General features: G+C 72.3%; 40 protein-coding genes, 1 tRNA gene, 1 rRNA gene and 2 pseudogenes (1 of these 44 running past the window's edge). 33 read left to right on the forward strand and 11 right to left on the reverse strand.

Annotated features, from left to right (window positions below; translation table 11 throughout):
• The 3 genes from rrf to ACZ4EF_RS33100 form a co-directional block, all read left to right on the forward strand.
• A 5S ribosomal RNA gene (gene rrf / locus ACZ4EF_RS33090) occupies positions 1-86 on the forward strand; the annotation flags it as partial.
• A gap of 133 nt (positions 87-219) precedes the next feature.
• Positions 220-948, forward strand: coding sequence for a DegT/DnrJ/EryC1/StrS family aminotransferase (locus ACZ4EF_RS33095; RefSeq protein WP_355338780.1), 729 nt, complete (start codon positions 220-222; stop codon positions 946-948).
• Between the two features lie 71 nt (positions 949-1,019).
• Positions 1,020-1,092, forward strand: a tRNA-Thr gene (locus ACZ4EF_RS33100).
• Positions 1,093-1,226: 134 nt separating this feature from the next.
• Here ACZ4EF_RS33100 and ACZ4EF_RS33105 read toward each other — a convergent pair.
• Positions 1,227-3,899, reverse strand: a complete 2,673-nt coding sequence (locus ACZ4EF_RS33105) for a SpoIIE family protein phosphatase (RefSeq protein ID WP_355338115.1) — start codon at positions 3,897-3,899, stop codon at positions 1,227-1,229.
• Positions 3,900-4,224: 325 nt separating this feature from the next.
• On the opposite strand from ACZ4EF_RS33105, the gene ACZ4EF_RS33110 reads away from it, so the two are divergent.
• From ACZ4EF_RS33110 to ACZ4EF_RS33150, 9 genes and pseudogenes are all read left to right on the forward strand, one after another.
• Positions 4,225-9,708: a HAMP domain-containing protein gene (locus ACZ4EF_RS33110; RefSeq protein WP_467507824.1), complete on the forward strand. Its 5,484-nt coding sequence runs from the start codon at positions 4,225-4,227 to the stop codon at positions 9,706-9,708.
• A 253-nt stretch (positions 9,709-9,961) separates the two neighbouring features.
• Positions 9,962-10,660, forward strand: coding sequence for a response regulator (locus ACZ4EF_RS33115; RefSeq protein ID WP_355338120.1), 699 nt, complete (start codon positions 9,962-9,964; stop codon positions 10,658-10,660).
• A gap of 127 nt (positions 10,661-10,787) precedes the next feature.
• Positions 10,788-13,568: a DNA translocase FtsK gene (locus tag ACZ4EF_RS33120; protein ID WP_391163780.1), complete on the forward strand. Its 2,781-nt coding sequence runs from the start codon at positions 10,788-10,790 to the stop codon at positions 13,566-13,568.
• A 319-nt stretch (positions 13,569-13,887) separates the two neighbouring features.
• Positions 13,888-14,697, forward strand: a complete 810-nt coding sequence (locus ACZ4EF_RS33125) for a helix-turn-helix domain-containing protein (protein WP_188286150.1) — start codon at positions 13,888-13,890, stop codon at positions 14,695-14,697.
• An 83-nt stretch (positions 14,698-14,780) separates the two neighbouring features.
• A pseudogene (rimO, locus tag ACZ4EF_RS33130) lies at positions 14,781-16,304 on the forward strand (30S ribosomal protein S12 methylthiotransferase RimO); the annotation flags it as partial.
• A 146-nt stretch (positions 16,305-16,450) separates the two neighbouring features.
• The gene (gene pgsA / locus ACZ4EF_RS33135) at positions 16,451-17,251 is read left to right on the forward strand and encodes a CDP-diacylglycerol--glycerol-3-phosphate 3-phosphatidyltransferase (protein WP_391052278.1); all 801 of its coding nucleotides are present in this window, start codon (positions 16,451-16,453) and stop codon (positions 17,249-17,251) included.
• Positions 17,248-17,799 (forward strand): CinA family protein, encoded by a 552-nt coding sequence (locus tag ACZ4EF_RS33140; protein ID WP_355338129.1) that lies wholly within the window; start codon positions 17,248-17,250, stop codon positions 17,797-17,799. Before pgsA ends, ACZ4EF_RS33140 begins: the two co-directional genes overlap by 4 nt.
• Positions 17,800-17,893: 94 nt before the next feature.
• Positions 17,894-18,286 (forward strand): helix-turn-helix domain-containing protein, encoded by a 393-nt coding sequence (locus ACZ4EF_RS33145; protein ID WP_355338132.1) that lies wholly within the window; start codon positions 17,894-17,896, stop codon positions 18,284-18,286.
• 246 nt (positions 18,287-18,532) lie between these two features.
• On the forward strand, positions 18,533-19,003 hold the full coding sequence (locus ACZ4EF_RS33150) for a Dps family protein (RefSeq protein ID WP_355338135.1): 471 nt from the start codon (positions 18,533-18,535) through the stop codon (positions 19,001-19,003).
• Positions 19,004-19,686: 683 nt separating this feature from the next.
• Here ACZ4EF_RS33150 and ACZ4EF_RS33155 read toward each other — a convergent pair.
• The 4 genes from ACZ4EF_RS33155 to ACZ4EF_RS33170 all read right to left on the reverse strand — a co-directional run bounded on the left by ACZ4EF_RS33155 (position 19,687) and on the right by ACZ4EF_RS33170 (position 23,561).
• Positions 19,687-20,484 (reverse strand): SDR family NAD(P)-dependent oxidoreductase, encoded by a 798-nt coding sequence (locus tag ACZ4EF_RS33155; RefSeq protein WP_391052274.1) that lies wholly within the window; start codon positions 20,482-20,484, stop codon positions 19,687-19,689.
• Between the two features lie 33 nt (positions 20,485-20,517).
• Positions 20,518-21,321 (reverse strand): Fpg/Nei family DNA glycosylase, encoded by an 804-nt coding sequence (locus tag ACZ4EF_RS33160; RefSeq protein ID WP_391052271.1) that lies wholly within the window; start codon positions 21,319-21,321, stop codon positions 20,518-20,520.
• Between the two features lie 99 nt (positions 21,322-21,420).
• The gene (locus tag ACZ4EF_RS33165; protein ID WP_467350660.1) at positions 21,421-22,101 is read right to left on the reverse strand and encodes a LuxR C-terminal-related transcriptional regulator; all 681 of its coding nucleotides are present in this window, start codon (positions 22,099-22,101) and stop codon (positions 21,421-21,423) included.
• A 62-nt stretch (positions 22,102-22,163) separates the two neighbouring features.
• Positions 22,164-23,561 carry a histidine kinase gene (locus tag ACZ4EF_RS33170; RefSeq protein WP_467507828.1) on the reverse strand — a complete coding sequence of 466 codons (1,398 nt, stop codon included), beginning with the start codon at positions 23,559-23,561 and terminating at the stop codon, positions 22,164-22,166.
• Positions 23,562-23,815: 254 nt separating this feature from the next.
• Between ACZ4EF_RS33170 and ACZ4EF_RS33175 the strand changes: the two genes are divergently transcribed.
• Both ACZ4EF_RS33175 and ACZ4EF_RS33180 read left to right on the forward strand, forming a co-directional pair.
• A complete protein-coding gene (locus ACZ4EF_RS33175; RefSeq protein WP_467507830.1) occupies positions 23,816-24,382 on the forward strand; it encodes a GlcG/HbpS family heme-binding protein in 567 nt (188 codons plus the stop codon).
• A gap of 141 nt (positions 24,383-24,523) precedes the next feature.
• Complete coding sequence (locus tag ACZ4EF_RS33180) at positions 24,524-25,120, forward strand: ankyrin repeat domain-containing protein (RefSeq protein WP_467507831.1); 597 nt, start codon at positions 24,524-24,526, stop codon at positions 25,118-25,120.
• Positions 25,121-25,357: 237 nt separating this feature from the next.
• Here ACZ4EF_RS33180 and ACZ4EF_RS33185 read toward each other — a convergent pair whose 3' ends face one another.
• A complete protein-coding gene (locus tag ACZ4EF_RS33185) occupies positions 25,358-30,001 on the reverse strand; it encodes an ATP-dependent helicase (RefSeq protein ID WP_467507833.1) in 4,644 nt (1,547 codons plus the stop codon).
• A 105-nt stretch (positions 30,002-30,106) separates the two neighbouring features.
• On the opposite strand from ACZ4EF_RS33185, the gene ACZ4EF_RS33190 reads away from it, so the two are divergent.
• Genes ACZ4EF_RS33190 through ACZ4EF_RS33200 form a run of 3 tightly spaced genes read left to right on the forward strand, consistent with a single transcriptional unit; the run spans position 30,107 to position 32,170 of the window.
• Positions 30,107-30,955 (forward strand): helix-turn-helix transcriptional regulator, encoded by an 849-nt coding sequence (locus ACZ4EF_RS33190; RefSeq protein ID WP_355338155.1) that lies wholly within the window; start codon positions 30,107-30,109, stop codon positions 30,953-30,955.
• Between the two features lie 4 nt (positions 30,956-30,959).
• The gene (locus tag ACZ4EF_RS33195) at positions 30,960-31,847 is read left to right on the forward strand and encodes an AzlC family ABC transporter permease (RefSeq protein ID WP_355338158.1); all 888 of its coding nucleotides are present in this window, start codon (positions 30,960-30,962) and stop codon (positions 31,845-31,847) included.
• On the forward strand, positions 31,844-32,170 hold the full coding sequence (locus tag ACZ4EF_RS33200; protein WP_355338161.1) for an AzlD domain-containing protein: 327 nt from the start codon (positions 31,844-31,846) through the stop codon (positions 32,168-32,170). Before ACZ4EF_RS33195 ends, ACZ4EF_RS33200 begins: the two co-directional genes overlap by 4 nt.
• A 94-nt stretch (positions 32,171-32,264) precedes the next feature.
• Here the strand turns inward: ACZ4EF_RS33200 and ACZ4EF_RS33205 are convergent, their stop codons facing one another.
• Positions 32,265-33,167 carry a hypothetical protein gene (locus ACZ4EF_RS33205; protein WP_467507835.1) on the reverse strand — a complete coding sequence of 301 codons (903 nt, stop codon included), beginning with the start codon at positions 33,165-33,167 and terminating at the stop codon, positions 32,265-32,267.
• Positions 33,168-33,267: 100 nt separating this feature from the next.
• Here ACZ4EF_RS33205 and ACZ4EF_RS33210 point away from each other — a divergent pair, with 100 nt between their 5' ends.
• From ACZ4EF_RS33210 to recX, 3 genes and pseudogenes are all read left to right on the forward strand, one after another.
• A complete protein-coding gene (locus ACZ4EF_RS33210; protein WP_467507837.1) occupies positions 33,268-33,462 on the forward strand; it encodes a DUF3046 domain-containing protein in 195 nt (64 codons plus the stop codon).
• 237 nt (positions 33,463-33,699) lie between these two features.
• The gene (gene recA / locus ACZ4EF_RS33215) at positions 33,700-34,833 is read left to right on the forward strand and encodes a recombinase RecA (RefSeq protein ID WP_355338167.1); all 1,134 of its coding nucleotides are present in this window, start codon (positions 33,700-33,702) and stop codon (positions 34,831-34,833) included.
• A pseudogene (recX, locus tag ACZ4EF_RS33220) lies at positions 34,790-35,401 on the forward strand (recombination regulator RecX); the annotation flags it as partial. The gene recA and the pseudogene recX, both read left to right, overlap by 44 nt.
• Positions 35,402-35,598: 197 nt before the next feature.
• Here recX and ACZ4EF_RS33225 read toward each other — a convergent pair.
• A complete protein-coding gene (locus ACZ4EF_RS33225) occupies positions 35,599-37,305 on the reverse strand; it encodes an FAD-dependent monooxygenase (RefSeq protein WP_401725309.1) in 1,707 nt (568 codons plus the stop codon).
• Positions 37,306-37,604: 299 nt separating this feature from the next.
• On the opposite strand from ACZ4EF_RS33225, the gene ACZ4EF_RS33230 reads away from it, so the two are divergent.
• Both ACZ4EF_RS33230 and ACZ4EF_RS33235 read left to right on the forward strand, forming a co-directional pair.
• On the forward strand, positions 37,605-38,372 hold the full coding sequence (locus ACZ4EF_RS33230) for a response regulator transcription factor (RefSeq protein WP_355338173.1): 768 nt from the start codon (positions 37,605-37,607) through the stop codon (positions 38,370-38,372).
• A gap of 18 nt (positions 38,373-38,390) precedes the next feature.
• Entirely contained in the window at positions 38,391-39,881 is a 1,491-nt protein-coding gene (locus ACZ4EF_RS33235; RefSeq protein WP_355338176.1) for a sensor histidine kinase, read from the forward strand.
• Between the two features lie 97 nt (positions 39,882-39,978).
• Here the strand turns inward: ACZ4EF_RS33235 and ACZ4EF_RS33240 are convergent, their stop codons facing one another.
• Positions 39,979-40,995: a TAXI family TRAP transporter solute-binding subunit gene (locus ACZ4EF_RS33240; RefSeq protein WP_467507840.1), complete on the reverse strand. Its 1,017-nt coding sequence runs from the start codon at positions 40,993-40,995 to the stop codon at positions 39,979-39,981.
• Between the two features lie 112 nt (positions 40,996-41,107).
• Here ACZ4EF_RS33240 and miaB point away from each other — a divergent pair, with 112 nt between their 5' ends.
• A complete protein-coding gene (gene miaB / locus ACZ4EF_RS33245; RefSeq protein ID WP_391163799.1) occupies positions 41,108-42,595 on the forward strand; it encodes a tRNA (N6-isopentenyl adenosine(37)-C2)-methylthiotransferase MiaB in 1,488 nt (495 codons plus the stop codon).
• Between the two features lie 99 nt (positions 42,596-42,694).
• Positions 42,695-43,444, forward strand: coding sequence for a class III extradiol ring-cleavage dioxygenase family protein (locus ACZ4EF_RS33250; protein WP_467507843.1), 750 nt, complete (start codon positions 42,695-42,697; stop codon positions 43,442-43,444).
• A gap of 86 nt (positions 43,445-43,530) precedes the next feature.
• Here the strand turns inward: ACZ4EF_RS33250 and ACZ4EF_RS33255 are convergent, their stop codons facing one another.
• A complete protein-coding gene (locus ACZ4EF_RS33255) occupies positions 43,531-43,767 on the reverse strand; it encodes an antitoxin (RefSeq protein ID WP_355338188.1) in 237 nt (78 codons plus the stop codon).
• A gap of 120 nt (positions 43,768-43,887) precedes the next feature.
• On the opposite strand from ACZ4EF_RS33255, the gene miaA reads away from it, so the two are divergent.
• From miaA to hflX, 5 genes are all read left to right on the forward strand, one after another.
• Entirely contained in the window at positions 43,888-44,802 is a 915-nt protein-coding gene (gene miaA / locus ACZ4EF_RS33260) for a tRNA (adenosine(37)-N6)-dimethylallyltransferase MiaA (protein WP_467507845.1), read from the forward strand.
• Between the two features lie 105 nt (positions 44,803-44,907).
• Positions 44,908-45,426 (forward strand): hypothetical protein, encoded by a 519-nt coding sequence (locus tag ACZ4EF_RS33265; RefSeq protein ID WP_467507858.1) that lies wholly within the window; start codon positions 44,908-44,910, stop codon positions 45,424-45,426.
• Positions 45,427-45,478: 52 nt separating this feature from the next.
• The gene (gene dapF / locus ACZ4EF_RS33270; protein ID WP_467507847.1) at positions 45,479-46,396 is read left to right on the forward strand and encodes a diaminopimelate epimerase; all 918 of its coding nucleotides are present in this window, start codon (positions 45,479-45,481) and stop codon (positions 46,394-46,396) included.
• A gap of 185 nt (positions 46,397-46,581) precedes the next feature.
• Positions 46,582-48,753, forward strand: a complete 2,172-nt coding sequence (locus ACZ4EF_RS33275; RefSeq protein ID WP_391163803.1) for a RelA/SpoT family protein — start codon at positions 46,582-46,584, stop codon at positions 48,751-48,753.
• A gap of 344 nt (positions 48,754-49,097) precedes the next feature.
• Positions 49,098-50,594, forward strand: a complete 1,497-nt coding sequence (hflX, locus tag ACZ4EF_RS33280; protein ID WP_355338200.1) for a GTPase HflX — start codon at positions 49,098-49,100, stop codon at positions 50,592-50,594.
• Positions 50,595-50,696: 102 nt separating this feature from the next.
• On the opposite strand, the gene ACZ4EF_RS33285 is transcribed toward hflX, so the two are convergent.
• Entirely contained in the window at positions 50,697-51,860 is a 1,164-nt protein-coding gene (locus ACZ4EF_RS33285) for a trypsin-like serine peptidase (RefSeq protein ID WP_391052229.1), read from the reverse strand.
• Positions 51,861-52,152: 292 nt separating this feature from the next.
• Here ACZ4EF_RS33285 and ACZ4EF_RS33290 point away from each other — a divergent pair, with 292 nt between their 5' ends.
• The 4 genes from ACZ4EF_RS33290 to ACZ4EF_RS33305 form a co-directional block, all read left to right on the forward strand.
• Positions 52,153-53,502: a diaminobutyrate--2-oxoglutarate transaminase gene (locus ACZ4EF_RS33290; protein WP_402713696.1), complete on the forward strand. Its 1,350-nt coding sequence runs from the start codon at positions 52,153-52,155 to the stop codon at positions 53,500-53,502.
• 62 nt (positions 53,503-53,564) lie between these two features.
• The gene (locus tag ACZ4EF_RS33295; RefSeq protein ID WP_467507850.1) at positions 53,565-55,400 is read left to right on the forward strand and encodes an IucA/IucC family protein; all 1,836 of its coding nucleotides are present in this window, start codon (positions 53,565-53,567) and stop codon (positions 55,398-55,400) included.
• Positions 55,401-55,455: 55 nt separating this feature from the next.
• The gene (locus ACZ4EF_RS33300; protein ID WP_467507860.1) at positions 55,456-56,229 is read left to right on the forward strand and encodes a GNAT family N-acetyltransferase; all 774 of its coding nucleotides are present in this window, start codon (positions 55,456-55,458) and stop codon (positions 56,227-56,229) included.
• Between the two features lie 123 nt (positions 56,230-56,352).
• Positions 56,353-57,671 carry the 5' portion of an IucA/IucC family protein gene (locus ACZ4EF_RS33305; RefSeq protein ID WP_467507851.1) on the forward strand. It continues 448 nt past the right edge of the window, so only the first 1,319 of its 1,767 coding nucleotides appear in the window; the start codon lies at positions 56,353-56,355; its stop codon lies beyond the right edge, outside the window.

A 57,671-nucleotide genomic window follows, 5' to 3' on the forward strand; every position in this document is an offset into this window, starting at 1 on the left:
GTTACATTCCGAACCCGGAAGCTAAGCCTTTCAGCGCCGATGGTACTGCAGGGGGGACCCTGTGGGAGAGTAGGACACCGCCGAACAATCTTTATCAATGCCTTGGCCCCCGAGCTTCGACTCGGGGGCCAAGGCATTTTTGTTTTCCGTTACCCTCTGTTCACGTCGCTCCGAGACTCTGGGCCTCCCGATAGGCGGAGGTGTGGAGACGTGCAGCAGATGACGACTGCCGGACGACGGCACAGGATCGCTTCGGACGCGACGGCCGCCGCGCTGCGCACGTCGCTCGAAGAGCTGGGTATCGGGACAGGGGACGAGGTCATCGTCCCGTCGTTCGGTCCGGGCGCGCCGGCCGACGCCGTCCGACTCGCGGGCGCCACACCGGTGTTCGCGGACATCGACCCCCGGACGTTCTGCCTGGCCCCCGAGGCCGTCGCCGCGGGCGTCACGGCGCGGACGGCCGCGATCGTACCCGTCCACGTATTCGGGCACCCCGCGCCGATGGCGCGGCTCGACGACCTGGCGTCGCGCCGTGGTCTGGCGCTCGTGGAGCAGGGCACCGAGGGCGGTGTCGAGGAGGACGCGGGAGTGGTCGCCCGGCGGCGGGCGCACGCGCGGTTCCTGGACTCGGCGCTCAAGGGCGTGGTCGTGCCGTACACCGAGCCGGGGGCGCACCACCTTTACCGGCAGTACGCGGTACGGATTCCCGGCAACGGCCGGCCGGACCGGGACGCCTTCGCCGCGGCCCTGGCGGCACGAGGCGTGCGGGCGACCGTGAGCGTGCCCGTACCGGTGCACCGGATGCCCGCGCACCGGTCGGGGGCCGTGTTGCCGCAGACCGAACTGGTGGCCGCGGACAGCCTGTCGCTGCCGGTCCACCCCGGCATCACCCAGCGGGAGTTGACGCACATCGCGGACGCCTGCAACGCGCTCGGCGGGCTGCTGTGAACCGCCGCTGAACGACCCCTGAGCGTGCTTCGAGCACCCGCGTTCATGGGATAGGATCTTCCCATCGACGCGCCCCAATAGCTCAGTCGGTAGAGCGTCTCCATGGTAAGGAGAAGGTCTACGGTTCGATTCCGTATTGGGGCTCGGCACAGAAGGCCCTCACCGTCAGGTGGGGGCCTTCTTCATGCCGTCGCGCACCAGGACCCGCGCCAAGGACCGCGCGCCGAGGACCGCGCGAAGAATCCCCGCGCGAAGAATCCCCGTGCGAAGAACCCGCGCTACTCGGACTTCTTCGGGACCCGCATCGACAGGATCGCCATGTCGTCGGACGGCGCGTCAGAGGCGAAGCGCTCAACGGCCCGTTGGATACGGGCGGCCACGGCGCCCGCGGTCAGGCCCGTACAGGTGGACAGGACGTCGGCGAGGCCGTCGTCGCCGAGCATACGGGTGCCCTCGCGGCGCTCGGTGACGCCGTCGGTGACGCAGAGCAGGACGTCGCCCGGGTCGAGGGAGACGGTCTGCTCGTACAGTTCGAGGTCGTCCATCACGCCGAGCAGCGGCTGCGGTTCGGCGGCGGGTTCGACGGTGCCGTCGGGGCGCAGGCGCAGCGGGAGCGGGTGGCCGGCGCAGACCATGCGCAGGACGGCGCTGCCGTCGTGCTGGGGCCACAACTCGCCGTACAGGAGCGTGAGGAAGCGGCTGCGGGCGCCCTCGTCGAGGATGGCGGCGTTGAGGCGTTCGAGGACGGCGGGGCCGCCGAAGCCCTCGCGGGCCAGCAGGCGCAGCGCGTGCCGGGCGAGGCCGGTGACGGCGGCGGCCTCCGGGCCCGTACCGCAGACGTCGCCGATGGCGAAGCCCCAGCAGCCGTCGCGGATCGGGAAGAGGTCGTAGAAGTCGCCGCCGACCTCGTTGCCCTCGCCCGCGGCGCGGTAGACGACCTCGACCTCGACGCCGGGGATGTGCGGCAGCTCCGGCGGCAGGAGGCTGCGCTGGAGGGCCTGGCTGATCGCGGTGCGCTCGCTGTAGAGGCGGGCGTTGTCCAGGGCGAGGGCCGCTCGGCGGGAGAGGTCTTCGGCGAGTTCGAGGATCTCCTGGCGGAATCGTTCGTCGGCGGGCTTGCCGAGGGTGAGCATGCCGATGACCCGGTTGCGGGCGACCAGCGGCAGGACGACCGTTTCGCCGCCGACGGCCGCCGCGGTGGCGAGCGCGACACCGGGGGCGCTCGGCGCGCGGCCGCCCTTGCCCGAGGTGGGCGTGGCGGCGTTCGGCGCGGACGAGGAGGGCGCGGAGCGCGCGCCGACCCCGAGGCTGCGCAGAGAGGCCCGCAGGGCGCTGGAGTGGGCCGCGTCGGAGGGCGCGGTCCACATGCGGGCGCCGGGTGTCGGGTCGGGCTCCGGAGGCCGTACCTGGGACAGCAGCGCCTTGATGCCGTCGATGCGGTCCTCGTCCTCGTGCAGGACGAAGGCCAGCTCCGGCTCCGACTGCTCGGCGATCGTGTAGACCGCGCACCAGCTCGCCAGCGTCGGAACCGTCATCTGGGCCATGAGGGCCAGCGTCTGGTCGCGTTCCAGCGTGCCCGCGAGCAGGTCGGACGCCTCGACGAGGAAGGACAGCGAGCCGCGGCGCAGCCGTTCCAGCTCGGTGAGCCGGGCGCTCTCCACGGCGAGCGCGATCCGGTCGGCGGCGAATTGGAGCCGCAGCGCTTCCTGGTTGTTGTAGCGGCCGGGGGCCTCGGCCGCGACGCCGAGCGAGCCGGTCAGGCGCCCCTCGACCTTGAGCGGCACGGTGACCACCGAGCGCATGCCGGTGCCGGACAGCAGCGGTACGGCGCCGGGGACCGCGGTGAGGTCCTCGTGGACGGCCGGCATACGGGCGCTGCCGTAGCGTCCGGTGCCCGCTTCGACGGGGACGCGGGCGAAGCGCTGGCGGGCGGACGGCAGGCCGGTGGAGGCGCGTACTTCCAGCTCGGTTTCGTCGTCGGTGGCGAGCAGCAGGTAGGCGGCGTCGCCGTCGAGCATGTCGCGGGCGCGTTCGACGGTGCGCTGGAGGAGGCTGTCGAGGTCGTCGGGGGCGGGGGAGCCGATGAAGACCTCGAAGGCGTCCGTGGTCTTGCCGCGTTGGCCGAGGCCGGATTCCGCGCTGCCGGAGCCGCGGGACGGCGTCTGGAGCACGGCGCGCTCCTCGGCACGCACCAGCAGGATGACGGTGGAGGGCTCGCCCTCGCTGTCGCGGACGCGCAGGTGGGAGCCGTACACGGGCAGGACGCGGCCGTCGGCGTCGCGCAGGCCGTAGGTGCCTTCCCAGCGGGAGTGCAGCAGGGCCTCGGCGAGGCCGATGCCGGTGCCGGGGGTCTGCGGCCAGGCGGTGAGGTCGGCGAGCGGTTTGCCGACCACGTCGGCGGCGGGGTGGCCGAAGAGCTCGGCCGCGTCGTCGTTCCAGCGCGTGATCGAGCCCATGCGGTCGACCTGGACGACGGCGACGCGCACGCTCTCGTCGGTGAGCGGGAGGTCGGCGGCGGGCAGGACGGGTCCCGCGGAGCGGGTGCCCGCGGGGCGCTCGGGCAGGTCGAGCTGGAACCAGACGTGCTTGCCCGCGCCGGTGTACTCCACGCCCCAGCGGCTGGCCAGGGCGGCGCACAGCAGCAGGCCGCGCCCGCCCTCGTTGTCGGGGTCGCGGAACTGGCGGCCTCTGCCCTGGATGGGGATCTCGCGGTCGGGGTAGTGGTCGGCGACCTCGACGCGTACGGCCGTCTCGTACCGCAGACACTGCACGTCGGCGGCGGTGCCCGCGTGCACGACGGCGTTGGTCACCAGTTCGCTGGTGAGCACCACCGCGTCGTCCACGACGTCGGCGAAGCCCCAGCCGTGCAGGGTGTCGCGTACGAAGGCACGCGCGACGGCGACCGACCGCCCCACCGGTTCGAAGCTGGCCGCAGCGCGCGCCGTGATCACCGGTCTCCTCGTTGCTCGTCCGTGGGCGGGTCCGCTGACCGGTCCCGCCGCCCGTGCCGCCGCCGTCCTGCCCGGTCCTCGTCGGCGGCCCCCTGAGGTGTACGCCTGGCAAGGTGCGGCGCCGCCGACACAAGAGCCAGGTTACTTACCCACGCGGACACCGCGTGCGCCGGTTGCGGGTGTTTCCACCCCGAACGTGCCACGGGTTATCAGCGTTGCCGCCGAACTGTTATGGCCGGGTGGGGCCATGGTGAAACACTGGGCATGCTCTCAAGGCAGCAATCTTGCACTTTTGCAGGTCGGTCGACCCTCCAGGAGGGACACGGTGGAGTCTGGCGCATCGGCGCGGGGCACGAGCACGCGCACGAAGAACGGGCGATCCCGCGCCAGTGGGACCGTAGAGGTCGATTCGGCCGCGCTGGTCAAGCTCCTCGGAGCGCTGGCCGCGATGCGGGACGGGAACTTCCGCAAGCGGCTGACGGTGTCGGGTGACGGCGTGATGGCGGAGATCTCCGCCGTCTTCAACGAGGTCGCGGACCGTAACCAGCACCTTACCGGTGAGCTGGCCCGGGTCCGGCGGGTCGTCGGCCGGGAGGGAAAACTCACAGAGCGGCTGGAGACCGGTGCCTGCGAGGGCGCCTGGGCCGCCGCGATCGAGGCGTCCAACGCGCTGGTGGACGATCTCGTACGGCCGGTGTCGGAGGTCGGGCGGGTGCTGTCGGCGGTGGCCGAGGGCGACCTGGAACAGCGGATGGACCTGCGGTCGCAGAACGCGGACGGGTCGGCGCACCCGCTGCGCGGTGAATTCCTCAAGGTCGGCCGGACGGTCAACGGGCTGGTGGACCAGCTCTCCGCGTTCACCGACGAGGTGACGCGGGTGGCCAGCGAGGTCGGTACCGAGGGCAAGCTGGGCGGCCAGGCGAAGGTCCGGGGCATGGCGGGGTCCTGGAAGGACCTCACGGACTCGGTCAACACCATGGCGTACCGGCTGACCGCCCAGGTGCGGGACATCGCGCTGGTGACGCAGGCGGTCCTGAAGGGCGATCTGTCCCGCAAGGTCACCGTGCACGTGGCCGGCGAGATGCTGGAGCTGAAGAACACCGTCAACACGATGGTGGACCAGCTCTCCTCGTTCTCCTCCGAGGTGACCCGGGTGGCCCGCGAGGTGGGCACCGAGGGCGAGCTGGGCGGCCAGGCCCAGGTGCCGGGCATGGCCGGTGTGTGGAAGGACCTCACGGACTCCGTGAACCTGATGGCCGGGAATCTGACGGCCCAGGTGCGGGACATCGCGCAGGTGACGACGGCGGTCGCCAACGGCGACCTGTCGCAGAAGATCACCATCGGCGCGCGCGGCGAGGTCGCGCAGCTCGCCGAGACGATCAACGCGATGACTGAGACGCTGCGGACGTTCGCCGACGAGGTGACGCGGGTCGCCGGTGAGGTCGGCGCCGAGGGTCTGCTGGGCGGTCAGGCGCAGGTGCCGGGCGCGGCGGGTACGTGGAAGGACCTCACCGACTCGGTGAACACCGCCTTCCGCAACCTGACCGGCCAGGTGCGCGACATCGCGCAGGTGACCACGGCGGTCGCCAACGGCGACCTGTCCCAGAAGGTCACGGTGGACGTCTCCGGCGAGATGCTGGAGCTGAAGAACACCGTCAACACGATGGTCGACCAGCTCTCCGCGTTCGGCGCGGAGGTGACGCGGGTGGCCCGCGAGGTCGGCGTCGAAGGTGTGCTGGGCGGTCAGGCGCAGGTGCCGGGAGCGGCGGGTACGTGGAAGGACCTCACGGACTCCGTGAACACGGCCTTCCGCAACCTGACGGGCCAGGTCCGTAACATCGCGCAGGTCACGACGGCGGTCGCCAACGGCGATCTGACGCAGAAGGTCACGGTGGACGTCTCCGGCGAGATGCTGGAGCTCAAGAACACCGTGAACCGGATGGTCGACCAGCTCGGTTCCTTCGCCGCCCAGGTGACGCGGATGGCGCGTGACGTGGGTACGGAGGGGCGGCTGGGCGGTCAGGCGCGGGTGGACGGGGTGGCCGGCACCTGGAAGGACCTGACGGACTCCGTCAACTTCATGGCCGGCAATCTGACGTCCCAGGTGCGGCAGATCGCGCAGGTCACGACGGCTGTGGCGCGCGGTGATCTGTCGCAGAAGATCGACGTGGACGCGCGCGGGGAGATCCTGGAGCTGAAGAACACCATCAACACGATGGTCGACCAGCTCTCGTCGTTCGCCGAGCAGGTGACCCGCGTGGCCCGTGACGTGGGCACGGAGGGGCGGCTCGGCGGCCAGGCGCAGGTGCCAGGCGTCGCCGGTGTGTGGCGTGACCTGACCGACTCCGTGAACGGCATGGCGGGGAATCTGACGGCCCAGGTCCGCAACATCGCCGAGGTCGCCACCGCTGTGGCGCGCGGTGACCTGTCGCAGAAGATCGACGTGGACGCCCGGGGCGAGATCCTGGAGCTGAAGAACACCCTGAACACGATGGTCGACCAGCTCTCCGCGTTCGGCGCGGAGGTGACCCGGGTGGCCCGCGAGGTGGGCACCGAGGGCATCCTGGGCGGCCAGGCCGAGGTGCAGGGCGTCAGCGGCACCTGGAAGGACCTGACGCAGTCCGTCAACTTCATGGCGAACAACCTGACCAGTCAGGTCCGCAACATCGCCGATGTCACCAACGCGGTGGCGCAGGGCGACCTGTCCCGGAAGATCACCGTCGACGCCAAGGGCGAGATCCTGGCGCTGGTGACGACGGTGAACCAGATGGTGGACACGCTGTCCGCGTTCGGTGACGAGGTCACGCGCGTGGCCCGTGAGGTCGGTACGGAGGGCCAGCTCGGCGGCCAGGCGCGGGTCCGTGACGCGTCGGGCATCTGGAAGGACCTCACCGACAACGTCAACCTGATGGCCAACAACCTGACCAGCCAGGTGCGTTCGATCTCGTCGGTCGCCACGGCCGTGGCCAACGGCGACCTGACGAAGAAGATCACCGTCGAGGCGCGCGGCGAGGTCGCGCAGCTCGCCGAGACCATCAACACGATGGTGGACACGCTGTCGGCCTTCGGCGACGAGGTCACGCGCGTGGCCCGCGAGGTGGGCACCGAGGGCATCCTCGGCGGCCAGGCGCGGGTGCCGGGCGTGGCGGGCACCTGGAAGGACCTCACCGAGTCGGTGAACGGCATGGCGTCCAACCTGACCGGTCAGGTGCGGCAGATCGCGCAGGTGACCACGGCGGTCGCCCGCGGTGATCTGTCCAAGAAGATCGACGTGGACGCGCGCGGCGAGATCCTGGAGCTGAAGACGACCATCAACACGATGGTCGGGCAGCTCTCCGCCTTCGGTGACGAGGTGACCCGCGTCGCCCGCGAGGTGGGTACGGAGGGACGTCTGGGCGGTCAGGCCCGGGTGCCCGACGTCTCGGGCATCTGGAAGGACCTCACCGAGTCCGTGAACCTGATGGCCAACAACCTGACCAGCCAGGTCCGCAACATCGCGCAGGTCGCGACCGCGGTGACCCGCGGCGATCTCAATCTGCGGATCGACGTGGACGCGGCGGGCGAGATCCTGGAACTCCAGGACTACATCAACACGATGATCGTCCGTCTGCGCGAGACCACGCTCGCCAACAAGGAGCAGGACTGGCTCAAGGGCAACCTGGCGCGGATCTCCGGCCTGATGCAGGGCCGCCGCGACCTCGGCGACGTGGCCGCGCTGATCATGAGCGAGCTGACCCCGGTCGTCTCCGCGCAGCACGGCGCCTTCTTCCTCGCCGAGGACACCCAGGAGGTCGGCGAGGAGTACGAGCTGCGGCTGATCGGCGCGTACGGCTTCTCCAAGCGGACGATGTCGTCGGTCTTCCTGCCGGGGGAGGGGCTGATCGGCCAGGCCGCGGTGGAGAAGCGCTCGATCCTGATCGAGAACGTGCCGCCGGGTTATCTGAAGATCACCTCGGGGCTCGGCGAGGCACCTCCGTCGCACGTCATCGTGTTGCCGGTGCTCTTCGAGGGCCGGGTGCTCGGCGTGATCGAACTGGCCGCCTTCCAGCCGTTCACCCAGATCCAGAAGGACTTCCTCAATCAGATCACCGACATCATCGCGATCAGCGTCAACACCATCTCGGTCAACACCAAGACCGAGGGGCTGCTCAAGCAGTCCCAGGAGCTGACCGAACAGCTCCAGGAGCGCTCGGCGGAGCTGGAGAACCGGCAGGCCGCCCTGGAGATGTCCAACGGCGAGCTGGAGGAGAAGGCCGAACTGCTGGCCCGGCAGAACCGCGACATCGAGGTGAAGAACACCGAGATCGAAGAGGCCCGCCAGGTGCTGGAGGAGCGCGCGGAACAGCTCGCGGTCTCGATGCGCTACAAGTCGGAATTCCTCGCCAACATGTCGCACGAGCTGCGCACCCCGCTCAACTCGCTGCTCATCCTGGCGAAGCTGCTCGCCGACAACGCGGACGGCAACCTCTCGCCCAAGCAGGTCGAGTTCGCCGAGACCATCCACGGCGCCGGTTCCGACCTGCTCCAGCTCATCAACGACATCCTGGACCTGTCCAAGGTCGAGGCCGGCAAGATGGACGTCTCGCCGACCCGTATCGCCCTGGTGCAGCTCGTGGACTACGTGGAGGCCACCTTCCGGCCGCTGACCGCGGAGAAGGGCCTGGACTTCTCCGTCCGGGTCTCGCCCGAACTGCCGGTCACCCTGCACACCGACGAGCAGCGGCTGCTCCAGGTGCTGCGCAATCTGCTGTCGAACGCGGTGAAGTTCACCGACAGCGGCTCGGTGGAGCTGGTGATCAGGCCCGCGGGCACCGAGGTGCCGCAGTCGATCAAGGAGCAGTTGCTGGAAGCGGGCACGATGCGCGAGCCCGACCAGCCGCTGATCGCCTTCTCCGTGACCGATACGGGCATCGGCATCGCGGCCAGCAAGATGCGGGTGATCTTCGAGGCGTTCAAGCAGGCCGACGGCACCACCAGCCGGAAGTACGGCGGTACGGGCCTCGGTCTGTCGATCAGCCGCGAGATCGCCCGGCTGCTCGGCGGCGAGATCCACGCCGACAGCCAGCCGGGACGCGGCTCGACCTTCACGCTGTATCTGCCGCTGTCCCTGGGCGACTTCCCGCAGGCGCTGCCGCAACTGCCCGCGGGCGGCCACGGCGGCGACTTCGAGCAGGGCTCGGCCGGCGACCGGGCGCGCCCCGGCAGCAGCCTGGCCCGGCTGCGCCGCCGTTCCGCGCAGCCCCCGCAACTGTCCGAAGGCGGCGGCCAGTCCAACGGCTCTGCGCCCTCGAACGGGTCGGGTCCGCGCGGCGGGTCCGCGAACGGCTCGGCCAACGGCTCCGCGCAGTCGCGGGGTCCGGGCGGAGCGGGCACCGACGACACCTGGTCCGACGAGGGGCACCCCGACGCGTACACCGGCTTCTCCGGCGGCTTCAGCGGCGAGAAGGTGCTGATCGTGGACGACGACATCCGCAATGTCTTCGCCCTCACCAGCGTCCTCGAACAGCACGGCCTGACCGTGCTGTACGCCGAGAACGGCCGCGAGGGCATCGAGGTCCTGGAGCAGCACGACGACATCGCCGTGGTGCTGATGGACATCATGATGCCGGAGATGGACGGCTACGCGACGACCACGGCGATCCGCAAGATGCCGCAGTTCGCCGGGCTGCCGATCATCGCGCTCACCGCGAAGGCGATGAAGGGCGACCGGGAGAAGAGCATCGAGTCCGGGGCGTCGGACTACGTGACCAAGCCGGTCGACACCGACCATCTGCTCACCTTGATGGAGGAGTGGATGCACGCCCGGTGACGGCCGGGCGCGGGCCCGGCGACGCCATGGGCCCGCGCCCGGGATCGTGCGCCCGATGAGGTGTGAGGGTGCCGATTAAGGGGAACCTTCTGGTCTCCGCCTACGTTTGCGGTACGTGTTGAGTGACCTGGCGGTGACAGGGTGTGGCGAACGGCGGGGTGCGGCTACCATGACCGGCACAAGGACGGGCGGCACGACGGAGTCGTCCCCGGGGGCGGCGACCGGTGTAGTGCCGGGGCGAGGAGGGCGGGCCATGGTGCAGAAGGCCAAGATCCTCCTGGTCGATGACCGGCCGGAGAATCTGCTGGCGCTTGAGGCGATCCTCTCTGCGCTCGATCAGACGCTGGTACGGGCATCGTCCGGGGAGGAAGCGCTGAAAGCGCTGCTCACCGATGATTTCGCGGTGATCCTGCTCGATGTCCAGATGCCGGGCATGGACGGGTTCGAGACCGCGGCGCACATCAAACGGCGGGAGCGGACCCGGGACATCCCGATCATCTTCCTCACCGCCATCAACCACGGCCCGCACCACACCTTCCGGGGGTACGCGGCGGGCGCGGTCGACTACATCTCCAAGCCGTTCGACCCGTGGGTGCTGCGCGCCAAGGTGTCGGTGTTCGTCGACCTCTACACCAAGAACTGTCAGCTCCGGGAGCAGGCGGCGCTGCTGCGGCTCCAGTTGGAACAGGGCGTGCCGTCCGCCGCGGGCACCAACGGCAGGGGACGCGGCGCGGGCGAACCCGCGGGGCTGCTCGCCGAACTGTCCGCGCGGCTGGCCGCCGTCGAGGAGCAGGCCGAGGCGCTCACCAAGCAGCTCGACGAGTCCGCGGACGCCGCCGCCGTCGCCACCGCCGCCCACCTGGAGCGCAAGCTGACCGGCCTGCGCCGCGCCCTGGACGCGCTCGAACCGGGCACCGGCAACGGCGTCGTCAAGCTGCCGAATCAGGAGTGAGCCGTACGGGGAAGGCCGCGCGCCGCTTTTGACGTCGCGTCAGTCCCCGGCCCCGGCCGGACGACACGAACGGGCGTACTCTCAGGCACGCGTGTCACCCGATCACAAGGGCGGTAACCTCGGCACCATGGCCTCACGTACGTCCGGCACCGCCAAAAAAGCCCCGGCGAAGCCTGCGGCCAAGAAGACCGCGGCGAAGAAGCCCGCCGCCGCGAAGAGCGCCGCGGGGAGACCGCCCGCCAAGAAGGCAGCGGCGGCCAGACCCGCGCCCCGGCCCGCACCGTCGCCGACCAGCGGGCTCTTCCGCATGGCGCGCGCCGTGTGGCTCGGCCTGGCGCACACCGTGGGCGCCGTCTTCCGCGGCATAGGGCGCGGCGCGCGCGGCCTGGACCCCGCGCACCGCAAGGACGGCCTGGCGCTGCTCCTGCTCGGCCTGACCCTGGTGGTCGCCGCGGGCACCTGGTCCAACCTCCAGGGCCCGGTCGGCAACCTCGTCGAGGTCCTGATCACCGGTGCCTTCGGCCGCCTGGATCTGCTCGTGCCGTTCCTGCTCGGCGCGGTCGCCGTACGCCTGATGCGCCACCCGGAACAGCCGGAGGCCAACGGCCGGATCGTGATCGGCCTGTCCGCCCTCGTCATCGGCGCGCTCGGCCTGGTCCACCTGGCCTGCGGCGCCCCCGGCCGGGGCGAGGGCGCGACCGCGATGCGCGACGCGGGCGGCCTGCTCGGCTGGGCCGCCGCCTCCCCGCTCGTCTACACCGTCGGCTCGGTGCTCGCCGTCCCGTTGCTCCTGCTCTTCACCGGCTTCGGCCTGCTCGTGGTCACCGCCACCCCGGTGAACGCGATCCCGCAGCGGCTGCGCCAGGCCGCCACCCGGCTCGGCGTGTACGAGGCGCCCGCGGACCCCGAGGCGGTCCCGCTGGAGGACTTCTTCGAGGACGAGGACGACCCCCGCACCGCCGACACCACCGACGAGTCGCCCGTACGGCGGCTGCCGATCCGCTTCGGCAAATCGGCCGCGGAGCCGTATGACGTCGACAGCGACACCGACCCCGACGAGCGCTCCGCCGTCGCGTCCGCGGCCGGGGGCGACCCGGGCGCCGACGAGCCCAAGCCGCGCCGCCGCCCCAGGCGCCGCTCCGAGGCGCTGCCCGGCGACCGGGACGAGGACGGCAGGGACGCGGTGGACGTGGCCGCCGCTGCCGCCGCCGCGCTGGACGGCGCGGTGCTGCACGGCGTGCAGCCCTCCCCGCTGGTCGCCGACCTCACCAGCCGGATCAGGAAGCCGGTGCCGGCCGCGCGCGCCGAGGACACCCCGGAGGAGTCCGGCGGGGTCCCCGCGGAGTCCGGCGGCGTCCCCGACCTCACCAAGAAGTCGCCCGAGACCACGGGACCGCCGCTGCCGCCCCGCGCGGAACAGCTCCAGCTCTCCGGCGACATCACCTACGCGCTGCCCTCCCTGGACCTGCTGGAGCGCGGCGGCCCCGGCCGTACCCGCAGCGCCGCCAACGACGCGGTGGTCGCGGCGCTCGGCCAGGTCTTCAAGGAGTTCAAGGTCGACGCGGTCGTCACCGGCTTCACCCGCGGCCCGACGGTCACCCGCTACGAGGTGGAGCTGGGCCCCGCGGTCAAGGTCGAGCGGATCACCGCGCTCGCCAAGAACATCGCCTACTCGGTCGCCAGCCCCGACATCCGGATCATCAGCCCGATCCCCGGCAAGTCCGCGGTCGGCATCGAGATCCCCAACAGCGACCGCGAGATGGTCAACCTCGGCGACGTGCTGCGCTCCGCGGAGGCCGCGGGCGAGGACCACCCGATGACCGTCGCGCTCGGCAAGGACGTCGAGGGCGGCTACGTGATGGCCAACCTCGCCAAGATGCCGCACGTCCTGGTCGCGGGCGCCACCGGCTCCGGCAAGTCCTCCTGCATCAACTGCCTGATCACCTCGGTGATGGCCCGCGCCACCCCCGACGAGGTCCGGATGGTGCTGGTCGACCCCAAGCGCGTCGAGCTGACCGCGTACGAGGGCATCCCGCACCTGATCACCCCGATCATCACCAACCCCAAGCGGGCCGCGGAAGCCCTCCAGTGGGTGGTGCGCGAGATGGACCTGCGCTACGACGACCTCGCCGCGTACGGCTTCCGGCACATCGACGACTTCAACGCCGCCGTGCGCTCGGGCAAGGCCAAGACGCCCGAGGGCAGCGAGCGCGAGCTGACGCCGTATCCGTATCTGCTGGTGATCGTGGACGAGCTGGCCGACCTGATGATGGTCGCGCCGCGTGACGTGGAGGACTCCATCGTCCGCATCACGCAGCTCGCGCGGGCCGCGGGCATCCACCTGGTGCTGGCCACCCAGCGGCCCAGCGTCGATGTCGTGACCGGTCTGATCAAGGCCAATGTGCCCTCCCGGCTCGCCTTCGCGACGTCCTCGCTCGCCGACAGCCGCGTCATCCTGGACCAGCCCGGCGCCGAGAAGCTGATCGGCAAGGGCGACGGGCTCTTCCTGCCGATGGGCGCGAACAAGCCGATTCGTATGCAGGGCGCCTTCGTCACCGAGGACGAGGTCGCCAAGGTCGTCGACCACTGCAAGGCGCAGCTCACGCCCAGCTACCGCTCCGACGTCACGGTCGGCAGCGGCCCGAAGAAGGAGATCGACGAGGAGATCGGCGACGACCTGGACCTGCTGTGCCAGGCCGCTGAGCTGGTGGTTTCCACCCAGTTCGGCTCCACGTCGATGCTCCAGCGCAAGCTGCGGGTCGGTTTCGCCAAGGCGGGCAGGCTGATGGACCTGATGGAGTCGCGCGGCATCGTCGGCCCCAGCGAGGGCTCCAAGGCGCGCGACGTGATGGTGAAGGCCGACGAGCTGGACGACGTCCTCGCCGAGATCCGCGGCGGGGGAGCGTAGGAGCGGCCGGTCCTGTACGTACCGGGGGCCCGGACGGCCCACGGAAATGCGTAAGTCACGGGACTCGGGGAATGTGTTGGGGCAACCGTTTCTCCTGTTCGTACGTCAAGTTGATACAGGGGGGCTCGTATCGATGCACACGGGTGAACCTGTCGGCTTCCGACGACGATCCCGACCGCGATCCCGATGGCAACCCCGACCGCGATCCCGATGGCAATCCTGATGGCGGACAAAAAGTGATCGTCCGGTTGCCGCCGCGTTTCGTACCCCCCCTAGACTGAACTTCCAGCAGGTGGCTGCACCCTCGAAAGGCGCCCTCGTGTCCGTCGGCAACTCGCCCTCCGAAGACCGGCCTTCGGTCGGTCACGCCCTCGCCCAGGCCCGTATCGCGGCGGGGCTCTCCATCGACGAGGTCAGCACCAGCACGCGGGTGCGCGTCCCGATCGTGCAGTCGATCGAACAGGACGACTTCTCGCGGTGCGGCGGCGACGTCTACGCCCGCGGGCATATCCGGACCCTGGCGCGCGCCGTCGGCGTCGACCCCGAACCGCTGGTCGAGCAGTACGTCGCCGAGCACATCGGCGAGGAGGCGCCCGCTCCCGTCGCGCCGCTCTACGAGGCGCAGAAGATCCGTTCGGAGCCGCGCCGGGCGAACTGGACGGCGGCCATGGTCGCGGCGATCGTCGCCGTGGTGGGCTTCGTCGGCTTCACGGTCTTCACCGGCGGCAGCGGCGGCGACAAGACCGCGGCGAACTCCCCGAGCCCGTCCGCGACCACCAGCGCGCCCGCCGTCACCCAGTCGCCGCAGAGCAACGGCGCCGATCCGAAGACGGACCCGACCGACAGCGCCATCGCCGCGGCCCCGCCCGGCAAGGTCACCGTCAAGATCAGCGCCGAGAGCGGCACGAGCTGGGTCCAGGCCAGTGACGGCAACGGCAAGCAGCTCTTCCAGAAGTCGCTGAAGAAGGGCGAGTCCCAGACCTTCACCGACGACAAGAAGATCAAGCTCGTCGTCGGCAACGCGGGCGCCGTCAAGCTCTTCGTCAATGGCAAGGACCTCGGCGCCGCGGGCACCGACGGTCAGGTGGTGCGTCTCACCTACACGCCGGGTGACCCCACGCAGGGCTGAATTGTGCTTCCCCGCCGTCCCGGCGCCACCGCGAGCACCGGTGGCGCGGGGGCGGCGGCGACATGGCCGGGTACGCTGAGCGTATGCCCGAACCCCGTACCGTCGCTCTTGTCACGCTCGGCTGCGCCCGCAATGAGGTGGACTCCGAGGAACTCGCCGGCCGGCTGGCGGCGGACGGATGGCAGTTGGTCGACGACGCCTCCGAGGCCGATGTGGCGGTCGTGAACACCTGCGGCTTCGTCGAGGCGGCCAAGAAGGACTCGGTGGACGCGCTGCTGGAGGCCAACGACCTCAAGGGGCAGGCGCGCACCCAGGCCGTCGTCGCGGTCGGCTGCATGGCCGAGCGGTACGGCAAGGAACTGGCCGAGGCGCTGCCCGAGGCGGACGGCGTACTCGGCTTCGACGACTACGCGGACATCTCCGACCGGCTGCGGACGATCCTGGCCGGCGGCGTCCACGCGTCGCACACCCCGCGCGACCGGCGCAAGCTGCTGCCGATCAGCCCGGCCGAGCGGCAGGCGGCGAGTGTGGCGCTGCCGGGGCACGCGCAGGGGCACGGGACGTCCGGCGAGGAGCCGGTCGAGGCCGCCGCGAGCGCTCTTGAGGCTTCCGAGGACTTCGCGGCCCAGGCGCCCGCCGACCTGCCCGAGGGCGTCGCGCCCGCCTCCGGACCGCGCGCGCCGCTGCGCCGCCGCCTGGACTCGGGACCCGTCGCCTCCGTGAAGCTCGCCTCCGGCTGCGACCGCCGCTGCACCTTCTGCGCGATCCCGTCCTTCCGCGGCTCCTTCATCTCCCGCCGCCCCTCCGACGTCCTCGGCGAGACCCGCTGGCTGGCCGGAGAGGGCGTCAAGGAGGTGATGCTGGTCAGCGAGAACAACACCTCGTACGGCAAGGACCTCGGCGACATCCGCCTGCTGGAGACGCTGCTGCCGGAGCTGGCGGCGGTCGACGGCATCGAGCGGGTCCGGGTCAGCTACCTCCAGCCCGCCGAGATGCGCCCCGGCCTGATCGACGCGCTCACCGGAACTCCGGGCGTCGTCCCGTACTTCGACCTGTCCTTCCAGCACTCCGCGCCCGCCGTGCTGCGCGCCATGCGCCGCTTCGGCGACACCGACCGCTTCCTCGAACTGCTGGACACCATCCGGGCCAAGGCCCCGGAGGCGGGTGTCCGCTCGAACTTCATCGTCGGCTTCCCCGGCGAGACGGAAGCCGATCTGGCCGAGCTGGAACGGTTCCTGGGCTCCGCGCGGCTGGACGCCATCGGCGTGTTCGGCTACTCGGACGAGGACGGTACGGAGGCGGCGACCTTCGGCGACAAGCTCGACGAGGACGTGGTCGCCGCCAGGCTCGCGCGGGTCTCGCGGCTCGCCGAGGAGCTGACCGCGCAGCGCGCGGAGGAGCGGCTGGGCGCGACCGTACGGGTGCTGGTCGAGGCGGTGGACGAGGAGACCGGCGAGGTGACCGGCCGGGCCGACCACCAGGCGCCGGAGACCGACGGGCAGGTCGTGCTGGCGGTGCCCGACGGCGCTCCCGCCCCGCTGCCGGGGACCTTCGTCATGGCGAAGGTGACGGCGACCGAGGGCGTGGACCTGATCGCGGAGCCGCTGGACGCCCCGACGGTTCCGGCGAGCCGTGCGGTTCCTGGGATTCCGGCGGTTCCTGAGATTCCCGAGATTCCTGAGGATACGACCGGGACCGCGAGTGCCGCGGGGGGCGTGACCGACGCCCCGCGCGGCCTGCAGGAGGTGGGCAGATGACCGGAGCCCCCGCGCCCGCCGCCCCGGCCTCCTCGACCCCCGACCACCTCGGGGACCCGGTGCTGCCCAAGGCCGACCTGTGGAACATCGCGAACATGCTCACGATGGCCCGGCTGGTCCTGGTCCCCGGCTTCGTACTGCTGCTCGTGCACGGCGACGGGCACGACCCGGCCTGGCGCTCCTTCGCCTGGGCCGCCTTCGCCGTCGCGATGATCACCGACCTCTTCGACGGCGAGCTGGCCCGCCGCTACGGCCTGGTCACCGACTTCGGCAAGATCGCCGACCCCATCGCCGACAAGGCGATCATGGGCGCGGCGCTCGTCGGCCTGTCCGCCCTCGGCGACCTGCCCTGGTGGGTCACCGTCGTTATTCTTTTCCGCGAGCTGGGCATCACCGCCATGCGGTTCTGGGTGATCAGGCACGGCGTGATCCCCGCCAGCCGGGGCGGCAAGCTCAAGACGCTCACCCAGGGCATCGCCGTCGGCATGTACGTCCTGATCCTGACCGGCCCGCTGGCCACCGTACGGGCCTGGATGATGGGCGCCGCGGTCGTCCTGACCGTCGCCACCGGCTTCGACTACGTACGGCAGGCGGTCGTCCTGCGGCGCGCGGGACTGGCGGCGGAGCGCGCCGCGGTCGCGGCGGCCTCCGAGGCGGTCGCGGAAGCGGCCGCCGCTCCGGCCCAAGCTCCGGCCCAAGCTCCGGCGGGCGCTCCGGCGGGCGCGACCGCGGCGGATTCCGTGGCCGGCGTCGAGCTGGAGGCCGAGGCCGGGGCCGAGCGACCGCAGGGCGTATGACCGCCGCTGGGCGGGCGGACGCGGCGGAGGTACTGCGGCTGCTGGACGAGCGCGGCCGGACGCTGGCCGTCGCGGAGTCCCTGACCGGCGGTCTGGTGGCCGCGGAGCTGACCGGGGTGCCCGGCGCCTCCCGGACCTTCCGCGGCTCGGTGACGGCGTACGCGACCGCCCTCAAGCACGAGCTGCTCGGCGTGGACGCGGCCCTGCTGGCCGCGCGCGGCGCCGTGGACGCCCAGGTGGCCCGCGAGATGGCCGAGGGCGTACGGGACCGGCTCGGCGCCGACTGGGGCGCCGCGACGACCGGGGTGGCGGGACCGGACCCGCAGGACGGGCAGCCGGTGGGCACGGTGTTCGTGGCCGTCGCGGGTCCCGGCGGTGCGGTGGGCGCCGCGCTCAGGCTGTCGGGCGACCGTACGGAGATCCGGCGGGCGACCGTGGCCGCCGTATTCGAACTGCTGACCTCGGAGCTGAGGAAGACCCGCCCCGAGAAGAGTCCGGAGGCGAAGGATAGGGAAGAACACGGGGGGAAGGGATGTTTGCAGCCCTGAGTGAACACGACATCGCTCCCCGCACGGCCGGTGCCCGAGGCGGTACGGTGGGGCGAAGAGGATGCGGATTCGCGGTCCGAGGAGGGAGCCACCGATGATCCTGCTCCGTCGCCTGCTTGGTGACGTGCTGCGTCGGCAGCGCCAGCGCCAGGGCCGCACCCTGCGTGAGGTCTCTTCGTCCGCCCGGGTTTCCCTGGGCTATCTGTCAGAGGTCGAACGGGGGCAGAAGGAAGCGTCATCCGAGCTGCTCTCGGCGATCTGCGACGCCTTGGACGTTCCTATGTCCGAGGTGATGCGGGAGGTCAGTGACGATCTGTCGCTTGCCGAGCTGGCACAGTCGGCGGCGTCCGAGACCACTGCCGCGCCGATGCGGCCCCTGCTGGGTGCGGTCACTTCTGTCACGTCCATGACGTCCACACCGGACGAACGGATCACTATCAAGGCGCCCAAGAAGTCTGCCGAGGCTGTCGACGTGGTCGCCGCCTAGCCTTCTGACCTGCTTGTTCCGACGGCCCCGACCGGCTCGCTCCCGGTCGGGGCCGTCGGCGTGTGCCCGTGCGTCCGCCGGGCTTCGGCCGTTCCGCCGCCCTTCTCCCGGCCATCTCCCGCCGTACTTTCGTCCGCGCTGTTGTTCGTGCTTTTGCCATGTGTGCGAGCCCGAGGCAGGGTAGGCGGGGAGGGTCAAGGGGGGCGAAACGGACCTCATGGTGTCGATCCGCTAGGAGAGAACCGCATGACTGTCGTCAAGAGCCCGCTGTCGGAGCCGGACCGGAAGACCGTCGGAGACGCGCTGCAAGGCGCCCTGGTGGACCTCCTGGACCTGTCGCTGCTCGCCAAGCAGGTGCACTGGAATGTCGTCGGCCCGCGCTTCCGCTCCGTCCATCTCCAGCTCGACGAGGTCGTCGACACCGCCCGGCTGCACTCCGACACGGTCGCCGAGCGGGCCTCCGCGATCGGCGTGACGCCTGACGGGCGGGCCCGCACGGTCGCCGAGACCAGCGGGATCGACACGGTGACCGACGGCTGGGTCAAGGACACCGAGGTCGTCGAGATCCTGGTCGCCGCGCTGGACGCCGTGATCGTGCGGATGCGCGAGCGGATCGAGACCACCGAGCAGCCCGATCCGGTCAGCCAGGACATCCTGATCGGGATCACCGCCGACATCGAGAAGTTCCACTGGATGTTCCAGGCCGAGAACGTCTGACGCACGGCCGGAATGTCGCTTTGCGTGCATATGTCGCAGCTGGTCGTGGCCGTGCGGCGACCCTTTCGGGTGAACGTTGCCCGGGGCCTGCCGGCGCGCGGCTAGCGATCTTGGCGGCAGGGCATCGCACCTGAGTACGGGACCCGCCGCGGGCGGCCTCCCGCCGCAACCTCGGGGGTCCGAAGGAGGCGGCCATGCGCGCACTGCGAGTTTTCGTGCTCCAGGCCACGGACCGGGTGGGGGGCTGGTCATGGGACGGGTCATGGGGTCGGTCGCGGCGCCGGTCATCGGTGCGGCCGCCGGGCCGGGAGACGCCGGACGGTTCTCCGGTCCGCGGTAGGGGATTCGCGGGCCGCGGTGCTGAATCCGGTGTCCGCCGTACGGGATCCGGCCGGGGCGTACGCTCCGCCGCCGTTGTGTTCGCGCTCGCCTGCGGGCTGCTGTGGTGGTGGGCGGTGCTGCGGCTGTGGATACGGCCGGAGGCCGTCGGGTCGTGGGAGGGCGCGATGGCCGCGGGCGGCTGGAGCCTCGGGCTCATACCGCTGCACGCGGTGCCGACGGTGAAGCGGCGGATGCGGGCGGCCGTGGCGGGTGACGCGGACGGGCCGTCCTTTCCGCGGGGGCCGATGGAACGGGTGCGGACCGGACGGCTGTCGCCCGACGCCGGATTCCGGGGATGCGTCCTACCAGGGCATGGCCACCCCGCCGTTGGGGCGGAGGATCTGGCCGGTGACGAAGGCGGAAGCGTCTGAGGCGAGGTAGAGCACGGCCGGGGCCACGTCCTCGGGCCTGCCGACCCGGCCCAGCGGGGACATGCGTGCCAGCGACTCCTCGGCGCGGGCCTGCGCCCTCTCGTCGAACACCCCGTCCGCGCCGGTGCCGTAGTGCGCGGTCATCGGGGTGCGGATGAAGCCGGGAGCCACGGTGTTGGCGCGGATGCCGAGCGGACCCAGCTCGGTGGCGAGGGTCTTGGTGAGCTGGACGACGGCCGCCTTGGAGACGCTGTAGCAGAGCAGGCCGCGCGCGCCCGTGTCGATCGCGCTGGACGACATCGTGATGATGCTGCCGCCGCCGCGGTCGGCCATCGCGCGGGCCGCCTCCTGGGCGCAGTGCAGCACCCCGCGGAAATTCACCGCCAGGACGCGGTCCAGGTCGTCGTCGCTGGTGTCGAGGACGCCGCTGCTGTGCATGATCCCGGCGACGGCGGCCAAGATGTCGAGGCCGCCGTGGTCCCGGACGATGCCGGCGACGGTCCGGGCGATAGCCGCTTTGTCGGTGACGTCGAGCGCCCGGGGCTCGGCCCGCCCGCCGGCCTCATCGATCAGCGCCGCCGTCTCGCGTACCCCCGGCTCGTCCCTGTCCGCGCACACCACGACCGCGCCCGCTGACGCCAGCGACCGCGCGCTGGCCCGGCCGATCCCGCTCGCCGCTCCGGTGACCAGGGCGACCCGCCCGCTGAGGTCGTACGCCGTGACCGTCATGCGTCCGACCGTACGACCGTATCTGACGGTGCGTCAATTGCCGTGCGGGGGTGGACCTTTCTGGCAGCTCGGGCACCAGTACGCGACCCGGCTCTGGTCCGCCCTGCCGTGCCGGTCGGTCCTGACCGTGGTGCCGCAGCGCAGACACGGCCGGTTCGCCCGGTCGTAGACCCAGTGCGTACGGCCGCGCCGCGTATCGCCCGTGGTGATGTGGCCGGGGCGCTCCTTGTTCGCCTCCAGCAGCCGCTTCGCCAGCGCGACCACCTTCTCCGGCGCCCTGACGTCGCCGACCGCCGTCCACGGTGTCACCCCGCGCAGAAAACACAGCTCGACCACGTACACATTGCCGAGCCCCGCCATATTGCGCTGGTCGAGCAGCGCCTCGGCGATCTCCCGCTCCGGCTCCGCGACCAGCCGCGCCAGCGCCCGCGCCGGGTCCCAGTCGGGCCCGAGCAGATCGGGGCCCAGGTGGCCGACGGCCTCGGACTCCTGCGCGGTCGGCAGCAGCGCCAGTACCGGCAGCCGGTAGCCGACGGCCGTCCTGTGCTCCGTCTCCAGCACTGCCCTGATCTGGTGGGCGGGACCGCCGCGCCAGCGCTCACCGGGCGCGTACAGGTGCCAGGAGCCCTCCATCCGCAGATGCGAGTGGAGCGTCGCGCCGCCGTCCAGCCGGGTGAGGAGGTGCTTGCCGCGGCTCACCACTTCGAGGACCCGGCGGCCGGTCAGATCGGCCGTGGCCAATTGCGGCACCCGCAGGTCGGCCCGCACGAGGGCGCGCCCCGCCAGCGCGTCATGCAGTCGGCGGGCCGTCAGCCAGACCGTGTCTCCCTCGGGCATCTGTCCATGATGACGCGGGGCGGGGGCGGGGGTCACGTCGGGGCGGCGGCGGTTTCGGCGCGCCCCTGGGGGCGGGGTGCTGGGGGTTCGGGTGCGGGATCAGCCGAGCAGGCGGCGTTCGGTCGCCGCGGCCACCGCGCCCGCGCGGGTGTCGACGCCGAGCTTGTCGTAGATCCGGCCGAGGTGGGTCTTGACGGTGGCCTCGCTGATGAACAGGGCGCGGGCGATGTCGCGGTTGCCGAGGCCGCGGGCGAGCTGGCCGAGGATGTCGCGCTCCCGGGCGGTCAACTGCGGTCCCGGCGCGCGCATATGGGCCATCACGCGCCCCGCGACCGGCGGCGACAGCGCGGTGCGGCCCTGCGCGGCGGCGCGGATCGCGGAGAACAGCTCCTCCGGGCGCTCGGCCTTCAGCAGGTAGCCGGTCGCGCCCGCCTCGATGGCGCGGGTGATGTCGGCGTCGGTGTCGTACGTGGTGAGGACGAGGACGTACGGGCCGCCGGGCGCCGTGCCTGTTCCGGGCGCGGCGGCTGCTCCGGGCGTGGCGCCTGTCCCGGGCGTGGCGGCTGTTCCGGGCGTCTCCGGCCGAACGGATTCGGCCGGTGCGTGGGCCGCTGCGGCGGCGATCCGGCGGGTGGCCTCGACGCCGTCGATGCCCGGACCGAGCTGGAGGTCCATGAGGACCACGTCCGGCCGCGTCTTCGCGGCCATCGCGACGGCCTCCTCGCCGCTGCCCGCCTCGCCTACCACCTCGATGCCGTCCGCGCTGGCCAGCAGCGCCATCAGTCCGGCACGCACCACGGCGTGGTCGTCGCAGACCACGAGACGGACTGGTCGGATCTCGGTCACGGCGCGGCCTCCAGGGCTTCGAGGGGGACGGCGACGGACAGCACGGTGCCCTCGCCGGGGGCGGACTCGATGCTCAGGGTGCCGCCGAGCTGGCCCACCCGCGCGCGGATCGCGGGCAGCCCGTGGCCGCGTACCCCGGTGGCGGCGACGGCGGCCGGATCGAAGCCGCGCCCGTCGTCGGAGACGTCGAGCAGCACCTGGTCGTCGAGGTACGTCAGCGTGAGCGTGGCGTGGGCGGCCCCGGCGTGCTCCGCGGTGTTGGCGAGCGCGCCCTGCGCGATCCGCAGCAGCGCCGACCGCGTACGGTCCGGGAGCGGTACGGGCGCGCCCTCCACGTGGCAGCGGACCGTGAGGGCCGACGGCCGGGAGCGCGGAGCGTGCTCGGAGTCGTCAGAGCCTTCGGAGCGGTCAGAGTCTTCGGAGTGCTGCGCGGCGAGCGCGCGCAGGGCGTTGTCCAGGTCCTGTCCGACGAGCGCGGCGGGCGCGAGGTCGTGCACGAAGCGGCGTGCTTCGGCGAGATTCTGCTCGGCCACGGCGGTGGCGGTACGGACGTGGCCGCGGGCGGCGTCCGGTGCCGTATCCCAGATCCGGTCCGCGGCCTGGAGCAGCATCCGCTGGCTGGACAGGCCCTGCGCGAGGCTGTCGTGGATCTCCATCGACAGCCGCTGCCGTTCCGCGAGGGTGCCCTCGCGCCGTTCGGTGGCCGCCAGTTCGCGGCGGGTGCGCACCAGGTCGTCGATGAGGGCCTGCTGACGGCCGGTCTGCCGCCGCATGTGGACGAAGACGGCGGTGGCGAGGGTGGCGACGGCGGGTGGCAGCAGCACCAGATTGGGGTCCGTCCCGTCCGCCAGCCGCAACTCCGCGATGACGACGAGTACGGCGAGCGCGGCCACGAGCGCCACGGCCGCCCGGGTCGGCAGCGACCGCAGGCCCGTGTAGATGAGCGGGACGGCGCACCAGGCGAAGCTCGGCGCCAGCAGGACGACGACGGTCCAGCAGGCGACGAGGGCGGCGAGGCGTGCCAGCTCCCACCTGCGGGGGAGCGGTTCGCGTCGCCGTCCGGGCCGACGGCCCGCGAACTGGAGGACCGTGAGCGCCACGCTCAGCCCGATCACCCACGGCAGGCGACCGCTGCCGGGGTGCCGGTCGACGAAGCGGATGAGGGCACCCGCGAGGAGGACGACGAAGGCGCCGTTCATGACCGCCGCCAGCCACCAGCCGTCCGGATCGGGGCTCGGCTCCGGGTCCCGCTCCGATGCGGGCTCCGGCCTCAGCTCCCATTCCGATTCCGGCTCCGGCTGCGGCCTCCGGTTCGGCTCCGGCGTCCGGTTCGGCTCCGGGGTCGGGACCGGGGGCGCGTCCCGGTCCTGGCCGGGCGGCGGCGAGCTGTGCATCGGGGCTCCTGGTCGAGGGCGGGGTCTGGGCGCTGCGAGCGGTACGGGAGGCGACCCGGTAACCGGCCGCCATTCGCAGCGTGACCTGCCGGAACGGCCCGCGCATCGACCGATCGGATGACCCGCCTGTCCTCCATCATGCCCGCGCGGGCGAGCCGTATCGCGGACCGGCGCGGCCCCGGTCCGGCCCGAGGATCGAAGGCAGAGGCGGGAACGCGAAGGCGGTCCCGCAGACCCGAGGAGTTGGAACGTCCATGAAGAAGATGTCCTCCCGTACCCGCGTCCTGACCGGTGCCGTGGCCGTCGCAGCCGTCGGCGCGGCCACCTTCGGCGCCGTCTCTGCGACCGCCGCCGCCCCGGCCGCGTCCGGCAAGGCCGCCCCCGCCTCGGCGAGCGCCGCCGCGAACGGCAAGGACACCCGTCAGGTCGACCGGCTCACCACCGCCGCCGCGACGAAGGCCGCGCAGGCGGCCCTCGACGCCGCGAACCGCGCCGGCCAGCGCGTCACCGTCGCTGTCGTCGACCGGGACGGCAACACCGTCGTCACCCTGCGCGGCGACGGCGCGGGACCGCAGTCGTACGAGTCCGCCGAGCGCAAGGCGTATACCGCCGTGTCCTGGAACGCCCCCACCTCCGAACTCTCCCAGCGCCTCCAGCAGACTCCGCAGCTCAAGGACATCCCCGGCACGCTCTTCCTCGCGGGCGCCGTTCCGGTCACGGCCAAGAGCGGGCCCGTCGCGGCCGTCGGCGTCGCGGGCGCGCCCAGCGGGGACCAGGACGAGCAGTTCGCCCGGGCGGGAGCGGCAACGCTCGGCCATTGAAGGCCGACGGGCGGGAGGACACTCACCCCGGCGCCCGACAGACATGAGACGTGCGGGAAGCCCGAAGCACCGGAGAAGCCGGAGAAGCCGGAGAAGCGGGAAAACCCGGAGAAGCTTTCCGGAGAAGGAGGAGACACCGGCATGGCCGACCTGAACACCAGGCTGCTGGACGCCGCCCACTGCGGCGACGCGGAGCAGGTGACCGCCCTGCTCGACGCGGGCGCGGACATCGAGACCCGCGACGACCAACGGCGCACCCCGCTGCTGCTCGCCGCACTCGCCGACCACCCCGAAGCGGCCCGCAGGCTCGTCGCCGCCGGAGCCAATCCCAACGCGCGGGACTACCGCCAGGACACCCCCTGGCTGGTCACCGGCGTGACCGGCAGCGTCGAGATGATGCGCGCCCTCCTGCCCGCGCACCCCGACCTGACCCTCACCAACCGCTACGGCGGCGTCTCCGTCATCCCCGCCTCCGAACGCGGCCACGTCGCCTACGTCCGCGCCGTCCTCGCCGAGACCGACATCGACGTCAACCACGTCAACCGCCTTGGCTGGACCGCCCTCCTCGAAGCCGTCATCCTCGGCGACGGCGGTCCCGACCACCAGGAAATCGTCCGACTCCTCCTCGCCGCCCACGCTTCCCCCTCCCTCCCCGACGCCGACGGCGTCACCCCTCTCCAGCACGCCGAACGCCGTGGCTTCGACGCCATCGCCCAACAACTCCGCGCCGCGACCTGACACAGGCCCCGGCCCCAGCCCCCTCGCCGGTCCCCGCCCCGCCGGGGCGGGCGACCGGCTGCGGCGAGCCCGCGACCGGTCGCCCAGGGCGAGGCGAGACGCACCCGACGGCCTGTGCGTCCGGGCGGACCGCAGACCGGGGCGACTCCCTGGGGGGGGCCAGGTCGAGGTCCCGGCCCGCCACGACTGCCCCACGCAGTGGCCCGCTGCTTCCGCTGCCCCGCGTCCGACCGGGCTCTATCCGCCGTCCCGCAGGCGCAGGCCCCGCGGAGTGGCGTGGAAGCCCGCGGCTTCCAGGGCACGGCCGAGGGGCGAGGTGAGGGCCGACTCACCATTGGTCCGCTCCACCGTGAGGCGGCCCAGCGCGCCCTCGCGGACGGCCAGCGCCAGCGCGTCCGCGGCGGCCTGGAGACGTATCTCGTCGTCGGGCCACGCCAGCAGCGTCTTGCCGCCGCGCTCGACGTAGAGGGCGGGCTCTCCGTCGATGAGGACGACCAGGGCGCCGGCTTTGCGGCCCGGTTTGTGGGTGACGCCCGCGGGCTGCTCGGGCCAGGGGAGGGCCGCGCCATAGGCGTTCGCGGGGTCGGCGGCGGCGAGCACCACCGTACGGGCGCGGGAGGCGTGCTCCTCCTCGCGGTCGCGCGCCGTGCTCAGGGCGCGCAGCCGGTCAACGGCGCCGTCCATGGCGAATTGGGCCGCCCCCAGTCCCTCCACCACGTAGCCGCGCCGGGCCTGCCCGGTCTCCTCGAAGGCCGCGAGCACCCGGTAGGCCGCGGAGAAGCCGCCCGCGACGCCCTCGGCGGCCACCGCGCCCCGGGTGACCACGCCGTGCCGGTCGAGCAGCGTGTGGGTGAGGGCGTGTGCCCGCAGCGTCGGGTCGGGCTCGGCGGACGGTACGAGGGACCAGCGGCCCGCGGTGGTCGGCGGACCGGAACGGGACGCCGTCGCACGCGGGGTGCGGGTCGCCAGCGAGCTGTACCGACCGCGCGGCACGGCCCGCGGTGCCCGGTGCGCGGTGGAACCCGCCGTGCGGCCCGAGCCGAGGAGCGCCCTGAGCGGCGACAGGGTGTCGTTGGTGAGCCGTCCCGACCAGGCCAGGTCCCAGACGGCGTCGGCCAGTTGGGGATCGGTGGTGTCCTGCCCCGCGGCTCGCACCTGCTCGGCGATCTGCCGGAAGAAGAGACCGTAGCCGCCGGACAGCGCGGCCAGCACCGCCTCGTGCAGCGGGGACAGCTCCAACGGCTGCGGGGCGGGCAGCAGCAGGGGGGCGCTGTCGGCGAGGTAGAGCGACACCCAGCCGTCCTTGCCCGGCAGGGCGCCCGCCCCGGCCCACAGGATCTCGCCGGAGGCCGTCAACTCGTCCAGCATCGCCGGGTTGTAGCCCGTCACCCGGGACGGCAGCACCAGCTTCTCCAGCGCCGACGCGGGTACGGACGCGCCCTGCAACTGCTCCACGGCCCGCACCAGCCCGTCCGGACCGCGCAGGCTGTGCGTGCCCACGTGCTGCCACTGCGGGAGGAAGACGCCGAGCGTGGCGGGCGGCACGGGCTCCAACTCCTGCCGCAGCGCGGCCAGCGAGCGGCGCCGCAACCGCCGCAGCACCGTTGCGTCGCACCACTCCTGGCCCGCGCCGCCCGGCCGGAATTCGCCCTGCACCGTACGGCCCGCCGCCGTCAGCCGTTGCAGCGTCCCGTCCGCCACCGCTGCGCCCAGGCCGAATCTCCCGGCCGCCTCCTTGGTCGTGAACGGCCCGTGCGTGCGCGCGTACCGGGCGAGCAGATCCCCCAGCGGGTCCTTCACCGGCTCGGTGAACGCCACCGGCACGCCCACCGGCAGCGCCGTACCGAGCGCGTCCCGCAACCGCCCCGCGTCCTCGACCGCCGCCCAGTGCTCCGCCCCGGCGATCCGCACCCGGATCGCCCGCCTTGCCGTCTCCAGCTCCTCCGCCCACCCCGGCTCCGCGCCCCGCGCGGCCAACTCCGCGCCGGTCAGCGGTCCGAGCACCCGCAGCAGATCCGCGACCCCCTCGGCGCTCTTCACCCGCCGGTCCTCGGTCATCCACTGCAATTCGGAGTCCAACTCGGCCAGGACATCGGCGTCCAGCAACTCGCGCAGCTCCGCCTGGCCCAGCAGCTCCGCCAGCAGCCGCGAGTCCAGCGACAGCGCCGCGGCCCGCCGCTCCGCCAGCGGCGAGTCGCCCTCGTAGAGGAACTGCGCCACATAGCCGAACAGCAGCGAGCGGGCGAAGGGCGAGGGCTCGGGTGTGGTCACCTCGACCAGCCGCACCCTGCGGGCCTCGATGTCGCCCATCAGCTCCACCAGACCCGGCACGTCGAAGACGTCCTGAAGGCATTCGCGGACCGCCTCGAGGACGATCGGGAAGGAGCCGAACTCCGAGGCGACCTGGAGCAGTTGCGAGGCGCGCTGGCGCTGCTGCCACAGCGGGGTGCGCTTTCCGGGGTCGCGGCGCGGCAACAGCAGGGCGCGGGCGGCGCACTCGCGGAACCGGGAGGCGAACAGGGCCGAGCCGCCCACCTGATCGGTGACGAGCTGTTCGACCTCGCCCTTGTCGAAGGCGACATCCGCCGCGCCCACCGGCGACTGCTCGGGGTCGAACTCCGCTCCGCGCAGCACGGGATCGGAGTCCAGCAGGTCCAGGCCCATCAAGTCGGCGTCCGGCAGCCGCAGCACGATCCCGTCGTCGGCGTGCATCGCCTGGGCGTCCAGGCCGTAGCGCTCCTGGAGCCGCGCGCCGAGCGCCAGCGCCCACGGCGCGTGCACCTGCGCGCCGAAGGGGGAGTGGATGACGACCCGCCAGTCGCCCAACTCGTCGCGGAACCGCTCGACCACGATCGTCCGGTCGTCCGGCACATGACCGCACGCCTGCCGCTGCTCGGCCAGATACGACAGCACATTGTCCGTCGCCCAGGTGTCGAGACCGGCCGCCGTCAGCCGCTCCCTGGCCCGCTCCGGTGCCAGCGCGCCCACCTCGCGCAGGAACGCGCCCAGCGCACGGCCGAGTTCGAGCGGGCGGCCGAGTTGGTCGCCCTTCCAGAACGGCAGCCGTCCCGGCACTCCCGGCGCGGGCGAGACCAGGACCCGGTCGCGAGTGATGTCCTCGATGCGCCACGAGGTGGTGCCCAGGGTGAAGACGTCCCCGACCCGGGACTCGTACACCATCTCCTCGTCCAGTTCCCCGACCCGGCCGCCGCCCTTCTTCGGGTCGGAGCCCGCCAGGAACACCCCGAACAGCCCGCGGTCGGGGATCGTGCCGCCGGAGGTGACGGCGAGCCGCTGGGTGCCGGGGCGTCCGGTCACCGTGTTCGCCACCCGGTCCCACACCAGGCGCGGGCGCAGTTCGGCGAAGGCGTCCGAGGGGTAGCGCCCGGCCAGCATGTCGAGGACCGCGATGTAGGCGGAGTGGGGCAGCGCCGAGAACGGCGCCGCACGCCGCACCAGGGCCAGCAGGTCGTCCACGTCCCAGGTGTCGAGCGCGGTCATCGCCACGATCTGCTGGGCCAGCACGTCCAGCGGATTCGCGGGCACCCGCAGCGACTCGATCGCGCCCTGCCGCATCCGCTCGGTCACCACGGCGGACTGCACCAGGTCACCGCGGTACTTGGGGAAGACCACCCCGGTGGAGACCGCTCCCACCTGGTGCCCCGCGCGCCCGACCCGTTGCAGACCGGAGGCGACCGAGGGCGGCGACTCCACCTGCACCACCAGATCGACCGCGCCCATGTCGATCCCCAGCTCAAGGCTGGAGGTCGCGACGACCGCCGGCAGCCGCCCCGCCTTCAGGTCCTCTTCCACCAGGGCCCGCTGCTCCTTGGACACCGAGCCGTGGTGTGCCCTGGCCAGCACCGGCGGCGTGCCCTTGGCGGCACCGGACTGGGCCATGATCTCGGCGGGGGAGTGCGCCTCGGGCAGCGCCTCGCCCTCGGCCCGCTCGTAGGCGATCTCATTGAGCCGGTTGCACAGCCGCTCCGCCAGACGGCGCGAATTGGCGAAGACGATCGTGGAGCGGTGCGCCTGCACCAGGTCGGCGATCCGCTCCTCCACATGCGGCCAGATCGAGGCCCGCTCGGCGGGACCCGCCGCCGGCCCGGTGTGCTCGGCCACCGGGGAGCCGCCCAGCTCGCCCAGATCCTCCACCGGCACGACCACCGACAGGTCGAACCGCTTCTGCGACGGCGGCTGGACGATCGTCACCTTGCGGCGCGGCGACAGATAGCGGGCGATCTCGTCCACCGGCCGCACGGTCGCCGACAGCCCGATCCGGCGGGCGGGCCGGTCAAGGAACTCGTCCAGCCGCTCCAGGGAGAGCGCCAGATGCGCCCCGCGCTTGGTGCCCGCGACCGCGTGCACCTCGTCCAGGATCACCGTCTCGACCCCGCTCAGCGCCTCCCGCGCGGCGGAGGTGAGCATCAGGAACAGCGATTCGGGGGTGGTGATCAAAATGTCCGGCGGTCTGGTCACCAGCGCCCGCCGCTCCGCCGGAGGCGTGTCGCCCGAGCGGATGCCGACCCGGACCTCGGGCTCCGGCAGTCCCAGCCGTACCGACTCCTGCCGCAGCCCGGCGAGCGGGCTGCGCAGATTTCGCTCGACGTCCACCGCGAGCGCCTTCAGCGGCGACACGTACAGCACCCGGCACCTGCGGCGGGCCTCGGCGGGCGGCGGGGTGCTGGCCAGCCGGTCCAGGGCGGCGAGGAAGGCCGCCAGCGTCTTGCCGGAGCCGGTCGGCGCGACGACCAGCACGTCGGAGCCCTCGGCGATGGCCGACCACGCCCCGGCCTGGGCGTCGGTGGGCTCGCTGAACGCCCCCGTGAACCACGCGCGGGTGGCCGGGGAGAACGCGTCGAGACTGCTGCGACTGGACATGGCATCCATCCTGCCTCGCCGCACCGACACCGCGCGGCGGCCGGCCCCTCAGCCTGTGGATAACTCGCTGGACGCCCCGGCCCGCCACCGGTCCACAATGGCCGTGTGACGGTGCGAGAGCAGGCCAGGTACTGGGAACACCCCGGACTGCCCGGAGTCGACCTGCTGCGTGCCCGCTATGTCCGGCACACCTTCACCCGGCACGCCCACGACAGCTACGTGATCGCGGCGGTCACCGGAGGCGTCGAGGGCATCGGGCTGCCCGGCGGAGCCGAGCGGGCGGGCGCGGGCGGAGTCGTCCTGATCAACCCTGAGACCCCGCACACCGCCTACGCGGGCGTCGAGGAGGGCTGGAGCTACCGGGTCCTCTACCCCTCGCCCGCCGTGGTCGCCGCCGTCGCCGCGGAGACCACGGCGCTGCGCGGCACCCCTTCCTTCAACGCCTCGGTGCTCGACGACCCCGTGACCGCCCGCATGATCGCCGACGTCCACCGCGCCGCCGAAGGGGACAACGCGCTCGCCGCCGACACGCAGCTGCGCCTCGTCGTCGCCCGGATGCTCGCACGCCACGCGAACTCCGCAGCCCTCGGACCCGCGCCCGTCGCGGGCGCGGGCGTCGCGGCCCGCGCCCGCGACCTGCTGGCCACCCGCCTGGCGGCCCCGCCGAGCCTGGAGGAACTGGCCCGTGAGGTCGGCACCGGCCCCTTCGCCCTGCTGCGCGCCTTCAAGGCCGCCTACGGGCTGCCGCCGCACGCCTGGCTGACCAGCGAAAGGGTCAGGGCCGCCCGCCGCCTGCTCGACACAGGCGTCAGCCCGGCCGACACGGCCGCCGCCGTCGGCTTCACCGACCAGCCCCACCTCAACCGGCACTTCGCCCGGATCGTCGGCGTCCCGCCCGGTGCCTACCAACGCGAGCGCAAGAACGTACAAGACCCGCCGTCCCGCCGTCCCTAGCCTCATGCGGGTGACGGGACATCCGATAGCCACAGAACCCGCGGAATCCGCCGACCGCAGAGAATCCACCGGGCCGGCGGACCGGCAGCCACGCTCCGCGCGCGCCCAGGTCGTCCGCGACGCCCTCGGGGTGGGCGTCGCCGTCGGGCTCTCCGGCTTCGCCTTCGGCGTGACCTCCGCCGGAGCCGGGCTCGCACTCGCCCAGACCTGCGCCCTGTCCCTGCTGGTGTTCACCGGAGCGTCGCAATTCGCCCTGGTCAGCGCCCTGGGAGCGGGCGGCAACCCCTTCGCGGCAGCCGCGGGAGCCTTCTTCCTCGGCACCCGCAACGCCTTCTACGGGCTCCGGCTCTCCCAGCTCCTCCGCCTGCCCGCCGCGATACGGCCGCTGGCCGCGCAGTGGGTCATCGACGAGACCTCCGCGGTCGCGCTGGCGCAGAAGGACCGCGCCTCCGCGCGGCTGGGCTTCACCGTCACCGGAGGCAGCCTCTACGCCCTGTGGAATCTGACCACCCTCATCGGCGCCCTGGGCGCCTCGGCGCTCGGCGACCCCGCTTCCTGGGGGCTGGACGCGGCAGGCCCCGCCGTCTTCCTCGCGCTCCTCGCCCCCATGGTCAAGGGGCGCGCCGAACGGGCGGTCGCCGCGGTCGCCGTCCTCCTCGGCCTTGTCTGCCTGCCACTCCTGCCTGCCGGAGTCCCGGTCCTGGTCGCCGCCCTGGCAGCGCCCCTCGTCCTGGCCGTCACCCGCGCGAAGCGCACCGGAAAGGACGCGTCAGGAACCGTACGGAAGCCGGAACGGGCACCAGCACAGGCACCAGCAAAGGCACCAACAAAGGCACCAGCACGGGCATCGGCATCGGCACCGGCACGCGAAGAGGGAGAGACAGCGGAATGAGCACAGGAGCGAGTACCTGGATCGCCGTCATCGTGACGGCCCTCGGCTGCTACGCGGTCAAACTGCTGGGCCTGTCCGTACCGGCGGGATTGCTGGAACGCCCCGTGGTCAAGCGCCTCGCCGCGCTCGTGCCCATCGCGCTTCTCGCCGCGCTCACCGCCCTCCAGACCTTCGGCACCAGCGGACTGCGGCTGGCCGTGGACGCGCGCTCGGCCGGGCTCGCGGCAGCGGCCGTCGCCCTCCTGCTGCGGGCGCCCTTCCTCGTGGTGGTGGCCGCGGCCGTCGTCGTGACCGCGGCCGTACGGGCCGTCTCCGGCATGTGAGCCACGGGCCGGTCCTCCGCGACATCCGGTGCCCGGTCACCGGCGTAAGGACCGGGCACCTGGATCAGCGCCCCTTACCCGCGCGGCCTCGCCGTCAGCCCAGACGGCCGTACGCGCGCAGCGTCCGCAGCGCCTCGATCGTCACCATGGGCCGCCCTTCGAGGGCGGAGCCCGGCGCCCACTCGCGCCAGGTGATCGGCCAGCCGCCGTCGTCGCCCTGCTGCCCCGCGAGATGGTCCAGCGACCGTTCCATCTCGGTGTCGGTGAACCACGACCGGGCGGCCGAGTCGGGGGAGGGCGCGAAGTCGTGGGCGAAGTGGTGTTCGCCCGGCGCGTATCCGGTCGGCGGCGCGACCCGCCCGGCGCGCTCGGGCTCCAGCAGCGCCAGACCCTGCTCTCGCACCAGTCGTCCCAGCCGCTCCACCGCGCCCTGCGCACGCGGCCGGTCCTGCGCCGAGGCCAGGAACGCCAGCGAGGCCAGCACCTTATAGGGATGCGTCCGGTCCAGGGCGTCGATCGCCGCCCAGCAGAAGTCCGTCGACCTGAACAGCCACGCGTGCCACACCTCGTTGCGCCGCAGCAGCCCCACCACGGGCCCGGTGGCGAGCAGGTCACCGGGCGGGTCGTCGGAGATCCGCATCCAGGGCGCGTACGGATAGCCGCGCAAGGACGCGTCGACCGCGGGCAGCGCGCCCTCCGCCGTCGAGCACGCCGTCAGATAGCGGCAGATGCGCTCGGCCCTGCCGCCCCTGCACCGGTCGATCTCGTCCAGCACCCGCAGCGCGTACGCCACGTGCAGCGGCTGGCTCACCGGGCCGCGCAGGTCGGGCTCCAGCGCGTGGCCGTATCCGGCGTCGTCATTGCGGTACGCGTCGAGCGCGGTCTCGACCGCGTCGCCGTCGCCGTCGAGGAAGTGGAAGGCGAACCTGCGCTGCTCGAGCACACGGGCGGTGAGCCACACGAACTGCTCGGCGCGACCTAGCGGAGTTGCTGGCATGCGCGCACCCTAGGGCGTGCGCGGCGGCCTGAACACGGCTGAGCCGAGGAGCCACCCGGCTGTGTGACGGTACGCGTGCGGGCGCGGGATACTGGCAGTCATGCGGTTGACGATTTTCTGGGAGCGGATGCGCGCGCACTTCGGCGACGCGTACGCCGATTCCTTCGCGCGGGACCATGTGATGGCCGAATTGGGCGGCCGTACGGTGTATCAGGCGCTGGACGACGGCTGGGAGGCCAAGGACGTCTGGCGCGCGGTGTGCGCCTCGATGGACGTGCCCGCCGCCAAGCGCTGACGCGGCGTCGCGAGCGGAGCGACGGATTCAGGAGCGGCCCGACACCCCCGGCGGGTCGCTTGACATCAAATTCGAACATCCATTCTTATGGCTTGTGCCGGGTGGATTTCCGTGGTGACGAAGCGTGTTTCCGCCGGAGTTATCCACAGCACGGGGCGACGGCCGGGCGCGTTGTCAGTGCCAGGCGCTAGCGTCGTGGACGTGAAGCGATCGAACCAGACATCCCGGGTGGAGCCCATGGCAGGAAACGACCGCGAGAAGGCGCTCGACGCCGCGCTCGCGCAGATTGAACGGCAGTTCGGCAAGGGCGCGGTCATGCGCCTGGGCGACCGGCCGAACGAACCCATCGAAGTCATCCCCACCGGATCGACCGCTCTTGACGTGGCACTCGGCGTCGGCGGCCTGCCGCGCGGCCGAGTGGTGGAGGTCTACGGCCCGGAGTCCTCCGGTAAGACGACCCTCACCCTGCACGCGGTGGCCAACGCCCAGCGGGCGGGCGGCACGGTGGCGTTCGTGGACGCCGAGCACGCGCTGGACCCCGACTACGCCAAGGCGCTCGGCGTCGACACGGACAATCTGATCCTGTCCCAGCCGGACACCGGCGAGCAGGCGCTGGAGATCGTGGACATGCTGGTCCGCTCCGGCGCTCTCGACCTCATCGTGGTCGACTCCGTGGCAGCCCTCGTGCCACGGGCCGAGATCGAGGGCGAGATGGGCGACTCGCACGTGGGTCTCCAGGCCCGCCTGATGAGCCAGGCCCTGCGCAAGATCACCAGCGCGCTCAACCAGACCAAGACCACCTGCATCTTCATCAACCAGCTCCGCGAGAAGATCGGTGTGATGTTCGGCTCGCCGGAGACCACCACCGGTGGCCGCGCGCTGAAGTTCTACGCCTCCGTCCGGCTCGACATCCGCCGGATCGAGACCCTCAAGGACGGCACCGAGGCGGTCGGCAACCGTACCCGCGTCAAGGTCGTCAAGAACAAGGTCGCGCCGCCCTTCAAGCAGGCCGAGTTCGACATCCTCTACGGCCACGGCATCAGCCGTGAGGGCGGCCTGATCGACATGGGCGTCGAGCACGGCTTCGTCCGCAAGTCCGGCGCCTGGTACACGTACGAGGGCGACCAGCTCGGTCAGGGCAAGGAAAACGCGCGCAATTTCCTGAAGGACAACCCCGACCTGTCGGACGAGATCGAGAAGAAGATCAAGGAGAAGCTCGGCGTCGGCGTGCCGAAGGTCGAGGCGCCGGGCGCACAGCCCGGGGCGGACGCGGCAGGACCCGCGGCCGTGGCCAAGACCGACGCGCCCAAGGCCGAGGTCCCCGCGCCCAAGGGCGCGAAGGCGACCAAGGCGACCGCCGCCAAGGCCTGACGCCGTGGCGCGCAGGTCCCCTGAGCGCGGCGGCTCTTCCGAGTCGAGGGCCTCGCGAGAGCCGCCGCTCGATCCCGAGGAGCAGGCGCGGGCGCTGTGCCTGCGCCTGCTCACCGGGACGCCCCGCACCCGCCGGCAGCTCGCCGACGCCCTGCGCAAGCACGAGATCCCGGACGAGGTCGCCGAGCACGTCCTGGAACGCTTCCAGGACGTGGGGCTGATCGACGACCAGGCGTTCGCCAACTCCTGGGTGGAGTCCCGGCACCGCGGCCGGGGTCTCGCCCGCCGTGCCCTCGCGCAGGAGCTCCGCCACCGCGGAGTGGACGCGGAGCTGGTGAACGAAGCGGTCGGACTGCTCGACCACGACCAGGAGGAGCAGACCGCCCGCGAGCTGGTACGCCGCAGGCTGCCGGGCACCCGCGGGCTGGACCGCGACAAGCGGATCCGCCGCGTCGCGGGCATGCTCGCGCGCAAGGGCTACTCCGAGGGCCTGGCCCTCCGGGTGGTGCGGGAAGCGCTCGCCGCCGAGGGCGTCGAGGAGGAGCTCGAAGAGGAGCCGTGGGAGTGACGGCGGCGAGGACGGCGGAATCCTGGAAGGCGAGGGAGTACGAAGGCCCCGCCACCGGACGTCGCCCTGCCGCCAGGGCCTCCGAAAACCGCCCCGCCGTCCGGCACCGGGACCATCCGCCAAGGGAGACGGTGCCGGTGACGGCAGCCCCGGCGGGCTGACGGTGACCGTCCGGCAGTGCGTGCCCGGCCCGGCTGCTACCGGGTGTGCCCGCTGACCCGCGTGCCCGCCGCGCCGCCGGGCCCGCCGCCTTCACCGTCACCGTCGTCGGAGTCCGGCTCCGTACCTTCGCTGCCCGCCGGCACCGGCGGACCGCCGCGGGCCAGGTCGGCGTACGAGTACAGCTCCGCGGGGCGGCAGCCCACCATCGCCGTGACCAGGCGCCCGTCCGGCCGGATCAGCAGCACACTGTGCGCGGTCGCCCCCGGATACGTCTCGGCGACGACCAACTCCGCGCGGGTCGGCAGCGCGGCGACCGCGGAGGCGAGCCGGGGCATGAGCCCGGCGGTCAGCCAGTGACGGCTGTCCCACACCCCCGTACCCGGCGCGATCAGCACCACGATCAACCCCCGGCCGAGCCGGTCCCGCAGCCGTCCGACGGTGCCGTCGAGCGCGGTCACCGACACATCGGTCACCGCACCGCCCGGCGGCGTGTCGCACCCGGCGACCAGCGGCGACGGCCCGGACTTGCCGCCACCGGAGCGCGGCGCGGGCAGCGCGAGCGGCGAGCGCCCGTAGACCGAGGACGCGGCGGCGGACCCCCGGCCGAGATGGCTGTCGGTCAGCAACTCCGCCTGGCCGCGCGCCGAGCCCGACAGCACCGCGTGGCGTACCGTCTGCCACGGGCCACTGGCCCGCAGCAGCGGAAGCGCCTGGTCGGTGGCGCGCAACCGGGCGCCGACCGCCCCGCGCCGCTCCGCCTCGTAGCTGTTCAGCAGTATCTTCGACGCGCCGTCGTGCCAGGCCAGCGAGAGCTTCCAGGACAGATTCTCCGCGTCCCGCAGCCCCTCCTCGACGCTCTGCGCGCCGAGCGCGCCCATCAGGTGTGCGGCGTCCCCCGCGAGGAAGACCCGCCCCCTGCGCCAGCGCCTGGCCAGCCGCTGGTGCACCGGATAGTCGGCCGAGCCGACGAGTTCGTACGGGACGACGCTGCCGCACCAGGCGGTGAGCGTGGACCGCAGCCGTTCCACCAACGCGTCGGACGTGAGCAGCCGTCCCTGCGGGGGCAGCAGCCAGTCCAGCCGCCACAGGCCGTCCGGCAACGGACGGGCCGTCACCTCCTGGCCCGCGGGCGCCCCCGGCGGGTCGCGGTGCAGCAACGCCACACCCGGTTCGGGGAGTTCCGCGCGGATCACCGCCACCGCGTGCCGGTCGACGGCGGTGCGGCCGGGGAAACGTACGCCCGTCAGCTTGCGGACCGTCGAACGGGGACCGTCGCAGCCGACCAGGAAACTGCCGCGCCACCAGGTGTCGTGCGACCCGCGGGTGTGCACGGTGATCCCGAGACCGTCCTGCTCGAAGGCGTCCACCCGGCAGCCCGGCACGATCCGCACCGACCCGCAGGCGAGCAGCGCGTCGCGCAGGCCGCGCTCCAATTGGTGCTGCGCGATGTGCGTGGGGGAGTCCTGCGGTCCGAATTCGACGCGCAGCACTTCCGTACGACGGCGCAATGTGCGCCAGGCCGACCAGGAGGCTCCGTCGCCGCGGACACCGGCGTAGCCGAGCCGTTCGACGAACGCGACCGTGTCGGGGCCGAGGACCGCGGTGCGTGGGCGCCGTAACCCGTCGGCATCCGTCAGTGCCTCCGCCTCGTCGAGGACGATGACGGGGACGTCGCGGCGGGCCAGAGCGAGGGCGAGGGCCAGGCCCACGGGACCCGCCCCCGCGACGATCACCGGGTCCATGGAGAGGCCCCCGGAAGAAGTGCGGTCACAAAGCGTATGCAACCCACTGCGCCTTCCCACGTCAAGCGACGGTCCCGCCTCGGCGCGGTGCGCCGCTCCACGCGCCCTCCGTGCCCCGTGCGCGCCCTCGGGCACCTCCGGTGCGTACCGGGTCGGTAACGGTCCACCGCGCGAGCCGGTAGGGCCTTGACGCACCCCGTGCCGATCGGCGTGGATTCGGTCCACAGGTACCGCTACCGCACACGAACAACACGATCAGCCGAAATGATCATAAGACCGGATGAACAGGGAGGTTGACGATGCGACTGCTCCTCGTGGAGGACGACGACAGGGTCGCCTCCGCCCTCTCCGCGGTCCTCGGCAAGCACGGCTTCGACGTGCGGCACGCCCGCAGCGGCGAGGAGGCGATCCAGGCGCTGCTGCCCGGCGACGGCCCCGCGTACGACTGTGTCCTGCTCGATTTGGGGCTGCCCGACCAGGACGGTTTTGAGGTGTGCAGCCGGATACGCCGTCGTACCGCGACCCCGGTGATCATGGTGACCGCGCGGGCCGACGTACGCTCCCGGATCCACGGCCTCAACCTGGGCGCGGACGACTACGTGGTGAAGCCGTACGACACGGGCGAGCTGCTGGCGCGGATCCACGCCGTGAGCCGCCGCCCGCCGCTGAACGCGCAAGGCGCCGCCGGGCCGACGGCCACCGGCGCGACCGTCGCGGGCACCGGAGTGCTGGCCGCCGCGCGGACCGGCGAGACCGGCCCGCAGGAGAGCGCCAAACTGCTGCTCGGCACGGTCACCATCGAACTGTCCACCCGCCGCGTCACCGTGGAGGGCGATCTGATCGCCCTCACCCGCAAGGAGTTCGACCTGCTGTCGCTGCTCGCCAAACGGCCGGGTGTCGTCTTCCGCAGGGAGCAGATCATCAGCGAGGTGTGGCGCACCGCGTGGGAGGGTACGGGTCGCACCCTTGAGGTCCATGTGGCGTCCCTGCGCTCCAAACTGCGGACCCCGGCGATGATCGAGACGGTGCGCGGGGTCGGATACCGGCTCGTCGTCCCCGTCGGCTGACCCGTCGAGGCCACCACCTTGCGCTCCCGCCTGCTCCCGCTGCTCATCGTGCTGATGGCCGGTGTCCTGCTGGCCCTCGGCTTCCCGCTGGCCGCCAGCCAGGCCGCGTCCCAGCAGCAGCGCGTCGTGGTCGACCGCATCGACGACACCACGCGCTTCGCGGCGCTCGCGCAGTACGTCACCGCGCGGGACGAACAGACCGCCGTGGACAGCGCCGACGACGAGCGGCTGCACACCCTGCGCACCGAACTCACCCGCTACAAAGAGCTGTACGGCATCGACGCCGGAGTCTTCTACCGCGACCGCACCGCGATGGCGGCCGCGCCCGGCGACTGGAAGGTGCCGGACGAGGGCGAGCTGTTCGACGCCTACAACTCGGCGCTGCTCGGCCGCCGCACCCACGACCCCCGCCAGGTGTGGCCGTGGCAGACCCGCAAACTCGCCATCGCCTCGCCGATCGTCCGGGACGGGGACGTCGTCGCCGTCGTCGTGACCGATTCGCCGACCGGCGCGCTGCGCTCCCGCATCCTGCACGGCTGGCTGCTGCTGGCGGCCGGGGAGCTGGCGGCGATGGCCATCGCCGTGCTCTTCGCCGTCCGCCTGACCGCCTGGGTGCTGCTTCCGGTCGCCACCTTGGACCGCGTCACCCACGACATCGCGACCGGCCGGATGAAGTCGCGTGTCGGAACGGCGGGCGGCCCGCCGGAACTCCGCCGCCTGGTCCGTTCGTTCAACGAGATGGCCGACAACGTCGAGGAAGTCCTCGACCAGCAGCGGGCCTTCGTGGCGGACGCGTCGCATCAGTTGCGCAATCCGCTCGCCGCACTGCTGCTGCGGATCGAATTGCTCGGCCTGGAACTGCCCGACGGCCACGACGAGGCCGAGGCGGTGAAGGAGGAGGGGCACCGGCTCGCCCAGGTGCTTGACGACCTGCTGGGCCTGGCGCTCGCCGAACGCTCCGGCAGTCATCTGGCCGTCACCGATCTCGCCGCGCTCGCCCGTACCCGCTCGGCGGCCTGGAGACCCGTCGCCGACCAGGCGGGAATCTCCGTGGAGTTCACGGTGGAGGGGGAGGACTCGGAGGACCGAGGAGGTGAGAGCGCGGGGGAGCGGGCGGGCGAGAGCCCGGGGGAGCGGGCGGCGCTCAAGGTGACCGGGTGGGCCGACGCGGTCGCGCTGTCCAGCGCCTTGGACGCGGTGATCGACAACGCGATCAAATTCACCCCGCGCGGCGAGGCCGTCCATGTGCGCGTGGCGGCGGACGACCAGCGCACCGCGATCTCCGTCGCCGACAGCGGCCCCGGTCTGACGGACGAGGAACTCGCCAGGATCGGCGATCGTTTCTGGCGCAGCGCCCGCCACCAGAATGTGCACGGCTCCGGCCTCGGCCTGTCCATCGCCCGCGCTCTGCTGAGCCAGGGCGGCGGCGCCATCAGTTACGGGCGGCGCGACCCGCACGGCCTGGAGGTCATCCTGACGGTGCCGAGGACGGCGCCGGTCGGGGTGTGACCGTCCGGTTGTCGGATCGTACGACCGTCTGATCATGACCACGGAGTGCGCGGCGGGGTGAGCGCGCGGCGCGGCCGAGGTCGCGGCGGAGCACCCGCTACGGCTTCACCGACCGGTAGTACCGCTCCGCGCCGACGTGCAGCGGCAGCGGATCGGTGAACACCGCGGTCCGCAGGTCCACCAATTGCGCGGCGTGCACCTCCTTGCCGATCGCGTCCCGGCTGTCGATCACCGCACGGGTGAGCCGTTCGACCAGGCCGGTGTTCGCGCGGTCCGTGGTGACCAGCAGATTGGCGACGGCGATGGTGGCGATCGCCTGCCCCTTCTGCGCCTGCGGATACGCGTCGGCGGGCATCACGGCCTGCCGGTAGTACGCCATCTGCGGTCCCATGGAATGCAGCTTCGCCACCAGGTCGCCGAGTTGGACGAGCTTGATGCCCGGCGAGGAGTGCGCCATCTCGGCCACGGCGGCGGTCGGCAGCCCGCCCGACCAGAAGAACGCGTCCAGCTGCTTGTCGCGCAGCATCGCGGGCGCCTGGTCGATGCCGACCGGTATCGCGTCCACATCCTTGGTGATGTCCAGGCCCGCCGCCGCGAACAGCCGCCTGGTGATCAGATTGACCCCGGAGTCCGCCTGGCCGACCCCGACCCGCAGCCCGCGCAGATCGCGCGCGGACCGCACCGTGGAATCGCTCGGTACGACAAGCTGCATGTAGTCGTCGTAGAGCCGGGCGCAGGCGCGCAACTGGTCCTTGCCGGGACCGTCGTAATCGGCGACGGCGTCGGCCGCGGCGATGGTGAAGTCCGCCCGTCCTGACGCCACCCGCTTGATGTTGTCGACCGAGCCCTCGGTGTGCACGAGATTGACCCGCACTCCCGGCAGCGCGGTGTGCAAATCGCCCTTGAGGAGCAGCCCGTACTTCTCGTACACCCCGTTGGCGACCCCGGTGGCCAGCGACATCGGCGCCCGCGGATACGAAGGCCCCGCGTTCGGCAGCAGCCACCACAGCAGGAGGGCGAGCACGGAGACCCCGGCCAGCAGCGCCTGGAGCACGCGCCGCCGCCTGCCCAGCGCGGCATCGCGCAGGCGTACGACGGGGCGGGGGAGGTCCATGCATGGGGATCCTGCCAGCCGGGCGGGAATCGGGGAAGGGCGGTCGGCGGCGGCCGGTCCCGGGAAGGCGGGGGCGCCGGGCCCCGGCGACCACGTACTCTGGGTGATTGTTATGAGCGCGCGTACTTACGAGGTCCGCACCTACGGGTGCCAGATGAACGTCCACGACTCCGAGCGGCTGTCCGGCCTTCTGGAGGACGCGGGGTATGTCCGCGCGCCTTCCGACGCCGACGGCGCGGATGTCGTCGTCTTCAACACCTGCGCGGTGCGGGAGAACGCCGACAACCGGCTGTACGGCAACCTCGGCCAGCTCGTACCGAAGAAGGCCGCCAGGCCCGGCATGCAGATCGCCGTCGGCGGCTGCCTGGCGCAGAAGGACCGCGACACCATCGTGAAGCGGGCCCCCTGGGTCGACGTCGTCTTCGGCACCCACAACATCGGGCAGCTCCCGGTGCTGTTGGAGCGGGCCAGGATCGCCGAAGAGGCCCAGGTCGAGATCGTCGAGTCGCTGGAGACCTTCCCCTCGACGCTGCCCTCGCGCCGCGAGTCCGCGTACGCCGCCTGGGTCGCGGTCTCCGTCGGCTGCAACAACACCTGCACCTTCTGCATCGTCCCCGCCCTGCGCGGCAAGGAGAAGGACCGCAGGCCCGGCGACGTGCTCGCCGAGGTCGAGGCCCTGGTCTCCGAGGGAGTCGTCGAGGTCACCCTGCTCGGCCAGAACGTGAACGCGTACGGCTCCGACATCGGCGACCGCGAGGCGTTCGGCAAGCTGCTGCGCGCCGCGGGCACCATCGACGGCCTGGAGCGGATCCGCTTCACCTCGCCGCACCCGCGCGACTTCACCGACGACGTCATCGCCGCCATGGCCGAGACGCCCAATGTGATGCACCAGCTCCACATGCCGCTCCAGTCCGGCTCCGACACGGTGCTGAAGGCGATGCGCCGGTCGTACCGGCAGGATCGTTACCTCGGGATCATCGAGAAGGTGCGCGCCGCGATGCCGGACGCCGCCATCACCACCGACATCATCGTGGGCTTTCCCGGCGAGACCGAGGAGGACTTCGAGCAGACCCTGCACGTGGTGCGCGAGGCGCGCTTCGCGCAGGCATTCACCTTCCAGTACTCCAAGCGGCCCGGCACCCCCGCCGCCGAGATGGACGGCCAGATCCCGAAGGCCGTCGTCCAGCAGCGGTACGAGCGGCTGGTCGCGCTCCAGGAGGAGATCTCCTGGGAGGAGAACAAAAAGCAGGTCGGCCGCACCATCGAGGTGCTGGTCGCCGAGGGCGAGGGCCGCAAGGACGACGCCACCCGGCGGCTGTCCGGCCGCGCGCCCGACAACCGCCTCGTGCACTTCGAGCGCCCGGACGAGCCGGTCAGGCCCGGAGACATGGTGACCGTCGAGATCACCTACGCCGCGCCGCACCATCTGCTCGCGGAGAAGCCCGCCGCCGCCGTACGCCGTACGCGGGCGGGCGACGCGTGGGAGCGGCGCAACGCGGCCCCGGCCGCGACCGGCACGGGCGTGATGCTGGGCCTGCCGACGATCGGCGCGCCCGCCGTGACGGAGCCGGTGTCGCTGGGCGGATGCAGCGTCCAGTGACGCGCGCGGTCCCGGACACCGGTGCGCGGCCGAACGTGCCGACGCCGTTGTCCGGCGACGGCCGTCTATCCGCGAGGCCGCGCCGGTAAGGTTTCGATCATGCTGGTCGCCGCTGCCGTCTGTCCCTGCCCGCCGCTGCTGGTCCCGGAGGTGGCGGCAGGCGCCGCACCCGAACTCGACGCTCTGCGGGCCTCCTGCGCCGACGCCATCGGCGTCCTGGCCGCTTCCCGGCCCGACCGGCTGGTCGTGATCGGTCCGGCGGACCGGCCGCACCGCGGTGCTTTCGCCGAGGGCTCCACGGGCTCTTTCCGGCCGTTCGGTGTCGCGCTGGAGGTCCGCCTCGGATCGGAACCCGGCGCGGAGGCCGACGTCATGGCCGAGCCCGCTGCTGAGGCCGCCGCTGAGCCCGCACGCACATTGCCGCCTTCGCTCGCCGTGGCCGCCTGGCTGCTGCGCGGCTGGCACGCCGCACCCGTCGAGGGCCTGGGGGTCGGCGAGCAACTGGAACAGCCGCGCTGCGCCGCCGCGGGCCGCGCTGTCGCCGAGGCCGCGGGACGCGTCGCCCTGCTCGTGATGGGGGACGGCAGCGCCTGCCGTACGGTCAAGGCGCCCGGCTACCTGGACGAGCGCGCCGAGCCCTTCGACGTGGCCGTGACCGCGGCCCTGGCGGCGGCCGACACCGACGCGCTCACCGCGCTGGACGCGGGGTTGGCCGATGCGCTGAAGGTGTCCGGCCGGGCGCCGTGGCAGGTGCTCGCGGGCGCGGCACAGGGCGCGGGCCTGGCGGGGGAGCTGCTGTACGAGGCGGCGCCATACGGCGTGGGCTACGCCGTGGCGACCTGGACCTGAGCCGGAGGGCTACGCGGATACCTGACCCGGAGCCCCCGCCCGGACGCGCGACTCGGACGTCCTACGGCAGGGCGCCGCGCGAGCGCTCAGACGGTCGCGTCGCCGTCCTTGCCGCTCTTGTCCTTGAGGTTGCCCAAGGCGCCCTTGGCCTTGTCCACCCCGGTGCCGATCTTGTCGCTGTACTTGCCGCCGGTCTTGGAGTCGACGGTGTGCGCCGCCTTCTCCAGCCCCGACTCGATCTTGCCGCCGTGCTGCTGCGCCAAGTCGCCGGCCTTGCTCTTCGCCAAGCCCAGCTTGTCCTTGAACGTGTCCTTGAGGCCCATGCGGCACCTTCCCAAGCATCGTGAATCCCCCGCCCTGTTTCCGACCATACCTGTGCCCGCCCTGGCCTGCTTCACGCCAATCGATCGAGGTCAGCGGCCAATGTTTGCGAGACTGGCCACGTGAAGAACCGTGTGATCGCCGTCGTCGGCCCGACCGCAGCCGGGAAGTCCGATCTGGGCGTGGCCCTGGCCCGGATCCTGGACGGCGAGGTGATCAACGCCGACTCCATGCAGCTCTACCGCGGTATGGACATCGGCACCGCCAAGCTCAGCCCGGACGAACGCCAGGGCGTGCCGCACCACCTGCTGGACATCTGGGACGTGACACAGGCCGCCAACGTTGCCGACTACCAGCGCCTCGCCCGCGTCGAGATCGACCGGCTGCACGCCGAGGGCCGGGTCCCGGTGCTCGTCGGCGGCTCCGGCCTGTACGTACGCGCCGCGATCGACGCCCTGGAGTTCCCCGGCACGGACGCGGCCGTCCGGGCCCGCCTGGAGGCCGAACTCGACATGCGCGGCTCCGGCGCCCTGCACGCCCGGCTGGCCGCGGTCGACCCCGAGGCCGCCCGCGCCATTCTGCCCAGCAACGGCCGCCGGATCGTCCGCGCCCTCGAAGTCGTGGAGATCACCGGCCACCCCTTCGCCGCCAACCTCCCCGGCCCCGAGGGCGTCTACGACACCGTCCAGATCGGCGTCGACGTCCCCCGGCCCGAACTCGACGAACGCATCGCCCTGCGCGTCGACCGCATGTGGGAGGCCGGTCTGGTCGACGAGGTCCGCGCCCTGGAGGCCGCGGGGCTGCGCGAAGGACGTACGGCCTCCCGCGCGCTCGGCTACCAACAGGTGCTCGCCGCACTGGCCGGTGAGTGCACCGAGGACGAGGCCCGCGCCACGACCGTACGCGCCACCAAGCGCTTCGCACGCCGTCAGGACTCGTGGTTCCGCCGCGACCCGCGTGTGCACTGGCTCACGGCCCGCGGCACGGAACTCGCGCACCAGGCGCTGACGTTGCTCCAAGAAGCGGTTACAGCCTGATCACGTGATGGCATCGGGACGCTCCGGCGTCCCGGACCGGCCGGTCGACCGTGCCATCATCGAGCATCTAGCTACGGTGTCGGAGAATCGGGAGGGCGCGTGGCGATGGAAGCCGGCCCACGCGACACCCCAGCCGGGCGCGACCCCGAGGCGGAAGCCCAGATTCCCCCGGAGTTTCCGCGCAATGGCGCCATCCCCGAGTCGAGGAACACCCTGGAGCCCTTCGAGCCCCTGGACTCCCTCGGCTCCCTGGAAGCGATCGAGCCCCTTCCGCCGATGGAGGAGGGCCAGTCCTTCCGCGAGCTGCGCCCCCAGCGCCGACTGCGGATCTGGCAACTCGCCCCGATCATCGCCCTCGCGGTGAGCGGATCGCTGATGTTCGCCTTCCCCCTCGCCTTCGAATCCGGCGACGCGGGACCTGTCGTCGCCATGCTCGGCCTGCTGCTGTGCTGCTGCTCCGCCGGGTGGGGCCTGATGGCCGCCCGCCGGGTCGGCTACACCTGGCCCGGCCTGCCCGCCCGCGGCTCCGGTGCCCGTGTCGACTGGCGCTACGTGGCCGGATACACCGCGCTGATCGCCCTGCTGGCGGTGCTCGCCGTCTGGCGCGTCGCCCGGCTGCGCTGACGGCCCCGCCCACCAGCCCATCCCCCTCCGTCGCCCGCGTACGATCGATGACGTGACTGACGCGCGCCACGACACCGCACCGCTCGCCTTCCTCAAGGGCCACGGCACCGAGAACGACTTCGTGATCGTCCCCGACCCGGACGGTCTGCTCGACCTGTCCCCGGCCGACGTCACCCGCCTGTGCGACCGGCGCGCCGGAATCGGCGGCGACGGCCTGCTGCGCGTGGTCCGCTCCGCCTGCCACCCCGAGGCCGCGGCACTCTCCGACCGGGCCGAGTGGTTCATGGACTACCGCAACAGCGATGGCAGCATCGCCGAGATGTGCGGCAACGGCGTCCGCGTCTTCGCCCGCTACCTCCAGCGCACCGGCCTCACCGACGCGGGCGACCTGTCCGTCGCCACCCGCGCCGGCGTCCGCGACGTCCACATCGTCAAGGACGCCGACGACGGCACTCCCGGCGACATCACGGTCCGCATGGGCCGCGCCACGCTTCCCGAGGGCGCCGTCACCGTCACCGTGGGCGACCGCAGTTGGCCCGCGCTCCACGTCGACATGGGCAACCCGCACGCCGTCGCCTTCGTCGACACCCTCGACCACGCCGGTGACCTCCTCCGTGCCCCCGCGGTCACCCCCGCCGACGCCTACCCGGCGGGCACCAACGTCGAATTCGTCGTCGACCGCGGGCCGCGCCACGTGGCTCTGCGCGTCCACGAGCGCGGCTCCGGCGAGACCCGCTCCTGCGGCACGGGCGCCTGCGCCGTGATGGTTGCCGCGGCCCGCCGCGACGGCGCCGACCCGGCCGTCACCGGCCGCCCGGTCACGTACACCGTCGATGTTCCCGGCGGCCGACTGGTGATCACCGAGACCGCCGACGGACAGATCGAGATGACCGGACCCGCGGTGATCGTCGCCGAGGGCGTCATCGACCCGGCCTGGCGCGGCGGTCCCTCCGCCGACCCCGGTGCCTGAACCACCACCTTTCCGGCGGTATCCGACCGGGATTCCCGCACACGTTCCCTCGAACGGGTGATGGGGATCACTCTCGGCGAGAGCGTGACTGCCGCACGTGGTGGGCTCGGTAGCATCAATCACCGGCGCGGCCCCACGGGGCGTGGAGAGCGTCCGCAGCCGGTTCAGGCTGCTGGAGGTGCCCGATGAGCGCAGACAACGCGGTGGACGCCGACCGCAGTGCCGGGGCCCCGCGCCGTGGACTGCGCCGGATCGACCTGCTCAGGCTCGGCCGCGCGGCGCTGCTCGGCCCCAGCGGCCGGGACCGCGTGCCCGACGCCATCGAGCACCTCACCAAGGTGCACCGCGCGCGCCACCCCGAAGCGGGCCCCGAAGCGATCGAGACGCTGCGGCGGGCGTATGTGCTCGCGGAGTCCTCGCACCGCGGTCAGATGCGCAAGAGTGGCGAGCCGTACATCACCCACCCGCTGGCGGTCACGCTGATCCTCGCCGAACTGGGCGCGGAGACCACCACCCTGACCGCCTCCCTCCTCCACGACACCGTCGAGGACACCGATGTGACGCTCGATCAGGTACGGGAGGAGTTCGGCCAGGAGGTCAGCTATCTCGTCGACGGCGTCACCAAGCTGGAGAAGGTCGACTACGGCGCCGCCGCGGAGCCGGAGACCTTCCGCAAGATGCTCGTCGCCACCGGCAACGACGTACGCGTGATGTCGATCAAGCTCGCCGACCGGCTGCACAACATGCGCACCCTCGGGGTGATGCGCCCCGAGAAGCAGGTGCGGATCGCCAAGGTCACCCGCGATGTGCTGATCCCGCTCGCCGAACGCCTCGGTGTGCAGGCACTGAAGACCGAGCTCGAAGACCTGGTCTTCGCGATCCTCCACCCCGAGGAGCACGCCAGGACCCGGGCCATGATCGCCGCGAACGCCGCCGGACCCGACCTCCTCGCGGCTGTCGCCGAGGACCTGCGCAAGGTGCTGCGCGAGGCGGACATCGCCGCCGAGGTCGCCATCCGCCCGCGGCACGCGGTCTCCGTCCACCGCGTCCTGCTCAAGCGCGGCGGCGCGGAACTCGGCAGTTGCGACTTCGGCCGCCTGCTCGTCGTGGTCGCCGAGGACGCCGACTGCTATGCCGTGCTCGGTGAGCTGCACACCTGTTTCACCCCGGTGATCGCGGAGTTCAAGGACTTCATCGCCGCCCCCAAGTTCAACCTGTACCAGTCGCTGCACACCGCCGTCGCCGACGAGCGCGGCCGGATCGCCGAAGTCCTGGTCCGCACCCGGCGGATGCACCGGGTCGCGGAAGCCGGGGTGATCGCGCTCGGTGACCCGCACGCCGTGGAGGAGACTCCGCAGGCCGCCGAGGCCGAGCAGGGCGCGAGCGCGGCGGAGACCTGGGGGAGGGTGGACCCGACCCAACCCGGTTGGCTCGCCCGGCTGTTGGAGTGGCAGCGCGACGCCCCCGACCCCGACACCTTCTGGTCCGCTCTGCGGGACGACCTCGCCCAGGACCGCGAGATCACCGTCTTCGCCACCGAGTCCGGCGAGTCCATCGGCACGATGCGGCTGGCCGCCGGGGCGAGCTGCGTGGACGCCGCCTACGCGGTGCACGGCGAGGCCGGTCACCAGTGCGTCGGCGCCCGCGTCAACGGGCGGCTGGCACCGCTGGGGACCCGGCTGCGCGACGGCGACACCCTCCAGCTCCTGATGGACGACTCCGCCACCTCCGGCCCCGACGCCGACTGGCTGGAGCACGCCATCACCCCGGCCGCCCGGATCGCCATCACCAGGTGGCTGACCCAGAACCCGGCGACGGCAGACGAGGACAAGCCGGCGTCGGCCCCTGCGGTACGCCCGACCCACGCCGCGGGCCAGGCGCGCGCCGCCGAACCGGTGGCGGTCACCGACCTGCCGCACGCGACCGTACGGCTGGCCCGCTGTTGCACGCCGGTGCCTCCGGACGGCCTCACGGGATTCGTCATCCGCGGCGGTACCGTCGCCGTTCACCGCGTCGAGTGTCCGAGCACCGCCCGGATGGTCACGGCGGGACGGGCGCCCGTACCCGTCCGCTGGCGCGACGACGGCACCGCCAACGGCTTCCGGGCCACGATCCTCGCCGAGGCGCTGAGCCGCCCGCGCCTGCTCGCCGACCTCACCGAGGCCATCGCGGCCCAGGGCGTCGGGATCGTCTCGGCCGCGGTGGAGCCCCCGCAGGAGCACCGGGTGCGGCACACGTACACGGTGGAGCTGCCCGACCCCCAGGCGCTGGCGGTCCTGATGCGGGCGATGCGGTCGGTGCCAGGCGTCTATGACGTCTACCGCGCGCGACTGGCCGTCACGGCGGCGCAGCCCTGAGACCAGGGCGTACACACGCTTGGACGCGCGCGAGGACTCTTGTGAGGACGCGGGCGCGGAAGCCCGGGTGAGCACCTGCGGGGACTTCGGGAAGCGGGTCATCACTGTCTCCTTCGATCGTTACTCCCAGTGAACGTCTGGTGGCAGATCGTAGGTTCCGGGGTGATCGTCACCCACAGGAGTGATTCCGGCGACGGCCGCCGGAGATCCGGTCCTGTCGGCCGGCGGACAGCCCTCGCGGGTATCCGCGGCGAAACTCGCGTGACCGCGAGTGTCCGGCGTGCGACCATCGTAGTAACGGCAGAAACACCGCCGACCCGTTGACCGCTCGACCAAAGGATCCAATGACCTCCTCTTCTTCTTCCTCTTCGAACAACCGCCAGCGCCTCCCCGAGAGCCTTCGGGCCGACGCCCTGATGGAAGAGGACGTCGCCTGGAGTCATGAGATCGACGAGGACCGGGACGGCGACCAATTCGACCGCTCCGAGCGTGCGTCGCTCCGCCGGGTCGCCGGACTCTCCACCGAGCTCGAGGACGTCACCGAGGTCGAGTACCGGCAGCTCCGACTGGAGCGCGTGGTGCTCGTGGGTGTCTGGACCACGGGGACCGTCGACGACGCCGAGAATTCGCTGGCCGAGCTGGCGGCGCTCGCCGAGACCGCCGGAGCACTCGTCCTCGACGGCGTCATCCAGCGCCGCGACAAGCCGGACCCGGCCACGTACATCGGATCTGGCAAGGCACTGGAGCTGCGCGACATCGTCGTGGAGACCGGCGCCGACACCGTCGTCTGCGACGGTGAGCTGAGCCCCGGCCAGCTCATCCATCTGGAGGACGTCGTCAAGGTCAAGGTGGTCGACAGGACCGCGCTGATCCTCGACATCTTCGCTCAGCACGCCAAGTCCCGTGAGGGCAAGGCGCAGGTCTCGCTGGCACAGATGCAGTACATGCTGCCGAGGCTGCGCGGCTGGGGTCAGTCGTTGTCCCGGCAGATGGGTGGCGGTGGCGCCGGTTCGTCCGGCGGCGGCATGGCGACGCGTGGTCCCGGTGAGACCAAGATCGAGACCGACCGTCGGCGTATCCGCGAGAAGATGGCCAAGATGCGCCGGGAGATCGCGGAGATGAAGACCAGCCGCGACCTCAAGCGCCAGGAGCGCAAGCGGCACAAGGTGCCGTCGGTCGCCATCGCCGGATACACCAACGCGGGCAAGTCCTCGCTGCTCAACCGGCTCACGGGTGCGGGCGTCCTGGTGGAGAACGCGCTGTTCGCCACCCTGGACCCGACCGTGCGCCGCGCGGAGACCCCCAGCGGACGGCTCTACACCCTGGTGGACACCGTCGGGTTCGTGCGGCACCTGCCGCACCACCTGGTCGAGGCCTTCCGGTCCACGATGGAGGAGGTCGGCGACGCCGACCTGATCCTGCACGTGGTGGACGGCTCGCACCCGGTGCCCGAGGAGCAGCTCGCGGCAGTACGCGAGGTGTTCCGCGATGTCGGCGCGCTGGACGTGCCCGAGATCGTGGTCGTCAACAAGGCGGACGCCGCGGACCCGCTGGTCCTCCAGCGTCTGCTGCGCAACGAGAAGCACGCCATCGCGGTCTCTGCCCGCAGCGGCATGGGCATCGACGAGTTGCTGGAGATCATCGACCAGGAACTGCCGCGGCCCGATGTGGAAGTCGAGGCGCTGGTGCCGTACACGCACGGCGGTCTCGTCTCCCGGGTGCACGCCGCGGGTGAGGTCCTCTCCGAGGAGCACACCGGCGACGGCACGCTGCTCAAGGTGCGGGTGCACGAGGAACTGGCCGCGGAACTGGCCCCGTTCACGCTCGTCGCCAGGACCTGACAGGGCTGAGGCGCTACGGCAGTTCGACGCCAGGCCGACGCGCACACTGACATGGGTAAGGGGCCGCCTCCAGGAGGCGGCCCCTTACCCATGCGTCGTTCCCTAGTTGAACTTCTGGCTCACCCCGTCGAAGACCTTCTTCGCCTCGGAACCCAAGTGCGGCCCCGCCAGCCAGGTGTTCGTCACCGGCCCGATCGACGTATTGCTGACCAGCGCCGTCGTCCCGTCCGGCCGCTTGGCGAACCAGCCGCCGCCCGACGAACCACCCGTCATCGTGCAGCCGATCCGGTACTCCGTCGGCGCCTGGGCGTTCAGCGACAGCCGGCCCGGCTTGCCCACGCAGTCGTACATCTGCTGCCCGTTGAAGGGGGGCGCCGCGGGATAGCCCCAGGCGCCCATCGTCCCGATCCGCGTCGCGGACGGCGCGTCGAACCACACCGGCATCGCCGTACCGACCGTCTCCTCCAGCGACTTGCCGCCCGCGCCCTCCTCTGGCTTCACATGCAGCACGGCGAAGTCGTACGGCGAACCGCTGCCGCCGGACTCGGCGCCCGTGCTGATCCACTGGTCGGAAGTGCTGGCCCAGTCGGCCCAGAACACGCCGTACGGCGCCAGCACGTCACGCGAGGCGCCCTCCAGGGCCGCGGCGCTCTTGCCCGTGTCGTTGTAGGCGGGGACGAAGGCGATGTTGCGGTACCAGCCGCCGGAGGCACCCGCGTGCACGCAGTGGCCCGCCGTCCACACCAGATTCGACTTGCCCGGATGCGCCGGGTCCCGGACCACCGTCGCCGAGCAGACCATCGAGCCCTTGGGCCCGTCGAAGAAGAGTTTTCCGACACCAGGTGCAGCCTCGTGGTAGGGCGCCGTGACCCGGCTCGCCTGCACCGGATCCGGCGCAGGGTCGCTCTCGCCCTGGTCGGCCGACACGTTGGTGGGCACCTTCTTGTCGCTCTGGTCCGCGCCCTTCATGCGGTCGTCGCTCCACAGCCCGTTGATCACCGGGTTGACGAAATCCGCCGCCTTGCGCAGCCACTTCGCCTTGTCCCAGTTCTTCCAGCCGCCCTTCTTGTACGCCTGCTCCCACTTCTTCAGGTCGTCGAGGCTGGTCGGGAAGGACGTCGGCAGACCGAGGTTGTTGCCCGCCGTCACCGACGAACTGGGCTTGGCGTCCGCGGAGTCACCGGACGACCCGCACGCGGTGGCGGTGCCCGCGAGGAGAACGGCTGCCGCCGCCGCGGCCACCAAGGGCCTTCGTATGGATGACATGGACTGCTCCCCCTGAGATGTCTTCGGCTGTACGGCAGTTGCCGCCCCCGATGCGCGGTGGCCACCACTATGCCGCTGGTGTGAGGGACGGCCGGGGGTGTTCGCCGGTTCCGCGCCGAAAGTCTCCGGGCCGCCCGTGATCGAGCCGTCACCCAGTCGTTAGTACGGACGGGGGACGACTGCCTGGACGCCGACCCGGAGGAGTGAGCACGTGGCCGCCATTTCGAGCGCGCCGGGACAACGACTGGCGGCATCGGCCGAGGTGTCCGCCGAGGGACCGGCCGACGAATCCATGACGGGGGAGGCGATTCTCCGCAGGCAGGCGCAGCGCGAATCGGCCGCGCGCACCTATGCGCGGTCCCTGCCGGTGGTACCCGTCCGCGCCCGCGGGATGACCGTGGAGGGCGCCGACGGCCGCCGGTACCTCGACTGCCTGTCCGGTGCGGGAACCCTCGCTCTCGGCCACAATCACCCCGTCGTCCTGGAGGCCATCAGGGGCGTCCTGGACTCGGGCGCTCCCTTGCACGTCCTGGACCTCGCGACCCCGGTCAAGGACGCCTTCACCACCGCGCTGTTCGAGACGCTGCCGCCTCAACTCGCCGAGCACGGCCGTATCCAGTTCTGCGGGCCCGCCGGGACCGACGCGGTGGAGGCGGCCATCAAGCTCGCCCGTATCGCCACCGGGCGCGGCGGACTCCTCGCCTTTTCCGGCGCCTACCACGGCATGACGGCCGGCGCGCTCGCCGCTACGGGTGACACGGCGGTCCGCGGCGCCGTCGGCGAAGCGGACGCGCGGATCACCCGTCTGCCGTACCCGTACGACTACCGCTGCCCGTTCGGCATCGGCGGCGACCGGGGGGCCGAGCTCTCGGCGCGCTGGACCGCGCATCTCCTCGACGACCCCAAGGGCGGGGTGCAGCCGCCCGCCGCGATGCTCCTCGAACCGGTGCAGGGCGAAGGCGGCGTCATCCCGGCGCCCGACACCTGGCTGCGCAGGATGCGTGAGATCACGGCCGCGCGCGGCATCCCGCTGGTGGTCGACGAGGTGCAGACGGGCGTCGGCCGTACCGGCACCTTCTGGGCCGTCGAGCGCAGCGGAATCGTGCCCGACGTCATGGTGCTGTCCAAGGCCATCGGCGGCAGCCTCCCGCTGGCCGTGATCGTCTACCGCGAAGAACTCGACGCCTGGCAGCCGGGCGCCCACGCGGGCACCTTCCGCGGCAATCAACTCGCCATGGCCGCCGGTACGGCCACGCTCCGCTTCGTACGGCAGCACGCGCTGCACGAGCGCGCGGAGACCGTCGGCGCGCGCATGCTCAGCCGCCTGCGCGGACTCGCCGCGCACCACGACTGCATCGGCGACGTCCGAGGACGCGGTCTGATGATCGGCGTCGAACTCGTCGACACCGAAGCCGAGCCCGACGACTACGGAGCGCTTCCCGCCGCGCCCCGGCTCGCCGCCCGCGTCCAGCAGGAGGCCCTGCGCCGCGGACTCATCGTCGAACTGGGCGGACGGCACGGCGCCGTGATCCGGCTGCTGCCGCCGCTGACCATCACCGACGAACAGGCCGAAGCCGTGCTCGACCGGCTGGCCGCCGCCATCGACGCCGCGCGGACCGCGACGCGAGGCGGCCCGGCATGACCCCGGCGGACCGACCGCGAGAAGCCGTGCCGCCGCGCGGTACCGACGAGTGGAGCCCTGGCATGACCGCACCCGTGGACCCCGGCACCCCCATGCCGCCCGGCGCGGCGGTGCCGCTGGCCGCCGCCGTACCAGTGCAGCGACCGCGCGCCGCCGCGGCCGACCAGGATCCGGACCCGTTGGAGCACCCGGACCCGTACCGCGTCGCCGACGCGGCGGGCGCCGAGAATCTGCTGCGCTGCTGGGTCCGCGAGACGGGCCTCACGGAGCCCGCCGACAGCCTGCTGCGGATCTCTCTGCCCGCCAGCGGCACGCAGGCCCAGGCGGCTGTCCTGCACTGGTCGGCCACCGGCCACCACCGCTTCGGACCGGTCCGCCTCACAACCGCCCCGAGCCGCCCGCTGACCGCGGTCGCGCTCGCCGCGCTGCTGGCCCGTGAAGGCGGCGGCGCGGCGGCCGAGGGCGACGACCTGGTGGCGAGGGTGGCCGATTCGGTACGCAGGACCGCCGTGTTCGTCAGCGAGCGGCGTGCGCGGCCCGGCAGGCCCGAGCCGGAACTGCCCTTCCTGGAGTCGGAACAGGCCCTGCTCCTCGGTCACCCGACGCATCCCGCGCCCAAGGCCCGCGAAGGGCTCAGCGAGAGCGAGAGCGCCGCGTACTCGCCCGAGACGCGCGGCTCCTTCGCGCTGCACTGGCTCGCCGTGGACGCCGCCGTCCTCGCCACCGACTCCGCGTGGACCGACCGCGGCCGACCCGTACCGGCCGCCGATTTGCTGACCGCGATGGCCGGGCCAGAACTCGCGTGCCCCGCAGGCACCGCGCCGCTCCCGCTGCACCCCTGGCAGGCGCGCGACATCCTGCACCGGCCCGCCGTCCAGCGGCTGTTGGACGCCGGGCTGCTGCGTGACCTGGGCCCGGTCGGCGACCCGTGGTACGCCACCTCTTCCGTGCGGACCGTCTACCGTCCCGACGCGCCCGCGATGCTCAAGCTCTCCCTCGCGCTGCGCATCACCAACTCCCGCAGGGAGAATCTCCGCAAGGAGCTGAGGCGCGGCACCGAGGTGCACCGGCTGCTGCGCAGCGGGCTCGTCGCGCGCTGGCACGCCGCCCACCCGGGCTTCGACATCGTCCGCGACCCGGCCTGGCTGGGCGTGGACACGCCGGACGGCACACCGGTGCCCGGCCTGGACGTCGTGCTCAGGCACAGCCCGTTCGGCCCCGGCGACCAGGCGCACTGCGTGGCGGGACTCACCTCGCCGCGCCCGTGGCCCGGCGTTCCCGCGCCCGCGCTGCGCTCCCGGCTGGCCATGCTCGTCACCCGCCTCGCGGAGCGCACCGGAAGGCCCGCGACGGCGGTCGCCACCGAGTGGTTCCTGCGCTACCTCGACGCGGTCGTACGGCCGGTGCTGTGGCTCGACGGCCAGGCGGGCATCGCCCTGGAAGCGCATCAGCAGAACACTCTCGTCCTGCTCGACGCCTCCGGCTGGCCCTGCGGCGGGCGCTACCGCGACAACCAGGGGTACTACTTCCGCGAGTCGCACCGCGCGGAGCTGGAACGCCAGCAGCCGGGCATCGGGGCCGACAGCGACACCTTCGTCGCCGACGAGATCGCGGACGAGCGGATCGCCTACTACCTCGGCGTCAACAACGTCCTCGGCCTCATCGGTGCCTTCGGCTCCCAGCGGCTCGCGGACGAGCAGGTGCTGCTCGCCGCGTTCCGCCGCTTCCTGGCCGCCGCCGCGGGAGGCCGCAGCAGCCTTCCCGCCCGGCTGCTGGACGCCCCGGAACTGCGCAGCAAGGCCAATCTGCTGACCAGGCTGCACGGAATGGACGAACTCGTCGGACCGGTCGACACCCAGTCGGTCTACATCACCATGCCCAACCCGCTGACCGTCTGAGCGGACCGTCCGGCCGCGCGCCCGTCCCCGGTCCTCGCCCCCGGACCCGCACCGGATCCCCGCCGGGAACCGGCCCGGACCCCCGACGAGGACCGGACCCCGCTCAGGAGAGGAAGGAGCTCCCGTGACACCCGCCGACTCCAGTACCGAGGACACCCTCGACCTGAAGCTGCCGCCCGAGGTCCTGGCCCTCTTCGCCGCGACGGCGTTCGACGCCGCCGAACCGGACACCGAGGACCCGGCGGGCGCCGCGAGGCCAGGACTCCTCGGCGCGGCCGCCTCCTGGCCGGCCGTCGAGACCCCCGCAGGCTCCTTCCGGCTGGTGCCGGTCCGCGTCGACCGCGACCTGCCGCTGCTCACCCGCTGGATGAACGACCCGGCCGTCGCCGAATTCTGGGAGCTGGCCGGTGACGAGCGCGTCACCGAGCGGCACCTGCGCGGCCAGACCGAGGGGGACGGACGCAGCGTGCCCTGCCTCGGCGTGCTGGACGGCACGCCGATGAGCTACTGGGAGATCTACCGCGCCGATCTGGACCCGGTCGCCCGTTTCTATCCGGCCCGGCCGCACGACATCGGCGTCCACCTGCTCATCGGCGGCGTCGCCGACCGGGCACGCGGCCTCGGCGGCACGCTGCTGCGCGCCGTGTGCGACATCGTTCTGGACCACCGCCCCGGCTGCCCACGAGTGATCGCGGAACCCGACCTGCGCAACACTCCCTCCGTCGCCGCCTTCCTCACCGCGGGCTTCCGCCTGTCCGCGGAACTCGAACTGCCCGGCAAGCGGGCGGCCCTCATGATCCGCGACCGTTCGCTGCGCCACCGGCTCTGAGCCCGGCCGGCAACGCCTGCGCCCCGACATCGCGTCCTTCGGGCGCCGCCTCGACGGCGGTTCCCCGAACCCTCCTCACCCCTGCCTTCCAGGTCACCAGGTCCCCACCGCAGGAGCCCCACTGTGCTCACCCCCTCCGTGTCCGACTCCGCCGCCTGGCAGCACGCGGCCAGGCGCCTGCTGGCCAAGATGCTCGCCGAGTTCGCGTACGAGGAGGTGATCGTCCCCGAACCGGAGCCCGCCGAGGGCCCGACCGCGTACCGGCTACGGCTCAGCCCGGACGTGACCTACCGCTTCCGTGCCCGGCGCGGCGCGTACGGCAGTTGGTACGTGGACGCGGACAGCGTCACGCCGACCGGTGACCCGCTGCACTTCCTGCTGCACGGCCACGAGAGCGTGCTCGGCCTGAGCGGCGACACCACAGGGCACCTGATCCAGGAACTCCTCGCGACGCTCCGCGCCGACGTGCGGCTCGACAGCACCGCGCTGACGGCGGCCGAACTCGCCGACCTGGACTACGCCGACCTCGAAGGCCACCAGACCGGCCACCCCTGGCTGGTCGCCAACAAGGGACGTATCGGCTTCTCCGCCGCCGACGCCGCCCGCTGGGCACCCGAGGCGCGCAAGCCGGGGCGCCTGCCCTGGATCGCCGTACACCGCGACCTCGCCCAATACCGCGGTATCTCCACGCTCGCCACCCCCGATCTCCTCTACGCCGAAGAACTCACCCCCGGCACCCTCGACACCTTCCGGCACACCATCGCCGACCGGAACCGCGACCCCGCCCACTACCTGCTGCTGCCCGTCCACCCCTGGCAGTGGGACCAGGTGATCGCGCCGCTCTTCGCCCCCGCGATCAGCGACGGATCCATCCTCCACCTCACCACTGACAACGACCTGCGGCTGCCCCAGCAGTCGATCCGCACCTTCCTCAACACCAGCCGCCCGCACCGGCGCACCGTCAAGCTCCCGCTGTCCGTCCTCAACACCCTGGTCTGGCGCGGCCTGCCGACCGAACGCACGCTGGCCGCCCCGGCCGTCACCGCCTGGGTGCGGGGACTGCGGGACGCCGACCCCTTCCTGCGGGACGAGACGCGGGTGATCCTGCTCGGCGAGGTCGCCTCCGTCACCGTCGAACACCCGCAGTACGACCGGCTGCCCACCGTCCCGTACCAGTACCGCGAACTGCTCGGCTGCATCTGGCGCGAGCCGCTGGCCGCCCATCTGGAACCGGGAGAACACGCCCGTACCCTCGCCGCGCTGCTGCACACCGACCCGAACGGGCGATCTTTCACCGCCGAACTCGTCGACCGGTCCGGTCTCGCGCCCCGCGTATGGCTGCGCCACCTCTTCGCGGCGCTGCTGCCGCCCCTCCTGCGTTTTCTCTACCAATACGGCACGGTTTTCTCCCCGCACGGCGAGAACACCATCGTGGTCTACGA

The sequence above is a fragment of the Streptomyces sp. NPDC025721 genome (assembly GCF_055558595.1).

Coding starts and splice junctions, on each gene's coding strand:
- ACZ4EF_RS33095 (WP_355338780.1), top strand. CDS start 220: ATGACGACTGCCGGACGACGGCACAGGATCGCTTCGGACGCGACGGCC.
- ACZ4EF_RS33115 (WP_355338120.1), top strand. CDS start 9,962: ATGGTGCAGAAGGCCAAGATCCTCCTGGTCGATGACCGGCCGGAGAAT.
- ACZ4EF_RS33120 (WP_391163780.1), top strand. CDS start 10,788: ATGGCCTCACGTACGTCCGGCACCGCCAAAAAAGCCCCGGCGAAGCCT.
- pgsA (WP_391052278.1), top strand. CDS start 16,451: ATGACCGGAGCCCCCGCGCCCGCCGCCCCGGCCTCCTCGACCCCCGAC.
- ACZ4EF_RS33140 (WP_355338129.1), top strand. CDS start 17,248: ATGACCGCCGCTGGGCGGGCGGACGCGGCGGAGGTACTGCGGCTGCTG.
- ACZ4EF_RS33145 (WP_355338132.1), top strand. CDS start 17,894: ATGATCCTGCTCCGTCGCCTGCTTGGTGACGTGCTGCGTCGGCAGCGC.
- ACZ4EF_RS33150 (WP_355338135.1), top strand. CDS start 18,533: ATGACTGTCGTCAAGAGCCCGCTGTCGGAGCCGGACCGGAAGACCGTC.
- ACZ4EF_RS33155 (WP_391052274.1), bottom strand. CDS start 20,484: ATGACGGTCACGGCGTACGACCTCAGCGGGCGGGTCGCCCTGGTCACC.
- ACZ4EF_RS33160 (WP_391052271.1), bottom strand. CDS start 21,321: ATGCCCGAGGGAGACACGGTCTGGCTGACGGCCCGCCGACTGCATGAC.
- ACZ4EF_RS33165 (WP_467350660.1), bottom strand. CDS start 22,101: ATGGCGCTGCTGGCCAGCGCGGACGGCATCGAGGTGGTAGGCGAGGCG.
- ACZ4EF_RS33170 (WP_467507828.1), bottom strand. CDS start 23,561: ATGCACAGCTCGCCGCCGCCCGGCCAGGACCGGGACGCGCCCCCGGTC.
- ACZ4EF_RS33175 (WP_467507830.1), top strand. CDS start 23,816: ATGAAGAAGATGTCCTCCCGTACCCGCGTCCTGACCGGTGCCGTGGCC.
- ACZ4EF_RS33180 (WP_467507831.1), top strand. CDS start 24,524: ATGGCCGACCTGAACACCAGGCTGCTGGACGCCGCCCACTGCGGCGAC.
- ACZ4EF_RS33185 (WP_467507833.1), bottom strand. CDS start 30,001: ATGTCCAGTCGCAGCAGTCTCGACGCGTTCTCCCCGGCCACCCGCGCG.
- ACZ4EF_RS33195 (WP_355338158.1), top strand. CDS start 30,960: ATGCGGGTGACGGGACATCCGATAGCCACAGAACCCGCGGAATCCGCC.
- ACZ4EF_RS33200 (WP_355338161.1), top strand. CDS start 31,844: ATGAGCACAGGAGCGAGTACCTGGATCGCCGTCATCGTGACGGCCCTC.
- ACZ4EF_RS33205 (WP_467507835.1), bottom strand. CDS start 33,167: ATGCCAGCAACTCCGCTAGGTCGCGCCGAGCAGTTCGTGTGGCTCACC.
- ACZ4EF_RS33210 (WP_467507837.1), top strand. CDS start 33,268: ATGCGGTTGACGATTTTCTGGGAGCGGATGCGCGCGCACTTCGGCGAC.
- recA (WP_355338167.1), top strand. CDS start 33,700: ATGGCAGGAAACGACCGCGAGAAGGCGCTCGACGCCGCGCTCGCGCAG.
- ACZ4EF_RS33225 (WP_401725309.1), bottom strand. CDS start 37,305: ATGGACCCGGTGATCGTCGCGGGGGCGGGTCCCGTGGGCCTGGCCCTC.
- ACZ4EF_RS33230 (WP_355338173.1), top strand. CDS start 37,605: ATGCGACTGCTCCTCGTGGAGGACGACGACAGGGTCGCCTCCGCCCTC.
- ACZ4EF_RS33240 (WP_467507840.1), bottom strand. CDS start 40,995: ATGGACCTCCCCCGCCCCGTCGTACGCCTGCGCGATGCCGCGCTGGGC.
- miaB (WP_391163799.1), top strand. CDS start 41,108: ATGAGCGCGCGTACTTACGAGGTCCGCACCTACGGGTGCCAGATGAAC.
- ACZ4EF_RS33250 (WP_467507843.1), top strand. CDS start 42,695: ATGCTGGTCGCCGCTGCCGTCTGTCCCTGCCCGCCGCTGCTGGTCCCG.
- ACZ4EF_RS33255 (WP_355338188.1), bottom strand. CDS start 43,767: ATGGGCCTCAAGGACACGTTCAAGGACAAGCTGGGCTTGGCGAAGAGC.
- ACZ4EF_RS33265 (WP_467507858.1), top strand. CDS start 44,908: ATGGAAGCCGGCCCACGCGACACCCCAGCCGGGCGCGACCCCGAGGCG.
- ACZ4EF_RS33275 (WP_391163803.1), top strand. CDS start 46,582: ATGAGCGCAGACAACGCGGTGGACGCCGACCGCAGTGCCGGGGCCCCG.
- hflX (WP_355338200.1), top strand. CDS start 49,098: ATGACCTCCTCTTCTTCTTCCTCTTCGAACAACCGCCAGCGCCTCCCC.
- ACZ4EF_RS33285 (WP_391052229.1), bottom strand. CDS start 51,860: ATGTCATCCATACGAAGGCCCTTGGTGGCCGCGGCGGCGGCAGCCGTT.
- ACZ4EF_RS33290 (WP_402713696.1), top strand. CDS start 52,153: ATGACGGGGGAGGCGATTCTCCGCAGGCAGGCGCAGCGCGAATCGGCC.
- ACZ4EF_RS33295 (WP_467507850.1), top strand. CDS start 53,565: ATGACCGCACCCGTGGACCCCGGCACCCCCATGCCGCCCGGCGCGGCG.